A 57,671-nucleotide genomic window follows, 5' to 3' on the forward strand; every position below is an offset into this window, starting at 1 on the left:
GATGAGCCCGATAATTTATCGGGCTCATCATTACAATTAATTTTTAAATTCGTCCAACTTTTGGGGTTCAGTCCATTTTCATGGAGCTTTGTCTTATAACCTGTTGGTTTATTTTGCCAGATCCTTGCTATCGGTGACTGATTTCTAACTTAAGTCTTGGCTCTTGACGTTATTTACAAAGCTCCCGCCTTTATCTCTTCCACCACAGCCGGGTCCAGTAGCGTCGTCGTATCACCTAAATTCGAGGTATCACCTTCGGCTATTTTACGCAGAATACGGCGCATGATCTTTCCCGAACGTGTTTTTGGCAAACCGGTTACAAACTGTATTTTGTCAGGTTTGGCGATGGCGCCAATAATGCGGGTAACCGTCATCAGGATATCCTTGCGGGTCAATTCTTCATCACCATGCATATTTGGACTTACTACAAATGCATAAACACCCTGTCCTTTTATATCATGTGGATAACCTACTACGGCAGACTCCACTACGGTGGCGTGCATATTAATTGCATTTTCTACCTCAGCAGTACCGATACGGTGCCCTGATACGTTCAGTACATCATCTACCCGGCCGGTGATCCGGTAATAGCCATCCTCATCGCGTAAGCAGCCGTCGCCGGTAAAATATTTGCCGGGATAGGATGAAAAGTAAGTCTGACGGCAGCGCTCATGGTCGCCATAAGTAGTGCGTAGCATGCCCGGCCATGGGAATTTGATGCACAGGTTACCGCTTACACCGTTGCCTTCTATTTCTTTGCCGGTCTCGTCTACCAATACAGGTTGAACACCAGGTAATGGTAGGGTGGCATAGCTTGGCTTGGTTTTGGTGACGCCGGCAATAGGCGATATCATAATGCCGCCGGTTTCGGTTTGCCACCAGGTATCCACTATCGGACAGTTTTTGTGACCCACGTTCTCATCAAACCAGTGCCATGCTTCCTCGTTGATCGGTTCGCCTACCGAGCCTAATTTCTTTAGCGAACTGAGGTCCTTATTTTTTACCACATCCGTACCGAAACTCATCAGCGAGCGGATGGCAGTTGGCGCAGTATATAATATGTTGACTTTGTATTTCTCAACAATCTCCCAGAACCTTCCCGGACTTGGCCAGGTTGGTATGCCCTCGAACATAAAGGTGGTGGCCCCTTGCGACAATGGCCCGTATACAATATAGGAGTGCCCGGTGATCCAACCGATATCTGCAGTACAGAAAAAGATCTCGCCCGGATTATACTGGAACACATTGGCGAAAGTATATCCGGCATAAACCATATACCCGCCGCAAGTGTGTACCACGCCTTTAGGTTTGCCCGTTGAACCCGATGTATACAGGATGAACAGCATATCCTCGGCATCCATTTCTTCGGCTTCGCACGAAGTATTGCCTTGTGTTTCTACTTTTTTAATCTCATCTTCCCACCACACATCGCGACCCTTGATCATGGAAATAGGCGTACGGCTGCGTGTAAGCACGATCACTTTTTTTACCGAAGGGCATTGCACCAACGCATCATCTATTACGTTTTTCAACGGTATCTCTTTGGTGCCACGGAACCCGCCATCGGCAGTGATCACAATATTGCAGGTAGCGTCTTTTATTCTGTCGGCTATAGATTGTGCTGAGAACCCACCAAACACCACCGAATGAATAGCGCCAATCCTTGCGCAGGCAAGTACAGCGATGGCCAGTTCGGGTACCATCGGCATATAGATACAGATACGGTCCCCTTTGCGCGCACCATTGTTTTTTAACACATTGGCGAACTCACAAACCTTCTCGTGCAACTGGCGATAGGTCAGTACCCGGTGATCTTCACTTGGATCGTTCGGTTCCCAGATGATCGCAGGTTTATCCCCCAGTTTTGGAAGGTGACGGTCGAGGCAGTTTTCGGTAATATTTAATTTAGCTCCCCTGAACCATTTTACATTAGGTTCAGTAAAGTTCCATTCCAGCACCTTTAGCCAAGGTTTGCGCCATTGGAAATTACCGGCAATGTCGGCCCAGAACTCTTCGGGCTGTTCTACGCTTTTCTGATAGGCTTGTTGGTACTCTTCAAAAGAAGTGATCTTCATGGTTATATTTTTTGATAGATTTTGTTGTTGCTTAATGACCGAACATTTCACTAAGCACAGCGGAATATCAAATAGCAAATTGGTGAGCGAAAATTAGCAATTTTATTGATAAAGGGGATTGCTTGCAGCAATAATTTAATAATTTTATAACAATTGGAGTAGCCTGTCAGGATCGTCCTTTTTACTGCGTAGGCCTTTTTTAAATATTTTTAAATTCTCTATTGAATATTTGATTCAAAATTCGGATATTTGCAAACTCTTTTACAAAAAGGGATTGAATTAAATCGATTGTCATGTCAAGAATTTGTGATTTAACAGGAAAAGGTTCACTGGTTGGTAACAACGTTTCTAACTCAAATGTTAAGACCAAACGCAGGTTTCACCCTAATTTAAAGCTGAAGAAGTTTTATATTCCTGAAGAAGATAAGTGGATCACTTTAAAAGTATCTACTTCGGCTGTTAAAACCATCAGCAAGAATGGTATAACTGCCTGTATCAATAAATACGTTAAAAAAGGATACATTTAATAGAGTTGATTGTGTTTATTGGTTGATTGAGTTCAATCGCTAATTCACTCATTCACTAACTCAATAATTAAAAATACGATGGCAAAAAAAGGTAATAGGGTTCAGGTAATATTAGAATGTACCGAGCATAAAGAAAGCGGACTGCCAGGCATGTCTCGTTATATCACTACCAAGAACAAGAAAAATACTACTGAAAGACTGGAATTGAAAAAATTCAACCCGGTATTAAGAAAAGTAACCGTTCATAAAGAAATTAAGTAATTGGTTGATTAAGGTGATTGGTTGATTAAGTTAATCTTGACAATCACTAATTCACTCATTCACTAACTCAATAATTATAAGAGCATGGCAAAGAAAGTAGTTGCAACCCTTAAAACAGGAAAAGGCAAAGAATATTCAAAAGTGATCACCATGACTAAGTCGCCTAAAACAGGTGCTTATTCATTCAAAGAAGTAATCGTACATAACGACCACGTTAAAGATGCGATCAACGCTGCTAAAGGTCACTAATCAGATCAGAAAAATATATAAAAGCCGTCTTGTGTTAGCGAGAGGGCTTTTTTTGTTGATGTGCAAATGCATAGGATATGCAGATGTGCAAATGAACTTTAAATAAATTGACATTCAGGAATTAAATCAATCTGCATATTTGCACATTCGCATATCTGCCAATTTAAATCATGGGATTATTCGATTTTTTTAAGAAGAAGGAAAGCACGCCGCAGGAACAGCAGGCGCTGGATACCGGTTTGGAAAAAACCAAGGACAGCTTTTTTTCAAAGATTACTAAGGTTGTTGCAGGCAAATCGACCGTTGATGACGATGTGCTCGACGACTTGGAAGAAGTACTGGTAACCTCGGATGTTGGGGTAAGCACTACTCTAAAGATCATCAAACGTATACAGGATCGCGTAGCCCGCGACAAATATGTGGGGACATCTGAATTAAACAACCTGCTTCGCGACGAGATACAGCATTTACTTGCTGAAAATAATAGTAACGATTTTACCAATTTTGAGTATGGTAACCATAAGCCCTATGTGATTATGGTAGTTGGTGTGAATGGGGTGGGTAAAACCACCACCATAGGCAAGCTGGCGCATAAACTGAAACAAGCCGGCAATAAAGTGGTGATCGGTGCGGCAGATACTTTCCGTGCGGCAGCGGTGGAGCAAATACAATTGTGGGGTGACCGTATCGGGGTGCGTGTAGTTGCGCAGGCCATGGGTTCCGATCCTGCGTCTGTCGCTTATGATACTTTACGTTCGGCAGTTGCCAACAGTGATGATGTCGTCATTATAGATACAGCCGGTCGTTTGCACAACAAAGTTGGTTTGATGAACGAGCTGACGAAGATCAAAAATGTGATGGAAAAAGTGGTGCCCGGAGCACCGCATGAGATATTGCTGGTACTGGATGCTTCGACAGGTCAGAATGCTATTGAGCAATGCAAACAGTTTACCGAAGCTACTGCTGTAAATGCGCTGGCATTAACCAAGCTGGATGGCACGGCCAAAGGCGGTGTGGTGATCGGTATATCCGATCAGTTCAGGATACCGGTAAAATATATAGGTGTAGGTGAAGGTGTGGAACACTTGCAGTTGTTTGACAGGAAGGCATTTGTGGATAGTTTATTTAAACAATAAAAAGATAAACGGGGGGCATGCTGAGGCGCTCGAAGCATGGTGGGTAGGGCCTCTACACACGCACTTCAAGAACCTCAGTGTGATACCGGTGCTCAAAATGATTCCGCAGATAGATACAGTGTGATATGAAAACAAAAGAAATTAATCAGCCTCAAAAAATAAATAAACCGCGTGTTAATGTGGTAACCCTGGGTTGCTCTAAGAATACTTATGATTCAGAAGTATTGATGGGTCAGCTGAAAGGCAACCGCTTTGATGTGGTGCACGAGGCGGAGAAAGTAAACAGTGATGATATCATCGTGATCAATACCTGCGGATTTATTGATAATGCCAAGCAGGAATCGATAGATACTATCCTCCAATACAGTGAGCTGAAAGAACAGGGAAAAGTAGGGAGGGTGATCGTTACCGGTTGCTTGTCTGAACGCTATAAACCCGAACTGGAAGCGGAAATTACCAACGTGGATTCTTGGTTCGGTACCAATGAGCTGCAAAACCTGCTGAGCACTTTAGGCGCCAATTACCGTCACGAATTGGTAGGGGAACGTTTGTTAACCACACCAACTCATTTTGCCTATTTTAAGATTGCTGAGGGTTGTAACCGTCCCTGCTCGTTTTGTGCTATTCCTTTGATGCGCGGCAAACACGTATCCAAACCGATTGAGGATTTGGTAAAAGAAGCGCAGCATCTCGCAAAAAATGGCACCAAAGAATTGATTTTGATCGCTCAGGACCTGACTTACTACGGTCTTGATCTTTATAATAAACGCAACCTGGATGAATTGCTGCGCCACTTATCGGATGTGAACGGTATCGAGTGGATTCGTTTGCAATATGCCTATCCTTCCGGTTTTCCGATGGAGATTTTGGATGTGATGAATGAGCGTGAGAACATTTGCAACTACCTGGATATGCCGCTGCAGCATATCAGCGACAATATGTTGAAATCCATGCGACGCGGAACGACCAAACAAAAAACCATCGACCTGGTAAATGCCATCCGTGATAAAGTTCCGAATATCGCAATGCGTACTACGCTGATCACCGGTTATCCGGGCGAAACGGAGCAAGATTTTCAAGAAATGCAGCAATGGGTTGAAGAAACCCGTTTTGATCGCCTGGGCTGCTTTACTTACTCGCATGAAGAAAAAACACATGCTCATTCTTTAGTAGATGATGTTCCGGAAGAAGTAAAACAGGATCGCGCCGATGCTATTATGGAGATCCAACAGGGCATTTCGTATGAAAAAAACCAGGAGAAGATAGGCGAAACGTATAAAGTGCTGATCGACAAAAAAGATGGCGGTTATTTTGTTGGCCGTACAGAGTTTGATTCGCCTGAGGTAGATAATGAGGTGCTGATAGACGCTAAAAAGCATTATGCTACGGTAGGCAGCTTGGTTAACGTGAAGATTGACAGTGCGGAAGACTTCGATCTTTATGGACAAATTGTAAAATAACCGGATTTTAAGCGGACCGTTATTGTTTTCAGATTTTAAAATCTAATTTCGGGTAATAAACTAGATGATGGAGGCTATAATCAAACCAGAAATCGAACATCCCAAATCCGAAATCAAAATAATGGATGCAGCCTGTATAAGCTACAAAGAGACCGGATATTTCACACAAACGGTTAACGATTACCTGGAAGATAAAGCCGAATTACGCCCTTTTTATAGCTACAGACCTGATTGGGACGGTTTTAAAGCGCTGCTTCAAAACAAAAAAGTAGTTGCTGACCGAGACCTGCTGACAAGTGTATTGACAGAGCAATATCAAGCTATTTCACCATTCACTACTCGTCACTCACCACTGGTTCAGAGTAATATCGATCTCCTCAAATCAACAAATACCTATACGATAACTACCGGTCACCAGCTTAACATTTTTGCCGGGCCTTTATATTTTATCTATAAGATTGTCACTGCAATCAAACTGGCGCGTCAATTAAAGGAGAAATTCCCGGATAAAAACTTTGTCCCCGTTTACTGGATGGCCTCCGAGGATCACGACTTTGCAGAGATCAACTACACCAATATTGGCGGTAAAAAAGTGCATTGGTGGTATGAAGCATCCGGAGCAACGGGGCGTATCGATCCTGTTACCATGCGTCAGGCTTTGAACCAGTATAAAGGGGTTCTGGGCCTGGATCATCATGCCGAAGAATTAGCTGAGATTGTAGAGACCGCGTATGGCAGGTTCGACAAACTTGCTGATGCGACACGTTATCTGGTGAATGCCTTGTTCGGGCAATACGGTTTGGTAATTATCGATGCAGATGACCATGACCTGAAAAAGCAATTCGCCCATATTATCGAAGAAGATATTATTAAGCAGCTTAGCTCAAAAAACATCGAGACCACCAACGAACAACTCAAAAATCTGCATGTACAAATACAGGTAAATCCGCGAGAGATCAATTTTTTCTATTTGAGTGATGGTTTGCGCGAGCGTATTGTTTTTGAGGATGGCATTTATAAGGTACTGAACACGGAGATTAGCTTTACCAACGAGGAATTACAGAAAGAGATTCAATCAACGCCTGAGCATTTCAGCCCTAACGTGGTGATGAGGCCCTTGTACCAGGAGTATATTTTACCGAATATTGCTTATGTGGGTGGTGGTGCCGAAGTGGTCTACTGGTTGGAACTGAAGTCGAACTTTGAATATTATAAGGTTGATTTTCCGATATTGATTCTACGTAATTCAGGTTTGGTTATTCCTAAGCAATCAGCCTCAAAAGTTGAGCGCATGGGGTTACCATTGGCTGAATTATTCAAAAGTACGGATACCATTAAAACCAACTGGATAAAGCAGCATAGCGATCATGAACTTTCCTTAAAAGAGGAATGGGGTGAACTTCATCAAACCCTTGAAAAGATCAAGCTTCGTTCATCTAAAATCGACCCTACATTGGCGCAATCCACAAGCGCCATACAAGCAAGGTTGGAGCACGCTATCGACAGATTAGAGAAGAAGCTGATCAGGGCCGAAAAGAAAAATTACCATACACGTCTCGAGCAGATCGATCATATTAAGGCTGAGCTTTTCCCGAAAGACAGCCTGCAGGAACGAACCGAAAATTTTGGCTTGTTTTATGTAAAATGGGGCCAACAATTTATCGACGAACTTATCCACAACTTTGAACCGCTGGATTTTAAATTTACCGTACTGACTGAAAAATAATGCAATTTCAATCTACTATCCTAACCCTTCCCGGCATTGGCGGCTCGGGGCCGCAGCATTGGCAATCTTTATGGGAAAAAGAATATGGCTTTACCCGGATAGAGCAACAGGAATGGGAAACCCCGTTCAGGGATGAGTGGGTAGCAAACATCCAAAAGACGGTGTCAAAATATGATCCTAAAAAGGTGATACTGGTTGGCCACAGTGCCGTATGTTCGGCCTTAGCCAAATGGGCGGAGCGATATCAAACGAAGGTTAAGGCCGCTTTACTGGTAGCTCCCGCTGACCCGGAAGCGCAAACTTTTCCACAGGGAGCGATTGGTTTTGCACCGATGCCATTATTTAAATTGCCATTTCCGTCAATTGTTGTAGCCAGTTCCAATGATTTTTGTGCAAATATCGATCGTGCAAAACACTTTGCCCATGCCTGGGGTAGCGAATTGATCAATATTGGCGAAGCCGGGCATATCAATATATCATCAGGATACGGCCAATGGGATGAAGGACTGGAGATATTGAAGAAATTGGATAGTTAACCGGTTGACCAGTTAACAGCTTAAACTATTTAACCTAACAACCATTTCTACTCAACTCAAATATTATCTTTGATTGACCGGCGTGAACATAGCGTCTGCGGTCAACGTACAAATACCAGTTTAATTATCAGCATTGAGATATTTACCTCATTTTAGGCGATTATTACGTGCCACAGTCATTTTGTGTGTAGTGGCTATTATAGCGTCATGTACTAAAACTGACGTTAAAATAATTCCGGGTAAATACGACCCCACTCCTTACAATAATACAGGAACTACCGGTGCAACGGGCATTACAGGAAGTACGGGTACAACTGACTCGACTACAGTAATACCGGCTCTTTTTTCATCGCCTTCTGATGTAGCGGTTGATGCAGCCGGCAATCTTTATGTGGCCGATTACTGGTATAACAGGATACAAAAAATATCTGTAAACGGCACAGTGTCAACCCTGGCCGGAACGGGGAATGTTGGCGCTATAAATGGGTTGGGCAAACTGGCATCATTCAATAGACCATCCGGATTAGCGGTGGATGGCGCAGGCAATGTGTATGTTGCTGATGCGGGGAATAACCTGATCCGTAAAATTACACCCGACGGCACTGTAAGTACGCTTGCAGGTACGGTGGTGGCAGCCGATACAAGTAACACTGTGACGGAGCAACCGCTTTTTTCGGGACCGAGTGGAGTAGCAGTAGACGCGTCGGGTAATGTGTACGTGGCTGATGCAGGCAATAACAGGATTTGCGTGATTAGTCAGTCAGGCAATACAAGAACGCTTGCAGGCAACGGCAACCCAGGCTCAAATAACGGCGCCGGGACTTCTGCTACTTTTAATAATCCCACAGGTGTAGCAGTAGATGGCTCCGGGAATGTGTATGTGGCAGATATGCTAAATAACATGATACGAAAAGTAGCTCCTGATGGCACTACTACTACGCTTGCCGGCAACGGTGATATTGGCTCAAAAGATGGATTAGATACCGCTGCAAGGTTTTACTTTCCCAATAGCCTTACAGTAGATGCCTCTGGAGGTGTATATGTAACCGATGATATAAATAACCGGATCCGTGCGGTGACGCCGACAGGGGCGGTTACAACTATCGCGGGTAGTGGGCAGGCAGGAGCACAGAATGGGTTAGGCATACAGGCATCTTTTAACGATCCTGCAGGAATAGCTATCGATGCATCAGGCAACTTGTATGTAGCTGACGCTAATAATAACCTGATCCGAAAAATTACACCTGCTGATATGGTGAGTACAGTAGCAGGAATATTACCAAAGTCTGCACTGGGACATACCGTGCAAAAAATCTATTACCATACTGGAAGGGTTTTAAATAACCGTTCTGCCTTGAAAAATAGACTTCATTAAATTTCAAACCCAAAAACGTATTTAAACGGATGGCATAAGGTTGTTATATTTGCCCGTATGCTCATCTCTGAATCTACCCTCCGTAGTTTTACCGAAAATATTTTTGCAGCAATGGGCTGTAGTGCTGAACATGCGCGCCTTTCGGCCGATGTATTGATCAAATCAGATCTGCGTGGCATCGATTCGCACGGTGTAGCAAGATTGCAGGGCTATGTACGCTTGTGGGAGAAAAAACGGATCAATACTGATCCGGATCTCAGAATTGTACACGAAACAGCAACAACCGCTACAGTCGATGGTGATGCAGGGTTGGGATTAGTCGTAGCTCCTTTTGCAATGAAGGTAGCAATTGAGAAGGCAGAGAAATATGGCTCGGGATGGGTATCGGTGAGAAACTCAAATCATTTCGGGATCGCCGGCTATCATGCTATGAAGGCAGTAGAAAAAGATATGATTGGCTTTGCGATGACCAATGCCAGTCCGCTGGTATCACCAACCTTTTCAAGCGAGCGTTTATTGGGTACTAATCCCGTGTGTTACGCTTTCCCAGCTGGTAAATACCCACCGGTGATCGTAGATATGGCTACGTCAGCTGCGGCCAATGGTAAATTGGAGATCGCTCAGCGGGCAGGTATGCAGGTCCCCGAGGGCTGGATACAAAATAAAGAGGGAGAACCAACTACTGATCCGCACGCTTTAAAATCAGGCGGGGCTTTATTGCCATTGGGCAGCGACCGTGATCACGGCAGTCATAAAGGGTTTGGGTTGAGTGCTACGGTCGATATACTTTCGGCAGTGTTATCAGGCGCTAATTATGGCCCATGGGTGCCGCCATTTGTAGCTTTTCTTGATCCGCCGAATGATCCGGTTGGTACAGGTATCGGTCATTTTGTTGGCGCTATGCGGATTGATGGCTTCCGTCCGGTTGCAGAGTTTAAGCAGCATATGGATAATTGGATACATCGCTTTAAATCGTCCGCTACTATAGATCCTAATCAGAAAGTGATCATTCCCGGTGAACCAGAATTGGAAGCTGAAGCAGCAAGAAAACTGAGCGGCATACCTTTGGTTGAAGCCGTTGTAAAAGACTTGAATGAAATAGCTGGGAGGTTTGGGGTAGAACTGTTAAGGAGTTGATTTTATTTTTATCAAGCTTCGCTGTCGCTCAGGACGGAAAATCTTAATAAATCAATACACGATCTAACCTTCAAATCCGCATTCTATCAATGTATTCCCTTAAATAACCTGCTCCAGCGGATAGAGTTTAAGAAACTTCCGGCTGAATCAGTACTCATCCAGATAAACAAAGCCTTACCTACAATATGATCTTCAGGTACGAATCCCCAGAAACGTGAATCCTCTGAATTATGACGGTTATCGCCCATCATCCAGTAGTAGTTTTGCTTAAATGTGTAGCTGGTAGCTTTTTTGCCATTAATCACGATGTCGTTGTCTTTTAGTTCCAGCTTGTTGTTTTCATAAACCTCTATAACACGTCTATAAACAAGAAAATTTGATTTGTCCAATTTTATAGTCATGCCTGTTTTGGGAATAATAATAGGCCCATAATTATCAACACTCCAAGGCAACGTAGGGTCCGAAGGGAAAATGTTCCTGTCAAAGGTGCCTTTTGGCTGGATTGACTCGGTGACTGATTTAACGTTCGAGTAACCTTTTAAAGTGGCTGCTGATTGACGAGTCATCAGCATTTCATAATCCGATGGGCTCGATTGATTGACCAGGGTAATATGCAGATCGGTTAACAACTGTGGATTAAGTGCGTTTCCATCAGTATGCACAAGGTATGAAGGCTGGCCTTGTGGCGGATTAGGCATAGCTTTGCCGTTGATATAAACCTGGGCATTTACGATAGAAAGCGTATCGCCCGGAGCTCCCTGGCAGCGCTTAATATAATTATCTTGCTTATCTACAGGTCTGTTCCACGGCGAATCGGACTGCATTGGATAATTGAATACCACAACATCGCCTTTCTTTACATCGTTAAATCCAGGCAAACGATAGTAAGGTAGTTTTATAATGTCTGAATAAGACTTAGTATTGATAAGCGGCATCGTATTTTGGGCAAAAGGGAAAGACAGCGGTGTCATCGGCAGACGAGGACCGTAATTCATTTTGCTCACAAATAAATAATCGCCAACCAGCAACGAGCTCTCCATCGAGCCGGTAGGGATCACGTAAGCTTCAATGAAGAAGGTGCGGATTATTGTTGCGGCCAACACTGCAAAAACAATAGCTTCCGTCCACTCGCGGGCCGATGATTTTTTTAATTGTTTACTGTGCTTTTCTCTAAATTCCTGAGTTTGTGAAGGACCAAGATATTTGGTTTCCTTATCATTTCCCCATTTGATCAGGTAAATAAAGGGCAATATTATTCCCGCGGCCCAGTCGCGTAAGGAGAATTTGCCAAATGATTTAAGCAAATCAATAGTGAGACCTATGATTGCAAGAATATTGATAGCAGGAATCAGCATCAGAACGATCCACCACTTTGGCTTGCCAGTAAGCTTAATGATCACATAAGCGTTGTAAACAGGGATATAACCCTGCCAGCCCGGTTGTCCGGCTTTTTCAAATAATTTCGCAAAGCCAACAAATGGCAACACGATATATAATACAAGGAAGATAATAAGTTCTATGATACTCACGCTGGTATTTTTTAGTGAAGTTTTATCTTAAATATCAAAATTGAACATCTCTTCAACAGAGAAAAAGCCTTTTTTATTATGAACCCATTCCGCAGCAAGCACTGCGCCCAGTGCAAAACCATTCCGGTTGTGCGCTGTATGTTTAAATTCAATGGTATCTACTTCCGAATCATAGATAACAGTATGAGTGCCTGGCACGCTATCGATACGGAATGACTCAATTAGTACCTGGTTGTTTCTCAAGCTGCTGTCATCAGCGTCATTGCCTTCAGCGGTTAAAACATTTACCCATTCTTTTTTGCGGTCGACGTTTTCGATGATTCCTTCGGCTATGGTAATGGCTGTGCCACTCGGCGAGTCCAGCTTTTGGGTGTGATGAATTTCTTCCACTTGTACATCATAGTAAGGGTAATTATTCATCAGCTTGGCCAGCTTTCTGTTTATGTGGAAGAAGATATTTACTCCAACACTAAAGTTTGATGCATACAACAATGTGTTCCCTGTCTCAATGCAATTTTGTTTTACCTGAGGCAAATGCTCATACCAGCCTGTTGTACCCACAACAACAGGAACTCCGGCATCAAAACAGTGTTGTATATTACTCAAAACAGAGGCCGGGGTGGTAAATTCTATTATAGCGTCCGCTTTTTTCAGGTTCTCAGCAGTTAATTCATGCTGATTATCGTGGTCAATTTTTAATACGATGTTATGTTTACGGTCAGTGGCGATCTTCTCGATAATCTTTCCCATTTTCCCGTATCCTAATAATGCAATGTTCATTACTTGTAATTCTTCGTTAACAGCAGGCGTAAAGATATATTTTATTCTTTTTAAGTCTTGTTTATGGAAGGATATTTAGCGACTTATTTAAGTGTAAAGGTAATTTTTACAGCGGGAATAAATGTAGTATTGCTGTTTAAGGCATATACAGGTTGGCTTATTGTGCCTGGACTTACTTTTATAGATAGATTATTGTCCATAGTATAGCTCCGGATAAATTTGGCATCGATATATGCATCTACCATCTGTATACCCCATCCGCCAAGGAAACCCAATATGCCGAGGTCGCGGTCACGTCGAAAACTATTGGTGTAGGTGACCACATCATCATTCGACACCTTAACGAGTATTGGATTATTTTGGCTGGTTCCAACAATACCCTTTTCGCGAAGCAAGGCTTCGTTCAAAAAAATCTTGTACCAATGCTGATTATATACAACCACATCGGCTAACAAACCTAATCCGCCATAGATAAGCGGCAATTTCCACCACCGATGATTATACAATTGCCCCCAGCCAGGTATCATTAATGAACGCATCACCGCCTTATGCGGATCGTGCAAAGAATCGGGGTGGTAGGTCTTCTCTTTGGTTATCTTAGGATAATAACGCTTTGAGGTTACCGAATCCTTTATCCGGTTCAGACTGTCTTTTTTGTTTTTCACGACAATGGTGTCTGGCTGTTGAGCTTTTGCAGCGACAGCCAATCCCAACAGAAGCCAAAAAATGAACAAATGTTTATGCATGCTTACCAATCCAGCATTTCAAGGATGCGGTTAAGATCATCCTCAGATAAGAAAGGGATTTCAATACTGCCCTTTCCCTGGCTGTTTAATTTTAGTTTAACATTTGTGCTGAATTTTGATGCAAGGTCGTCCTGTATCTTTTGCACCTGGAATGACAAGGGTTCAGGTTGTTTGCCTTCCTTTTTTAAAGGTACCTTTTGCATCTCGCGCACTATTTCTTCCACTTTGCGCACAGAAAGCTCATGCTGTATAATCTGCTGATGAATATACAATTGCTTTGCAGCGTCAGAAACAGATATCAATGCTTTTGCATGCCCCATACTGATCTGGTTATCTCGGATAGATGCCTGGATGGTTGGCGGCAATTTTAGCAAACGCAGGTAATTGGTTACTGTCGAACGGTTTTTGCTTACGCGCTCGCCAAGTTCCTCTTGTTTCAGGCTGCACTCATCTATCATCCGCTGAAAGCTCAGGGCAACTTCTATTGCATTCAGGTTTTCACGCTGAATGTTTTCGATCAATGCCATTTCCAGCATCTGCTGGTCGTTGGCTGTACGTACGTAAGCAGGTATCTGTGTTAATCCGGCTAATTTCGATGCGCGCAAACGACGTTCACCTGATATCAGTTGAAATTTATGGGAATTTACCTTTCTTACCGTAATTGGCTGAATTAAGCCCTGAAGTTTAATGGAGTCAGCCAGTTCTGCCAAAGCTTCCTGGTCAAAATCAGTACGCGGCTGAAAAGGGTTAACTTCTATTTCGGCAATTTTTATTTCGTTGACCGAGCCCATTGCGTTTACGTCAGCGCTCGTGCCAATTTCATTTTTATTCGGAAGTACGTTTACAGAATCATTCAAAAGGGCGCTTAATCCCTTACCCAAAGCATTTCTCTTCTCTGCACTCATTTATTTATATAGTTTCTGTTGTGGCTATGGTTTCGCCTTTTAACATTCCGTTTTTTCGTACAATTTCGCGGGCCAGGTTCAGATAATTAATGGCCCCCTTGCTATTGGCGTCGTGCATAATCACCGACATTCCAAAGCTGGGTGCTTCGCTTAAACGTGTGTTACGTTGAATAATTGTTTCAAAAACCATGTCTTCGAAATGATTTTTCACTTCTTCAACCACCTGGTTTGAGAGGCGGAGCCTTACATCATACATGGTTAGCAATATGCCTTCAATTTCCAGCGCTGTATTTAAGCGGGTTTGCACAATTTTTATTGTGTTCAGGAGTTTGCCTAAACCTTCCAACGCAAAGTATTCGCACTGAACAGGGATGATCACCGAATCGGCAGCTGTTAAAGCGTTGATAGTGATCAGGCCCAATGATGGTGAACAATCAATGATGATGAAGTCATACTCATCGCGTATGCTGTTGAGTACGGCTTTCATTTTATACTCCCGATCAACCAGGTTGATCATTTCTATCTCTGCGCCAACCAGGTCGATGTGAGCTGGCAATAGGTCGAGATTAGGGGTTTCGGTTTTCTGGATAGCCTCATGCGGATCAATATCATTGATAATGCACTCATAGACGCTATTTTTAATTGTACGCGGGTCAAAGCCTATACCTGATGTTGAATTAGCCTGCGGATCGGCATCAACCAGTAGTGTTTTGTATTCCAGAACTGCCAAACTTGCAGCCAGGTTTATGGAGGATGTAGTTTTTCCTACGCCGCCTTTTTGGTTGGCTAAAGCAATAATTTTACTCATTCGTATGTTCCAATTTTTTTTACAGGTGTAGGTTTATACCAACGCAAAGTGAAAGCAGAAATTTCTACCTTCGCAAAGGTAATTTACCGGGCTAAAGATACATATTTTAACTATACAGAAATCCACAGCTTATGGCAAATTACAAACAAAAGCAATTAGCGAATTAGTGAATGAGTGAGTTAGCGAATGGTTAGAACCCGATTTTCATCATTTAAGAATTTCCACGATTTCAGTCAAAAAACTCTTTTAACTTACTCATTCGCTAACTCATTCATTCACTAATTAAAAAATGATCACCATTATATCATCCACTAATCGTTCAGGAAGTTCAACGCTTAAAGTCGCTCAATATTACCAACGGAGGTTAAACGAAAAAGGAACCGATACCCAATTGCTATCGTTGTCTGAATTGCCACCTAACCTGATCGAAACTGACCTCTATGGAAAGCGCAGCAAAGAATTTGAGCCTATCCAGGAGATCGTTACCAAAACGGATAAATTCCTATTTGTTATTCCCGAGTACAATGGCAGTTTTCCGGGAGTGCTTAAAGTATTTATAGATGCCTGTTCTTTTCCGGAGAGCTTCTATGAAAAGAAAGCAGCATTGGTGGGCGTGTCATCCGGTAGGTATGGCAACATTCGCGGTATAGACCATTTTACAGGCATATGCAATTATATTCACCTGCATGTAATGCCGTTGAAGATCCATATCCCATCGGTTCATAAAGAATTGGATACCCATGGCGATTTTTTTAAAGAAGATACCCTGAAGTTTACTAATGAGCAGATTGATAAGTTTATTAGGTTTTAGTTGTAAAAGCTGGAGTGGTTGTAAAGGTTGTGGTCGTTAACTTAGTTAGCCATTCGATTTAATCTCTTTTACTAGTGTCGAGTTAAATGGCCTATTACATGCAGTAAAGTGGCTCGGATTTGAACTGCGTATCGCTACTCTTTATCACTATGATTTGGCAAAAAAAACTTTTCCAACCATTACAACCATTACAACTATTACAACCACTTCAACCAATTGACTAACCCCCATTTATCACCTTAGCCATACCAAATGCGGCTGCGGCGGCCAATGCGCCAATGATCAGAACCTTTAAGGCGCCAGATAATGGAGGCTGCCCGGTAACTTTGCTTTTGAAGTAACCAAATATAAACAGGCAGACAGAGGTGATAGCGCAAGAGTAGTACAGAGCCTGCTGTGACTCGTGTATAAAGAAGTACGGCGACAAAGGGATAATTCCACCGACGATGTAAGAAAAGCCGATCGTAATAGCGCTTTGTGTGGCGCGGTTTGCTTCGGGTTTTTCGAGCCCCAATTCATAACGCATCATAAAATCAACCCAGGCATTTTTGTCTTTGGCCATTTCGTTGGCGATCTCGTGCTGTAAATGTTCGGATATGCCAAAGCCAGCAAATACCTCCCGAACTTCCATCTTCTCCTGCTCCGGAACTCTTTCTACTTCATCGTATTCTCTTTTCAGTTCGGAATTGTAATGATCGGCCTCGGTCTTTCCGGCCAGGAAACCGCCAAGTCCCATGGCTATTGATCCTGCTACAATTTCAGCTATGCCTGCAGTTACCACAATATGGGAGGCAGCAGTAGCTCCGCTCAAACCCGCCGCTAATGCAAACGGCACGGTTAAGCCATCAGACATGCCGATAACAATGTCTTTTATAGTATCTGAGCTTTTTAAATGATGTTCGTGATGCATAAGATAAAAGTACAAGTATGATTATCGTTTTGAATATCAAAATGTTATTTATGATTAGTCTGAATTAGGATTTACAAAATAAACTCAGCGTATGATCACTACCCACCCGGATAGTTTAGGCGTATTGTTTTTCAGGTCAATAATGTAATAATAGGTGCCCGCTGGTAAAGGTGAGCCATTTCGGGTACCGTCCCATGATTTTGGGTAACCGGTACTTTGATATACTTTTTGGCCATTGCGGTCGAATATTGAAACAAGACATGACGGATAAGTAATTAAGGCATCGATGTTCCAAAAGTCATTGATGCCATCATTATTCGGTGTGAATGCATTTGGGATGGTGATCTTTTTATAAACTCGTACAGAAACTGTACTTGTTGCTGTGCCACACGTTTGCGATACGACATTTAGGGTATAGGTAATATCATCTTTCGGGCTGGCATTGGGTGCAATAGCGTTTGGATTATCAAGACCCGTCGTAGGCGTCCAATAATGGTTGCTGATATTATCGCCAGCCATTGCGCCGTTTAACTGTACCGATTGCCCTTCGAAAATTACTTTATTATCACCCGCATTTGCTACAGGGTTATTGTTTACTGTTACCGTCACAGATTTGGTATCATCGTAGCAGGCGTCATTGCTTACTTTAACTGTGTATGTGGTAGTTTGTGAGGGGGTAGCTACCGGGTTGGGCATATCGTCATGATCTAATCCGGTTGACGGCGTCCATTTATAATAAATACCGCCGGATGCAGTCAGGCGTGTTGATTCACCTGCGCAAATCGTTGGGTTGTTGCCTACAACAGCCACCACTTTAGGAACAACCTTCACAGTTGTTTGTACAGATGCACTGGTACAATCACTGGTTGATGTAGCAACAACGGTATAAATACCGGCATTTGCAGGGGTAACATTATTAATAATAAGCGGGTTTTGATTACTTGAAGCGATATTCGGCCCCGACCAGGTGTAACTTGCACCTCCTGTAGCGGTTAATGTTAGCGCGTCTCCTTCGCAAACAATGGGAGTTGCGGGTAAGTGCGCTATTGGTAAAGGATTGACATTTATTGTAAGTGGCTGGGAACTCACACTGCAGGTGGGAGATAATATGTTTTCACCTTCGCCTACAGCCAGCCTGTATTGATAGACGCCGCTTTGAGCATTAGTGATATTTAAATTAAATACAGCACTCGTCTGCCCGGGAATATTCATCCAGCCGGTATTATTTTGATTGGCCTGCCATTGTAAAAATGGGTTATTGTACCCAGCGCCTACACTTGCTTTAAGCGTGTAACTTGCCTTGCTCCCCTCGCAAATATTTTGATCCCCCGTTGAGGTCAGGTCACCAAAACCTGTTTGTACAATCGGACCGCAAGGCCTGAAGGCAATATCATCCAATATCAGGTCATTGCCGTTGCCGCCCGGCGCGTTATTGATCATTTTAACTACGACATCGGTCACCCCGGCTGGTGTGGTAAAATTAGTAGCGTATTTATCCCACTTGGGTTGAGCTGTAGGTAGGATATCGCCGGTATTATGTGTTTTTAATACCTGCCCGGTAGTCGTCTCGATAGAAAAAGTAATATTAGGTGGAATTGAATTTGGCTTGCTTGCTGCAAGGGCGTATAAGTTCAGGATGTATGCCGAAAACTCATAGGTGGTATTTGGGCATAGTCCATTGGCTGTTTGCGTAAAAAAGGTACTTGGCTGGAAGCTGGCATTAACAATCATCATGTAGCCGTTCGGGTTACCGGTATGGTCGGTTGTTACATTATGCCAAACGCCGTAACAGTTTCCTGTAACGCTATTTGCTATGGTATAATAACCATCATTAGGACAATTGCTGGACGTGTAGTTCATATTGGTGATACCGCCAGACAAGGTCATGCCCGGGTTAGAGCCTGCGCCGAAAGTTTGGTCAATAACTGGATCGCCCAGGCTACCCGAACAAGTTTGAGCAAGGGACCTTGATGTGAAAAATATTAATAAAAAAAGTAAAAATAAGTCAGAGCTTCTCGGTCGCATTAATATTGATCGGGCAAAAAGCCCAACTTCAAAAATAATACTTTAAGTGATGTATTTCTTTGTCTATCAAATTCTTTATCAGCTAACGGTTTTTGCAGCATAAAGGGTTACATTTGTTGTAACCCCAGTTGATGCTTATGATGAAAATCTACCCTTCAATTTTTCTTTTTGCCGCAGCTCCCTTGATTAGTTTTTCTCAAAACAGAACAGATACTTTAAAGAAGGATGCTTTAAGACATTTAACAGAACTAACAGTAAAGGGCTACCTGATAGAGCAGCCGGTTTTGAGCGTACCTGCTTCGGTAGCGGTATTAAGTCCCTCTCAATTGGCTCTACAACCCGAAAATTCGCTGGTATCATCGATGAACACTGTTCCCGGAGTGCGTATGGAGGAGCGTTCCCCAGGAAGCTACCGTTTATCCATCCGGGGTAGTTTATTGCGCTCGCCTTTTGGAGTACGTGATATAAAGATATATTTTGACGAGATACCCCTAACCGATGCCGGAGGTAATACCTATCTGAATGCAGTAGATGTAAATAGCGTGCAAGGCATTGAAATACTAAAAGGCCCGGACGGTAGTCTGTTTGGAGCCAACTCAGGTGGCGTCGTGTTGATTAGCCCGGTTAGGCGTTATAATAATAGCAACTACTTATCAGCAGAACTAAATGGAGGTTCGTACGGGCTCTTTCATCAGAATGTTGGCCTGCAAAATACTTCGGGTAATCATCAGCTGAACATCAATCAAGCTTATGAAACTTATAGCGGCTACCGTCAGCATAGTTATATGGATCGCAATTATGTGCAGGCGGTTGATAAGGTAACTTTCTCTAAAGCTGATCAGCTTAAATTCCTGGGTTTTTATTCTGATATGGGTTATGAAACACCTGGCGGGTTGACATTGGCCCAATACCAGGCTGATCCAAAACAGGCGCGGCTACCCACCAAAACCTTGCCAGGAGCAATACAGCAAAAAGCAGGCGTTTATCAAAAAATAATGATCGGGGGTCTTGTAAATAACTGGCAGGTAACTGATCAGCTAAAAAATGTAACATCCATATTTGGCAGCTACGTGGATTTCTCCAATCCATTTATTACTACTTACAATCAGCGTTATGAAAGTACTTACGGTCTGCGAACCTATTTTGAATTAAGTGGCAAGCCGAACCCGGCAATTAACTGGAAAGTGAATGTTGGACTGGAATGGCAGCAAACCAACTCAGATATAAATAGCTATGGCAACAGATCGGGTGTGAGAGATACAGCACAAACGCTGGATAGAATACATACTAATCAGCACTTTATTTTTGCGCGTTACTTCGCAGATATTTATAAGCGTTTGCATGTAGAAGCAGCATTGAGCCTGAATTATTATGATTATAAATTCCGGAATGTATTCCCCAATAACGAAGCCGTATTTACAAACCGCAGCTTTACTCCGCAATTGATGCCAAGGTTAGCTTTATCTTACCAGATAACCAACAATTTTATCTGGCGTGCATCGGTAAGCCGTGGATATTCCACACCGACAACAGCCGAGATCAGGCCTACAGACCAGGTGATCAACACAAGTTTGCAGGCAGAAGACGGCTGGAACTATGAGACTGGTTTCAGGCTGCGTAATGCCGATGAGAGCATGTTCCTGGATGCCGCTGTTTTTTATTATAAGCTTAATAATGCCATCGACCCTCAGCAAAATGCCGATGGAACAACATACTACATCAATGCAGGGGGAACAAGTCAGCCAGGGCTTGAATTATATTTCAGCGACTGGGTTATCCGCCAAAACAATATCAGTTTCATCAGAGGTCTGCAAATAAATGCATCCGCTACAATTGATCGTTTTTCCTTCGAGAGCACGCATAATCAATTAACAGGAGTACCCAACCAGGTATTAGTTGGTAATGTGCAAATTAAGTTTCCAGAGCATTTGTATGTCTTTGGGCAATATAACTATACGGCAAAAATCCCCCTAAATGATGCCAGTACAGCCTATGCACCTGCTTACCATTTAGTAGAGGCAAAAGCAGGATGGGAGTGCGTGATAAGCCCTAAAACCAGGTTAGCCATTTACGTGGGTGCAGACAATATTCTGAACCAGAAATATAGCCTTGGTAATGATCTGAACGCAGTAGGAGGCCGGTATTATAACGCAGCCGCTCCCAGGAATTATTATGCGGGCCTGAAGCTTGTGCTTTAACTGGATGAGCACTAAAAGTTCCCATTTGCAGCGAGAACTTTTAGTGCTGCGGTGCTCTGTTATTTAGCTATCTCAGTAACGTTGCTACCCCTGCCTTTGTTGTTAAAAGTTCTAAATTTTATTAACGAATTTTCTATTGTAACACCATCGTTATACACAGAGCTTTTTGCGTCCGGATCTTTGCCGTTGGTGGTGTATCTGATAGTTAGACCGGGAAACTGTTCGTTAGCAATTAATTTACCATTTTGTTCTATCACTCCCGGTTTTGGGATGCGGTACCCATACCCACCATTAAGATAATCCAGACGGGGCAGCTCACGTTTGCCCAACACGTTTAAGAAATTTGACCATGCCTGAGCGTAAAGCTCCTGACTTTTGGTAGTATCATTTGTTGTCGCCCATTCAGGGTCCTGCGACCACGCACGTTCAGCAAATCCAAGCAAGCGTGGCAACAGCATGTATTCCTCGCGTTCTGTTGTTTTAACGGTTTCTCCCCACAGGGCGCATTGAAGACCAACAATATTGCTTTTGCCGTAGTCGGTCAGCCGTTGTTTGCCGATAAAGATATTGCGGTTAATTGGCAGCCCGTTTTTATCAACTTTGGTGTTTTTAAAATAATCAAAAGGAATAAAAGAAAAAGGTTTGTCAATATCCGAAAACGCCCCCCAGTAATAGCCCGGCTCATCAAACGATTTATAATTCGCCATATCAAAATACAGATTAGTTACACACGATAGCACCACTTTATAGCCCGAGTTGGCAAGACGATAGGCAAGGTCCTCATTTCCATCGCCCAGTGTGTTATTCCAAACTTCGGTTTGCAAGTGCTCCGGCATAAAGTCAGGATTTGGAACGTAAACAGGTCTGCCATCCAGCTTGGTTTTGCGCAATGCCATTTCTTCCCAGCCTGCAAGGTTAAGCCCTTTGGCTTTCAGCATCTGATTTACTTTGCCATAGAAATAATACCACAGGTCGCCTGTGTTTTGAATTTCAGGGTGACTGCCCTGCAGAGCAACATAAGCAGGGGATTTTTCCCAAACATGTGCGGGCACCTCGTCGCCACCAAAATGAATCATTTTTAGCGGTGCGCCTGCCTCTTTGTACATTGCTACAATATCATTGATAACTGTTCCAATAAAATTGTAGGTAGATGGCAGCGATACATCCATGATATTATCGTTCCAAAACTGGTTTGAGCTATACTCGGATTTGTCGTTTAGATCATACAGAAGATATTTTTCAGCTTCTGCTTTTTTACCTTGCGCCATCAATTTGGTATAGCGCGCATTCATTGCCTTGATAGCGGCACGGGCATGGCCCGGTGTTTCGATCTCAGTTATTACAGTAATATGTCTTTCATTAGCGTATTTTAATATCTCAACATAATCCGCTTTCGTATAAAAACCGCTTCCCGCCAGTTTACCGGTTTCAGGACCTGAACCATGGCATGCAGGTAAAAACTTCTTGCTGTCTAAAGAATGCCCGCGTTGTGAGCCTATTTCGGTTAATTCAGGTAACGACGGTATTTCCAATCTCCAGCCTTCATCCTCAGTTAAATGGAAGTGGAAGGTGTTGATCTTGTATAATGCAAGCAAATCAAGCAATCTTTCAACCTGCTTTTTTGTTTGAAAATTGCGGCCCACATCCAGCATAAATGCCCGGTAGCCAAAGCGGGGCGCATCCTGAATCTCTACACATTGTATTTTTATTTCGCTTTGCGGTTTAACATAAGCAGAAGGGGAGATCAGTGATAACAAGGATTGTATGCCATAAAATATCCCGGTCGGGGTAGAGGCCACGATGAAAATGGCCTTTGGCTTTACCTCCATGGCGTACCCTTGGGGGTTCATGCCTTCTTTATAAACCAGTTTAATGGTGTTTTCGCTTGCTGCGCTGCCGCCTTCAAGCATGGTTCTGAACTTGTCAGTCAATACCTCTGCCTCTTTTTCAAAACGGCTGTCGTTTACAATCTGCACGCCCGAGTTTAGTTTGAAAACACCTTTAATTTCCGAATAGCTTGTCGGCGAAGGGAATACTTTAGTCAACTGCTTTTCAGGAATATCGGTAATGCTTGCATTTTGATTGTAAATGATCTCAGGAGTAATCAGCCCTTTGTAAGTAGGCTTGAAAGGAGCAATGTTAACTCCCCCAACGGAATAGCCTTTATCAGTCTGTGCGTCCCAAACAACATAGAATCCTTCGGGTGCATCGGTGAAGTTAACAATATTGTCTGTATCTATAAATTCAATCCTTACCGAGCCTCCTGGTTTTAATTCAGTGAATGTGTTGAGCGGGGTAAAGCTGAACAGGTCGCCGTTGATATGCTCCACCTTAACATTTCCGGTTGGGCTTGTTGGTAAAAAATCATGCGGTGAATTGAAATATAATTTCCAACCGCTTGAAGGGAGGGTGTTTTTGCCGGTGTTGGTGATGGTAATGGCGTTTAATGATTGCGCCTTATTCTGATAGTCATCCTGAACTGCCTCCCATTTTATTTGTAAATCACGGGCATCAAGTGGTGGGGAATCAATTTTTGAGGCATTAGCCTTTGTGCCGACAAGGAAGATCAGCATTGTAATAAGTAATTGGCGCATAGTTTAGTATTAGGTTTTTATTGAATCGTAAATATAGACTTTTTTGCAAATTTTAAAAAGTATGATGTTCTTTATAAGAAAAATTGCTTTTGAAAAGAAAAGCTTAAGGTATTAGGCTAAAGCCCAACAGCAATGAATAGAAGATGAACCTGAAACAGGGTATCTATTCATTGACGTTCCATTTATGGAACGGTAAGTTAGACAAAATAAGGGGCTTTAGCCAAAAATAGCTGACAAAATTTGAAGAGGATTTCTGGTTTATAAAGAGAACTTTATCCACCCATCACCCTCATATCCAAAAATAAATTGTTTAGGGTGGATGATTTCGGCTAAAATTTCAATAGAGTCGACTATCCGTGGCCCGGGACGGTTAAAATAGTGATTGCCATCGGCAATGTAAAAACGGTTATTCTTTACAGCTTTCAATTCGGTAAACCCCGGCAATTGAAGTAACAGATTTGCTTCTTTCATAGTGCGCTCAATAGAAAATCCGCAGGGCATGACTACAATTGCGTCCGGATCTTGCTGCCGAATATCTTCCCATTTTACATAGGGCGAATGTTTCCCATTTTCTGCCAGAATCGGCACGCCTCCGGCAATATTAACTAATTCCGGAACCCAATTGCCTGACACCATCATTGGTTCCAGCCATTCGATACAAGCCACCTTTGGTTTATTCTCCATAAACTTCAGCTTGTGGCGGATGATATCTACACGTTCCTGTAATCCTTCTATTAATTGTTCGCCTTTCTCTGTGACACCCAAGACAACTGCCACTTCACGGATAGTATTAAATATCGCATCCAGGCTATCGGGTTGTAATGAGATGATAGTCGATTGTTTATCCAAATAATCCTCTAGTGCTTCTTCTACTTCTGTTAACGAAACAGCACATACCTCGCATTGCGCCTGCGTAATTACCACATCAGGCGACAGTTGTTTAATCACATCCCTCTTTACGGTGTAAACAGAAAGGGCATCAGTGAGCAGTTCCTTTACTTTGACATCGATAGCTGCACTGCTTAGATTGTCCTGGATATTGGCTTCCGAGCATATCGGCAATTGTTTTACCGAAGGCGGGAAATCACACTCATGCGAACGCCCAACCAGATTTTCTTCCAATCCTAAGGCGCAAACAATTTCGGTAGCAGCAGGTAACAGCGAGACAATTTTTTGGGATGGCATGACGCAAAGGTACTGTTAGCTGCTTACAGTTGAAAATATTAAGCCGACTGAACGATGCGCAAAGAATCCTCAAAACGGTCTGTTTGCAGATTGCGTTTGAGCTGATCCATGTGAACCAAAGCGTATAATCGCCGGTTGTTCATATCCGCCAGACTGATCTCGCCTGACCATATCCAGTCATTGAATTCACGATAACCGGATCGTGGCATATTGATATCGATTGGCCCCTGCGGATTGCTAAACAGGACAAATGAAGTGAGGTAGAACGTATGAATAATCTGTTGCATCAGGAAAAAACGGGCATGCTGGTATTCGGTAGGTTCTTCCTCAAAATAGTTTTGAAGATATTCTTTTTCATCCTTATTGTTAGCGATCAAAAAGTTTCCGGCTATGGCCAGATCGGCATACCGGTCATTTGAAAAAGCCGCTTCCCAATCTACCAGCCATAGTTTTTCACCATTATAAAGTGTATTTTCCGGTTTCAGATCGCTGTGACTGGATACCATATCTTTGGGGTTACGCGGGTAGGTTTTGTTAATCCTGTCAAACTGCCGGAATAGTTCGCTAATTTCTTCTTCCGGCATCAATTTCGATTCCAGAAGCTTTTTATTGAAGCGCGCCGCAGCATCTATGTATTGAAAAACCGGAAAAAGAGGGAGCGAATGCAGCTTCCTTAAAGCTTTTGGCATTTTTATCCTCGCTTCTTCAACTGGAAAAGGTTTAACATCAACAAAATCTGTGATCGCAATCCTGTCGGAAATGCTGGTGTACCACACCTTGGGAGCAACCCCAATTTCAGCACCGGCCCGCATGCAATTGTATTCGCGTTCCGGATTAGCAAACTCGTCAGTACGCATAATGATGCGGAGCAGGTAAGGTTTACCTTGTATTACTATGCGGTAAACCAAAGCTGATGAAAGCCCGGCAGTAAGCTGACGGATATCTTCAATATCAGTGGTTCCAAATGCTGCTTGTAAGGCTTTGTCAACAACAGTTCTCTTGTCTTCAGGTATCATGAAATGTTGGCTTAATTATTGGTAATCAGTCAAATGTATTTATGCTTTTTAAATTTTTTCTGCTTTTGATAATATATTTTTTCCGGCAAACTTTAATTAAAATATTTGCGTTAACCTAATAGAACCCCCCTGATTTCAGGCTGTAAAAATTCAAAAAAGCGGGCATAAATCCGATCGGATATCTTCAAGTCAACAATAAAGCCTAATTTAGTCCCCAATGATCTTCTTAACCTTTTTCATTGGCCTTATCGCCAACTTTATTGGGTACATACCGCCGGGGAATATCAATTTGGCATTGGTGCAGATCACCATTAACCGGGGTATGAAACAGGCTTTGCAATTTATTACTGCCTTTTCCTGCGTCGAGTTCTTTTTTACTTATTTTATTATGAATGCGGCCGACTGGCTGTCGATGCAGGTGCACCTGGATACGGCCATCGATTGGGTGATGGTTGTGTTGTTTGGTTCGATGGGAGCAATCACCTGGATGCATCGTAATAAACCACCTAAAGAGTCAAAAAACTCAAGCCGGGATAGTATTACATACGGCATTTTATTGGGTTTCCTGAACCCGGTGCAAATACCTTTTTGGATGATCACCGGCACTTACCTGATCACGCATGAATGGATTGAAACAGGCAGATGGCCGCTCGCTCTCTTTAGCGTTGGGTCGGCTGCAGGCGCATTTTTGTGTCTGTTTATTTATGCAAAGTCGGCGCGATATGTTAGGGATAAACTCGATTTAAGTAACAGGACGATCAATACCGGTATTGCTATTTTATTCTTTTCGTTCTCACTATACCATATTGTAAAGCAGTTGTATCTGCATGTTTTTAAGCATTAATTAGCCCAACAAGCCCAACACTGCTTCCTTATCTCTTCCTAACTGTATTGTTAAATCTTCCAGCGAAGTAAATTTAATATCACCCCGTACAAAGTGCAGAAATTCCATGCGAATAGGCTGAGTATAGATATCATGGTTGAAATCGAAGATGTTTACTTCGATGTTCCGGGTAATACCGTTGATAGTAGGGCGGTGACCGATATAGCCCATCCCTTTGTGCTTTTGATCGCCGAGCCATATGTGTACAGCAAATATGCCATCGCCGGGAATCAGCTTATAAGTTTCTTCTATCAGGATATTGGCTGTAGGATAGCCGATTGTGCGCCCGATTTGATCGCCGCGGTTTACTTTACCGCTGATAAAAAACGGGTAACCCAAAAATTCATTTGCCAGTTCGATCTGGTCGCCTAACAAGGCATTGCGGATACGCGTAGAACTCACCGCCACGTCATGAATATCCTGCTCGGGTATCTCGATCACATTATAACCGTAAACAGGGGCTAATTGTTGCAGATCGGCCAAACTACCCTGGCGGTCTTTGCCAAAGCGGTGGTCATAACCGATTACAATGGTTTTAGTCCCGATTTTATTTACCAATACTTCACGGATGTATTCCTCGGCAGTCTGGTTGGAGAAGTCTCTCGAAAAGGGAGTGATGATGAGGTGATCGATGCCTAATTGCTCCAATAGATGCGCCTTCTCATCCATGGTGTTGATCATCTTCAAGTCCTGATCTTCAGGATGTATGATCATACGCGGATGAGGAAAGAACGTCAATATCACTGTTTCGCCGCCCGATGCTTTCGCCAACTGCTTTACCCGCTCAATGATTTTGCGATGTCCCAAATGCACACCATCAAAAGTGCCGATGGTAACCACCGCATTTTTAACAGGTACAAATTCGTCGATATGATGGTAGATTTTCATTATTGTGATAACACCGATTCTCTTATGATTACATAGATTAAGGCCAATGGTTGCCTTGTCGATTAAAATTTACTCGACTGTTGCTTTTAATTCCCTTATTGTGTTGACTAATTCCATTACCTCCCAGGCGTCGCCAATTACAAAACTACCGCTACGTGTGCGCCTTAAACGCGATAAATAAGCTCCGTTATTTAAGGCTTTACCAAAGTCGTTTACTAATGAACGGATATAAGTGCCCTTGCTGCATACTACCTTGAAATCAACTTCCGGCAGTTCAACCCGGGTTATTTCAAACGCCGTGATCGTGACATTGCGAAGGCGAAGCTCGACATCCTCGCCGCGGCGCGCTTTCTCGTATAGTCGCTCCCCATCAATCTTTACAGCCGAATGGGCAGGAGGGTATTGCTGGATATCTCCAATAAACTGCTCACAAACGGCGTGTATTTGTTCAGGGCTGATATCGGCGGTACTGAATAATTGCTCCGGTTCGCTTTCCAGGTCGTAGGTTGGGGTAACAGAGCCTAATACCATGGTGCCGGTATACTCCTTTTCCTCAGCCTGAAAGTTATCAATCTGCTTAGTCATCTTCCCAGTGCAGATGATGAGCAGGCCTGTAGCAAGCGGATCGAGCGTGCCTGCATGGCCCACCTTCAGCTTCAGCGGTTTAAAGGCATTGCGTATTTTGCCCACCACGTCAAAGCTGGTCCATTTATAGGGTTTATTTACCAGTAGTAGCTGCCCCTCAGCAAATTCTCCTATGTTGGCGAAAGTTCGTTTCAAGTGTGCTTTTTGCGCAAAGGTAGGATTATTGTCTGAACTGGCTGAATCGCTGATTAAACAGATTACCGGATTATGCGGGTGATCGGCGAAATCATCTAATCATTCAAATCAACGATTCATACATTATGCAACGCATTACCCGCGAAATACAGGATAATGATAACAGCACCTGCCAGTATACGGTACCAGCCGAATACCTTAAACCCGCGTTTCTCTAAAAAGGTGATAAATGTTTTGATGGCCAGCAGGGCTACAATAAAGGCAATCACACTGCCGATTAGTAAGAATTTAATATCCTGGTGAAAATTTGGTGTGCTGAAATAGCCATTCTTTTTATAATCCCACAAGTCTTTCACCGTTGCACCAAACATGGTAGGTACCGCCAGGAAGAAAGAGAATTCAGCTGCTGCAGTACGGCTTAGCTTTTGCGACATACCTCCTACGATAGAAGCAGCAGAGCGGGAGACCCCAGGTATCATGGCCAAACACTGGAAGAAACCAATTTTCAACGCGGTAATATGGCTAATCTTCTTTTCCTCGTTGATTTGAGGTTTGTTGAACCAGTCGTCAACAAACAACAGGATGATACCACCGACTACAAACGAAACTGCTACAATCAGTGGGTTCTCCAACCATTTATCAATGTGTTTCTTTAGCAGCAGGCCCAATATTATGGCAGGGATTACGCCTATTACCAGTTTGATATAGAAATCGACTGACCGTACAAAGCGCTTAAAGTAGAGTACAACTACAGCCAGGATAGCGCCTAACTGGATCACTACTTCAAAAAGCTTTACAAACTCGTCTTTATTGATGCCCATTAATGAGCTGGCTACTACCATGTGACCGGTTGATGATACAGGCAAAAACTCAGTCAGTCCTTCGATAATAGCCAGGATGATAACGTGGATGATGTTCATAGGTGGGGTATAGTTGGATTAAGTTAGATTGAGTGAAGTGGCTGATTAAGTTAAGTGGTTGGTTAGGTTAAAACAATTTAACTTAATCAACTCAATCCAACTTATTCAACCCAATCAACTACGCGTTAGCAGACGGTTTCTTCAATATGGCGTAAAAGCCTATAGCGAAACCGGCCAATACCACTACCGGGGCCACAACTATTTTAGTGGTGCTGTAAATATCTGTAGTGCCCGACATCAGGATAAACCCGAAAATTACCACTGCAATAGCGATGATGAACCAGCGGTAGTTGCTTTTATCAAAAACGAATTTTACGGGAACATGTCCTGCTTCTTTTGACGATGTTTTGATGGGACTGGTTGGCTTTGTTTGAACTTGTGCCATATATTTAAATTAATGATTGTCTGAATTAGTGATTTTGCTTTCTGCCTTAGTCTTTTAGACCTCGGCTTATCTGTACAGATTAAAGATCTTTAAACGCAAATATTTGTTTACTGCTAAGAATGTGCTGAAGCCGGAAATAAAAATGCCCAAACCTACTACTATGGCGAATACGATACCAAACTCGGTGTAGTTTTGCAAGATCACCAGGTCGGGTATTTGTTTTTCGGCTAAATAAAGCGCACCCATGAGTATCATGATGGCGATCAGCGCACCTAAAATGCCGTGCCAGATACCGTATAATATAAATGGTTTGCGTATAAAATTCTTTGTTGCGCCTACCAATTGCATCGATTTGATCAAAAACCTTTGCGAATAAATTGCCAGACGAATAGTGTTGTTGATGAGCGCTACCGACAGCAATACAAATATGGCAGCAAAACCCAGGATGATCAAACTGATGGAAGTCAGGTTCTGGTTCATCTGGTCGACAAGTGATTGCTGATACTTTACCTCTTTGATGACCGGGTTTTTCATCAACTCGGTTTTAAATTTCTCAATATCCGTATTGTTGGCGTATTGCGCTTTCAGGTAAACATCCAGTGAGCCCGAAAGCGGATTATAGCCCAGGAATTTTACAAAGTCTTCACCAAGATCTTTTTGCAGGTTGCGGGCGGCGAGTTCTTTGTTGACATACTGCGTTTGTTTTACCATCGGGTTGGCGTCCAGTTGCTTTTGCAGTTGCAACACATCGGTTTCGTGGGCGCTTTCATCCACATAAATATTCAGCACAATGTTTTCTTTCACATAGCGCGAAAGATTATTGGCATCCACCAGCAAAAGGCCCAGCAAACCGATCATCAGCAATACCATTGCGATACCAAAAACGGTTGATATATAAATGGTTTTGGTCTTTTTAGCTGACTCGCTTGCTTCAAATTCTTCCATACGACTTAGATATGAGATGTTAGATTTGAGATATGAGATTGATCTCAATGTCGCGAAAATAACAATCCTGTCTTTAAAGGTAAAACTTTATGTGTTATTATTATTTGCAAAGGTGTGCCCTTAACACATTTTAACAAAAATTAACAACAAGGATTATACGATTTTGATGGATTGAAAATGATATGATTTGATCCATCAACAAAATAGGTTTAAGTTTTGTTAGTTCTGAAAATAGTGTCATGACAAAGCCTGCAAACTCCACCAATAAGCCATCTCCATCTGATACGCCAACGCATCGTCCGCATGATGAGGGTAATAAAGCCATACGGCATCAAAGTGATAGGCATTACCATGCTGATCAACCTCATGCCGGTGACATAGCTAAAAAGCATGAGAAAGAAGAGCAGCCCGTAAGCCCAATAAAAACTCCACCCAAAGAAAAGGGAATGGACAAAGGGAAGGTGCAGCCATAGATTTTTAAGACTCAGACCATGGGCTCAACTCACGACTTCACAATCCCTGCCGAGTTAAACTGCAGATCGTACAGCTTACGGTAGTAACCGTGTTCAATTTTGAGTAGCTCCTGATGTGTGCCCATCTCTTTTATCTCGCCATGATCCAGGACAATGATCTTATCGGCATTTTGAATGGTGGATAAACGGTGAGCGATAACAATGGCTGTGCGGCCCTGCATCAGCTTATTAATAGCGTTTTGGATAAGCAATTCAGTCTCGGTATCTACCGATGAGGTAGCCTCATCCAATACCAAAATAGCCGGGTCATACACTAAAGCACGTATGAAAGAGATTAGCTGGGCCTGACCGGACGACAAGGTAGCGCCACGCTCCATTACATTATAATCATATCCGCCGGGCAATCGCTCAATAAAATCATGAGCGCCTACATCTTTTGCTGCCGCGACGATTTGCTCGCGGGTAATAGCCGGATTGTTCAAGCTGATATTGTTGGCAATGGTATCTGAAAACAGGAAAACATCCTGTATAACGGTAGCTATTTGCGAACGAAGGTAGTTCACATCGTATTCCCTTATGTCGATGCCATCTACCTTTGCGGTTCCTTGACCTATTTCATAAAAACGGTTCAGGATATTAATAGTGGACGATTTACCTGCTCCCGTAGCGCCAACCAAAGCCAATGTCTCGCCAGGATTAACATGGAAGTTGACGTTTTTGAGTACCCAGTTCTCATCATTATAGGCAAACCAAATGTTTTCAAAGGCAATTGCACCACGCAAACTGGCTGGCTTCAGCGTGCCGGTATTAACTGCTACTTCATCTGTATCCAAAACTTTAAAAATGCGGTCGGCGCCCACCATCCCCATTTGCAGGGTATTGAATTTATCAGCTAACTGCCTTATCGGACGGAACAAGAGGTTAAGTAGTACAATAAAACTTAATATCATTCCAGGTGTAACCGGGTTATTATGGGTGCCCAGTGAAGCTAGTTGCTGATCTGTCAGAATCCTTTTACAACCGTACCAAACCAGTAAGGCCATGCTGCATGCAAAAAGTATTTCGACAACCGGGAAAAAGATAGAATAATACCAGTTGGAGCGGATGTTAGCATCGCGGTATTTTTCATTTACAGCTTTGAACTTCCGCATCTCCTGATCCTCACGAGAGAAGTATTGGATTATGCTGATACCTGAAATATGCTCGGCCAAAAAAGTATTTAAATGCGCTACCTGTGTGCGCACTTCCTGGAAGGATGATTTGATAGCCTCTTTAAAAACATAGGTAGATAACATCAGGAAAGGCATAGGTATTAGGGTAATGAGCGCCAGCTTCCAATCGCTGATCATCATCAGGATAATGATGGCCAATACCAACAGCAGATCGCCAACAATGGAGATCAGTCCCTCCGAAAAAATATCGGCAATGGTTTCCAGGTCAGATACGGTACGGGTGATGAGCATACCGATTGGTGTGCGGTCGAAATATTTTAACCGCAGGCTCATAATGTGGTTGAACACATCTTTGCGCAGGTCGCGTATTACAGACTGACCCAACGCATTGGTAGAGTAGGTTTGATAATACTGTACCGCAGTTTGTATGGCTAACTGTGCGATCATCAGCACAACCATCAACACCAGGCCGTTGTAGTTATTGGTAAGGATATATTTGTCCAGCGTCAGCTGCATCAAGATAGGCTGCACCAAAGCGCTGCCGGCCAAAAAGATGGTCAGACAGGCAGCAATGACGAATGTAGCCCTGTAAGGTTTTACATACTTCATCACCCGCCCCAGCAGGTTCCAATCAAGCGCTTTTCCGGTTACGTTAGACATTTTTATTTACGAATTTAGATTTACGATTTACGATTGGCTTTACTTCTTCAGACGCCACTACAGGGTTCAAATCTAAAATCGTAATTCGTAAATATAAAATCATCACTATTACAAATATGGATATTTTACTTCCGTTAAATACAACCCGCAAGCCGGTACCGATGTTCCTGCATTGCTGCGGTTTTTGCTTTCGATGATCGCCCGCACATCTTCCGGCTGAATCTCTTTACGGCCCACCTGCATTAAAGTCCCCACTATAGCGCGTACCATGTTACGCAAAAAGCGATCGGCTGTGATATGGAAAACCAGGCAATGTTTGCTGTAAACCCATTCGGCCCGTGTTATTTTACAATTATTGGTATAGGTTTGCGTATTAGATTTGCTGAAGCAGCTAAAATCGGTATGCTCCATAATGATGCGCGCCGCAGCATTCATCAGGGCAATGTCCGGTTTATCCCTTAACTGCCACGAATGATTGATCTTGAACGGATCCTTATTAAAATGTACATGATACTCATATGAACGTGAAGTGGCATCAAACCGTGCATGCGCCTCGGCATCAACCGGAATAATACGTTTTATAGCTATGGTATTGGGTAAAATAGCATTTAAACTATTAGCGGTTTTTATTAAGTCGATAGTCGATGGACCGGGGCCGATAGCTTGTTTATCCATTGACCATTGACTATTGACCGTTGACCCCACGTCGAAATGCAAAAAAAAATCTCTCGCATGTACGCCGGTATCTGTACGGCCACAACCTATAGTCTCAATAGGCTGGCGCAAAACAGTATAAAGTGCATCATTCAACACTTCCTGCACAGTAACCGCATTGGGCTGTACCTGCCAGCCGTGAAAATCGGTACCGTCGTAAGCCAGTTCAATAAAATAGCGTTGTTTTTCGGACACGAGGCAAAGTTAAATTTTGATTTACGATTTAAGAATTATCAATTACGATTTGAAAGTCATGTTTTTAACCCTATTTCAGGATTTTGATTCAAACAATTTTATATTTGCGCTACGCGAGGTTGTATTAGTTGTAATGGTTGTAGTAGTTGAAAGTATTGTTTTAGAATAACCAGTGCAACCAATACAACTTTTACAAGCCCTACAATATTTTCAACTTTAACAAAATGATCCAACGTATACAAAGCATTTACTTATTACTTGCCAGCCTGGCTGTTTTCGCACTTTTCCTGTTCCCATTGGTACATAATGTTTACGTAGCCGGGGTGCCATCAACTATTACGGTAAGCGGTATTTACCGGGATGTGAACGGCGCACAAGCGCATACGGAAAGTTTTATTGCACTAATAGCAGCTACAGCAGTAGTAGCAATTATGCCCCTTATCCTGATATTTTTATACAAAAACCGCAAGCAGCAGGCGATGTTGTGCTATGGCTATATCGTCGTTATATTCGGGTATAGCTTCTGGATGGCCGAAACAGTAAAATCTTATACAGGCGACGTTAGTTTAAACACCAATAATTTTGGTATCGGTGCGTTATTAAGCTCGGTAAGCATCATTTTTGCATTGCTGGCGGCAAAGGCCATTCAGCGCGACGAAAAGTTAGTAAAATCGGCAGACAGATTAAGGTAGAACACGATTAAAAGTTTAACAGGATGAAGAATTGGATGAAGATAATATTGTTCTGCATTACGTCGGTAATATTTATCGGGTGCGACAGGATAACCAAAAACCTGGCAAAAGAGCACCTAATGTATCATGAGCCAATTTCCTATTTACATAATACCGTTCGCCTGGAGTATGTAGAAAATACCGGTGCTGCCTTAAGCCTGGGTGATCAGCTTTCCAAGCCGGTTAGTTTCTGGCTGCTGAGCGTCGTCCCATTAGTTTGTTTACTGGTGCTTGCCGGTTATGTTCTTGCTAAAATTAATACTTATAATTCGCTGAAACTATTTTCGTTCGCACTCATTATTTCAGGTGGCTTAGGCAATATCATCGACCGGCTGATGTTCGACCGTCATGTAACCGATTTTATGAATGTTGGCATTAGCAACTTCCGTACAGGTATATTTAATGTGGCGGATATGTGCGTTACTGCAGGAGTGATCGGGTTGCTGTTATCGCTGAGGGAGAAGAGAGATATAGAGCCAGAAACGGAGCAGATTGGTTAATCCTCCGTTTATACGCACCCGGTCATTGCTTCGCTCGCCCTCCCCCTCTTTAAACGTAGTTTAGAGAGGGTCGACCAGTGTAGCGTAGTCGGGGTGAGTTAACTTTGCGCGAAACATTAATCCTGATTATTTTTACTAACCAATTGTCATCTTTCCTGTTTCTTTCTGCAGTATTTGAATTGCAAAAAATAATTCCTACCTTTGCGCCCGATTTGGCGATGTTGCCAGATTCGTTATTTTAATTCATGAACCCATTTATTCAACTGGGAATCCGTCATGATATTGTTAATGCCATCTCTGAGTTAGGTTTCGAAAACCCAACTCCAATCCAGGAACAGTCGATTCCGGTATTGCTTACAGGCAGCAACGATTTTGTCGGATTGGCCCAAACCGGGACCGGCAAAACTGCTGCTTTTGGACTTCCATTACTGGAACTTTTAGATTTCGAAGCAAATCATCCGCAGGCACTTATATTATGCCCAACTCGCGAACTTTGTTTGCAGATCACCAATGATCTGAAAAATTATGCTAAAAACATGCGCAACGTACATGTTGTGGCTGTTTATGGCGGCGCAAGTATTTCTGATCAATTGCACCAGATTCGTCGCGGTGTACAGATCGTTGTTGCTACGCCAGGCCGTATGCTGGATATCATCAACCGTAAGGCTATTGATTTCAGCGGAGTAAACTATGTAGTATTGGATGAGGCTGATGAGATGCTCAACATGGGCTTCCAGGAAGACATAGACAATATCCTGTCAACCACACCTGATGATAAAAAAACATGGCTGTTCTCAGCCACTATGCCTTCAGAAGTAAGAAGGATCGCCAAAAAATACATGACCGATCCTTATGAGCTTACCATGGGCACCAAAAATACCGGTAACGAAAATATCGAGCACGAATATTATGTAGTGCGTGCCCGTGATAAATATGCAGCTTTTAAACGTATTGTCGATTTTAATCCTGAGATATTTGGTATTGTATTCTGCCGTACGAAAATAGAAACCCAGGAGATTGCCGAAGCGTTAATTAAGGATGGTTACAATGCCGATTCACTGCATGGCGACTTGTCGCAGCAACAGCGCGATAAAGTAATGAAACGCTACCGTGAACGTAGTCTGCAATTATTGATCGCGACCGACGTAGCCGCACGTGGTATCGATGTGAACGATGTTACCCACGTTATCAATTACTCATTGCCTGATGAGATTGAGAACTACACCCACCGTAGCGGACGTACCGCCCGTGCGGGTAAAACAGGGGTTTCAATCTCTATCATCAATGCAAAAGAATTTGGCAAAATACGCCAGATAGAAAAAGTAATTGGCAAACGCTTTATCAAAGCGGAAATACCCACAGGTTTTGACGTAGTTGAAAAGCAGTTGTTTGCTTTAGTTCATAAAGTACACAATGTGGAAGTGAACGAGCAGCAGATAGAACAATATATCCCACGCATCATGGACGAGTTTAAGGACATGAGCAAAGAAGATATCATCAAACGTTTTGCATCATTGGAGTTTAACCGCTTCCTTGATTATTATAAAAACGCACCTGATCTGAACGCTCAGATCGACGAACAACGTCGTGCCGATGGTACAGGCGACCGTTTCAACCGTACAGGTATGCGCTCAGACTTTACCCGCCTGTTTATCAACTTAGGTTCTGTTGATGGCTTTGGTCGTGGTGATCTGTTGGGCTACATCTGCAGCACAGCAAAGATCAGCGGGAAAACAGTAGGTAAGATCGACGTTAAAGGGGTTTATTCATTCTTTGAAGTACCTAATGACGATGTAGAAAAAGTACAAGCAGGTTTTAAAGGAGCTGATTTTCAGGGACGCGACGTAAGAATAGAAATTTCTGGTGATAGCCGTAACGAAAGCCGTGGCGGTGCGTCTAACTATAAAAAGCGTGAAGGCGGCGACAGGAGAGAAGGCGATTTCCGCAGAAATGGTTACAGCCACGAGGGCGGTAACAAGGAAAGAGCAGGAGCACCAAACGGTGGTGGCTTCCGCGATTTCTCAGGCAAGCGCCGTGAGGATCGTTCGGGGAATAACAACGGCGAGCGTCGCAGACGGTTTTAATGTTGATTGAGTCGGATTAAATTGATTGAGTTGAATAAGTTAACTCAATTGACCAGTTAACCACTCACTTAATCAACTCAAGAATAAGTTTTAGGTTTAGTTTAGTTTGCAAGGCCTCTCACCTTCGGGATGAGGGGCTTTTGTGTTTTAGCGGGTAAACTCCATTATAGTTGAGTCGGGAGAGAGTAGTTTTAAGTTATGATCGTCAAGCTTTTGTATCACAAACTTGCTATAGGGCTGATTTCCCTGGAAGGATGAGAATATGGTATCGCCTTTTACAAAGTAATCCTCTGCATATTGCAGGTCGCTATCCATTGCAAACTTTTTTTGGGTAATCTTGAGTTTGGTATCACCCTCTTTTAGTTTCCAGTCGCCTTGTAACCTTTTGTCACCTGGACCCGAATTAGAGTTTGAACAAGAAGATAGTAAAAGCAGAACCCAAACAAGGCCTAACCCTATGCTTTTGCCGGAAACTGTTGAAACGGATATTCTCATAGCATTAAAAAATAGGAAGCACCCCGTTAGGGTCCGGGATGCTTCGGTCGCAGTAATATAAAATTACATTTTTTTATCCTTCAATTCGGATTCTTTCAGATAAACTTTATGCCCTTTTTTATCAACATAATAGTATTCTGAATGACTGTTGATATAAATGGTTTCACCGTTAGGACCGCATTTGTCTTTATATTGCTTGTCAACAATAGTTGAAGCGCCCTTTACAGCTATTTCTGATGTTTTATGGCCAATTTTTGTCGCTGCATCACCAACCTGTTTGGTTGTCTTGTGTACTTTGGTTTTAAAACTCGTGGTGTCTTTACTTTGTGCATCTGCCTGGCCGGCTACAAATAATGCCGCAACAAAAAGTGCGGCCGCTATTACCTTTTTCATTGGTTTGTATATTAAATTAATTAAGCTATTAACTAAGTTGAGCGGCTAAATGTTTCATCTCCATGGCCGGGTTCCTTTTCTCGTACAAAATACTGTAAACGGCACTGCAAATAGGCATAAAAACTTTGTATTGTTTGTTTACCTGGTGTAAACAATTCACAGCATAATATCCTTCGGCAATCATATTCATTTCAAGTTGTGCCGAAGTTACTGTATAGCCTTTGCCGATCATATTTCCAAACGTACGGTTGCGGCTGAATTGTGAATAAGCGGTTACCAGCAAATCGCCCAGGTAGGCAGACTCTTTGATATCACGGTCAATAGGGTGGACCGCTTCTACGAATCGTTCCAGCTCGCGGATGGCATTGGATATTAAAACCGACTGAAAGTTATCACCGTAGCCAACCCCATGACAAATACCACTGGCTATAGCATAGACATTTTTTAGCACCGCTGCATACTCCGTTCCGTAAATATCGTCTGAAACTACAGTATTGATGTACCGGGTAGTCAGCATTGCGGCAAAGCTTGCTGCCAGTTCTGTATCGCCTGACGCAATAGTAAGGTAGGATAATTTCTCAAGAGCAACCTCCTCGGCATGACACGGTCCGCTGATCACCATAAAATTATCAAAAGAGATATTATAGCGTTGATTCAAAAATTCGCCAATAATCTGATTTTCATCCGGTACGATACCTTTTATTGCTGATACGACTTTCTTGCCTGCGAAATCTTCGGAAGTTATGCCTTTCAATGCTTCTTTTAGAAATGCGGCAGGGACATTTAACAAAATGATATCTGCTTTTTCTATCAGCGGTTTCAGATCGGTAGAGATATTTTGGGCAGGCACTTTTATCTCGACCGAGCTCAGGTAATTCGGGTTATGCCTGAACTGGCGGATATGTTCAGCGGCTTTTTCGTTACGCATCCACCAAAAAATCTCCTTTTCTACAGGATTATCGGTTAGCATTTTAATATTAGCTGTTGCCCAGCTCCCTCCGCCGACCACGAGTATTTTATTATGTTGTTGATGCATTTGGTTGATGTGCAAATATGCAGATGTGCAAATGTGCGAATTTAATACCTAGATGTGCAAATGTGCAGATGTGCAAATAGCACCAAATAAAAAAGGCCTGTGCATTTGCGCAGGCCTGACAATCAAAATTGGTTATTAAATATTATTTACTCTGGTCGCCACTAAACAGCTTGGATTTATCTACTTTTTCTACTTCCATCTTATCGTTTAATGTTTTGGAGATAGCTGTGTATGGTGCTGATACCACTTCCTCACCGCTTTTTAATCCTGATAATATCTGGATATAAGAATCGTCCTGGATGCCTGTTGTTACAGCCACCTGCTTTACTTTTCCTGCACTGTAAACAAATACATATTCCTTTGGAGCAGCAGTGATCTTTGCTTTGTTGTCGTTGTTGTCGTCAGACTTGTTGTTATCGCTTTTGGAAGTGGTGGGTGTTTTTGTTTCCTGGCGAGTCGTTACAGATTGTATTGGAACCGATAGCGCTTTTGCATGATTAGTCAGAATTTCAACAGTTGCCGTTAATCCCGGGCGGAAAGGCGAAGGATTAGACGCAGTTTTGTTTAGTAAAGCAACGTATGATTTTGGATCGATCCTTACTTTCACGGTAAAGTTAGTTACCTGGTCAGCTGTGGTACCTACTACATTGGCTGCACTGCCTATCTCTGTTACCACACCAGAAAATAACTTGCTCTGGAAAGCATCTACCTGTATTTTTGAAGAATCGCCAAGGGTAATACGGTTAATATCATTCTCGTTTACATCCACGTTTACATCCAGTTGGTTCAGGTCTGATATGGTCATGATCTCGGTACCGGCAAACTGTTGGGTTCCCAATACACGTTCACCTTTTTGAATGGATAATTTAGATATCACACCATCCACCGGCGAATAGATAGTTGTTTTATTCAGGTTAGCCTGCGATTCTTTTACCGATGCCGCTGATTGGGCCAATCCGTAATTTGAGCCGGCTACATTCTGTTTCGCAGCTTCTAACTGGGCTTTTGCGCCTTCATAGCTGGCTTTTGCGGCGTCAAATTCGGCAGCAGTCAGAACTTTATTATCAAATAATACTTTATCGCGTTTGTAAATAGCCGCTTGATTTTCGTAAGTGGCTTCTGCTTGTTTAAGCAATTGAGTGGTGTTGCCTACATTTGCCTTTTGCGAATTGTAAGCGGCCACGGTGCGATCATAGTCGGATTTTAGAATATCTGGCCTGATACGACAAAGCAATTGCCCTTTCTTTACCACGTCGCCTTCCTTTACAGGCAACTCAACCACTTCGCCTGAAACTTCCGGACTGATTTTTACTTCTACATGGGCCTTTATTTTACCACTGGCTGAAACCGACTCGTTAATTGCACGTGTATCAACCTTTTCGGTAGCAACTTGTGTTTTTGGCGGCTTCCCCCAAAAGCCGGCTGCCTTGCCGGCAATGTAAATTACAACCAAAGCCCCAAGGCTTATTAAAACATATTTAGTAGTTTTTCCCATTGTGTATAATTTCTAAATTCTAATATCTAAATCCTAAAATTTAATAAATCCTAACCTTTAATCCCTACAGCTCTATCTTATTGCCCAGGTAATAATCAATCACCTTGCTTCTGAATATCATCGAGTATTGCGCGTTGATCATATCGTTCTGCGCTTTATTATAATTGGTGACTGCTGTATTATAGTCTAAATTGTTCACAAAACCAGCATCGTAGCGTTGCTTGGTTACATTCAAAGCCTCTTTGGTTGACTCATAACTATGTAATGCCGACTGATAATTTTTTACCGCAGCCTGCAGATCAGCAAGTGCCTGTATAATGGTTTTGCTCAACGTATTTTTCGCCAGTTGGGTAGTTACCTGCGCATATTCATAATTCAGTTTTGCCTTACGAACTGATGTACGAGCCGTAAAGCGGTTGAAAATTGGTATTTGCAAGCTTATACCGAATGACTGGTTAAAATTGTCCCTAAGCTGATCGGTAAACGAGTAATAACCATATATCGGATGTCTAAGTTGCGTTAAGGTTTGAACTATCTGATTGGTGGACTGAACAGTGCCAATAGGGTCAAAAGCTAAGGGGGTATAGTCTATTATTTTATACGGTTCCTGTGCACTTGTATAAGTCGAACCGAGACCTCCAAATAATGATAAAGTTGGATAATAATTGCCCTTTGCAACTTTAATGGCCTGTTCATAAGATTGCTGTTGTAGTTCGGCCAACTTAATGTCTGGATTGACGCTTAACGATGTTTTGATTACTTCAGAAGCGTCATAAATAGTTTTTACATCCGTTAGCTTACTGATATCTGGTTTTTCAACTGCGATCTCAGTGGTTGGGTCCATCTCCATGTATTGTTTTAGCACGATGACGGCCAGATCAACCTGGTTTTGTGCGGTGGTTAGGTTCAATTCCGCTGTTGAGACCTGTGCCTGTGCCTGAGCCAGGTCGGCACGGGTGGCATTGCCCTGGTCAAAGTTTTTCTGAGCGCGGTCCAATGTGATTTTTGCAAGGTCTATCTGTTGTTTTGCGGCAACTACCAGATCCTGGTCACTCAATATGGTCAGGTAGTCAGTTACAACATTCAGCAGCAGGTCGTTTTTAACCTTTGCAGTAGTCGTTTTGTCCACATCAAGAGCTATTTTGTTTTGCAATATCTGGTTGCGTAACTGTCCGCCCTGAAAAATGGTTAATTGCAAAGAAGCTGAGCCATTGACATTAAAAACTGTCTGATTGGCATAAGCATAATTACCCGAAACGGCACTTCGTCCAAAGCCATAAGCCGCATTTGGGCTGGCAGTTAGACTGGGTAATAAATTATATTTTGATTGCTTATAATCTTCAGTAGCAATAGACGTGGTGATCTGCGATTGCTTTATCGACAGGTTATTGGCCATTGCCAGGTCTATCGCTTTTTGCAAACTGATCACTTGTTGTGCATTGACTGTTGTTAAGCTAAAAGCTGAAAGGCCCAGGGTAAAACCTATTAAAAGTCCTTTTTTAAATCCGAATATAAATTTTGCCATAAGGTTATATCACCAATATTTTGAGATATGAGATTTGAGGTGTTAGATTTGAGCATTATTATACTTGATTAAAATTTACCTGTATCAGATCTCAAATCTAACATCTTACGTCTGAACAAATGTATCTGGTCAAAACACCTTGGTTGCTTAAGCAGTTCTATTCCAATATGATATGGAATAAGAGCCGCAAGCGCCATAGCATTTATGTCACTTTTGACGACGGCCCTATACCGATTGTTACACCGTATGTTTTAAATATTTTAAAGCAATATAATGCAAAGGCTACTTTTTTTTGTATTGGCGATAATGTAACCAAGCACCCTGATGTATTTGAACAGGTAAAAAATGCAGGTCATAGCATCGGGAATCATACTTTTAATCACCTGAAGGGCTGGAAAACAGATAATAAAACCTATGTCGAAAATTTTTTAAAAGCGGATGAAATACTTCATGCCGATCTGTTCCGCCCGCCTTATGGGCGTATCAAAAAGTCGCAGGCAAAACTGATTCAAAAGGCCAAGCCCGGTACGAAGATCATCATGTGGGATGTGTTAAGCGGTGACTTCGATACCGAACTAAAACCCGAAACCTGTCTGCAGCATGTATTGCGGTATGCAGAGAATGGCTCGATAGTGGTATTTCACGACAGCCTGAAAGCCTACGACCGGCTGGAGTATGTATTGCCCAGAGCGTTGGAGGAATGGAGCAGAAAGGGGTATGAGTTTGGGTTGTTAAGTTGAATGGACCCAATCCAGGCAACTATCATAAACAAAGGCGGTCGTCATAATTATCTATGACGACCGCTTTTTATTTTAATTACTTCGAATCGGAATTTTCTAATTCGTAACTGTAAAGTTATCTGTGCTTACCACTGTTTGACCGCCTGAAGTAACTGTGACCTTCATAGCGCCGTTACCTGTATTAGATGGAACAATTGCCTTAATTGTGGTACTTGTAACACTTAATACGCTGGCATTAATTGATCCAAAGTTGACACCTGCGCCATAAGTAGAATTAAATCCTGTTCCTGTAATTGTCACAACCGTTCCGGCTACACCTGATGTAGGAGAAAATGAGGTAATAGTAGGAACTGCAACCGTAAATGTCCCGGGAGCTGTTACCGTTTGGCCTCCAATAACGACAGAAATTTTTAAAGCGCCGCCGCTGATTCCGTAAGGAACGGTTACAATAAGCGTATTTGATGAAGATGCATAAGCCGAAGTGCTATACGAACCCAAATTAACGGTATAATATTGACCTGCTACGAAGGTTCCGGTTAGCGTAACCTGACTGTTTACCGGCCCGGATGTAGGTGCAAAACTTGATATTGATGGGGCTACCACTGTGAATTTCTGCGGAGCTGTCACGTTGTTAGGGCCCGCTGTTAAAACAAACGAATAGCTTCCCGGGGCCAGGCTTGTTGGAACCGTAAATGAAAACTGGTTGTTACTATACACATTGGCGCTGACACTAACACCTCCTAAAGTTGCACTGATGTTTCCATAAGATGTCGGGAAATTTGTGCCCGAAACCGTAACAGTGCTTCCAGCCAGGCCAGAGCCAGGAGCCAGAGAAGTAATAGTCGGAGCAGTCACGCTGAAGGTTCCTGGTAAAATAAAGGTTTTTCCGTAGTCTGTAACCGAGATCTGAAAATTATTGGTGGTAACATTGTAAGGCACGGTTGCCTGAGACGAGTAGTAACCAACATTCTGAGAAATAGTTCCAAATGACACGGTGTAATTGGAAGAATAGTAATAACCCGGAAGATTGTCGCCCGTGAAAGTTATAGCAGTGCCTATCGGTCCGGATTTTGGCGAATAATCTTTGAAATTAGCCAGGATAGTAAAGCTGTAAGGTAAAGTGAAAGTTTGGCCGCTCACAGTTACCTGTACCGGGATCTGGGTATTGTCGGAGGCGTTTATGCCAGAGGGGATTGTAGCAACAATTTGGGTTGACGATACCGATACTACTGTTGCCTGAACATTATTAAAGCTTACTTTAACATCACTTGTGGAGGCGGAATAAAATTGGCCGTTTATAGTAACTTGATCCCCTGACCTGCCACTTGCCGGTGAAACGCTGCTTGCCGAGGGCGAAGGCAAAGTCACAGAGGTGAGTGCGCCAAAAGCTGTTCCTTTTTCATTGGTTAAATACGCTCTGACATATATCATGGGTGAATAGTTGTTAGTAATAGTAATTCCATCTACCTCTTTGCTGTAAGGGCCAGCCTGGGGGTTTTGTCCTAAAGAAACTTTTGTGCCTACCGTTTCATTGATCCCGGATGTTGATGTGCTATAGACAAATCCATAGTCTAATACTTTAAAACTGCCTGTGCTAACAATATTCCCTTTGAGCAAAACCTTGCCCGGTGCAAGAGCGGTTACTGCAGTTGTTTGTACCTGTGGATCTGCACTTTTATCCTTTTTACAGCTGTGAAATTGAATTGATGCCAAAAGCAATAGAATTATGCTGAGGCAAGTTGAGCGCTTTTTCATTTAAGTTTAGGTTTTAAGTTAAAATGAGTATCCCAATCTAATGCCATTTATCAGGCTTGGGCCAAATGTTGTGTTTGTGTTTTTTACAGAAGCATTGCCGTTATTAACGCCATTTGACGGAGTCGTAACAACGCTGATCTCCTTCCAGTTTGTTCTGGAAATATTGTAATTAAACTCATAGCCAACAAAGAAATGCCTGGCGATATAAAAGTCGAAACCGGTAAATAAATTTAAACCGTATTTTGTGTATCCGGGCTGTGCTATCTGGGTGACGGTAGTATTGCCGTTATAGTAAGTGTAATACCATGCATTGGTGACGGTTGTTGTCGATTGGCTGTTACTGCTAACTTCGCTCGATGATCTTTCCGTTATTGAGAAATCCGCTCCGATATAAGGAGACAATCTTTTAGTGCCGGCAAAATGTTTTTCGATACCAAAATTTGCTCCAACTGTAGTTGATTTTTTCTGGTCGTTATTAAAATAACTGTTGGTGCCGTAAGGATTATTTACGTTGATATTTGAGTCAATTTTGCTGACATTAAACCCAAGCCGCAGCGCAACAGAGGGCGAAACAAAATACCTGAATTTGATCTGGTTGAGAGAGTTGTTCAGGCTGATCTGTCCGTTAAAAGGATTAACATTTAGTTCAGTGGTTAAGCTTTTGGTGGTTGGTTTTAAACTTTTTTCGGTGTCAACTTTTGTGGTTTGAGCGTAAGCTCCAAGGGTGGCAAATACACTTGCCAGGATAAGTATGGTCTTTTTCATTGTCATGTAATAAGATTCGGACGCAAAGATATAATTAGATCGAATTATATTACAATGAAATTTTTTTTTGATAAAGTTTAAATCGAGCTCAATATTAGCCACCCTTTGGAATTAAAATTATAAGGCTACCGTCGGGTTGCTTTCGCCGGTGTAAGGGTCTGCAACTACCTTCTTAACCAAATGTTCGCTATTCAGATTGCTGATGTTCAGGAAGGCTGAATAGTCGCAAGCCAAATTAGCTTCAGTAGTAGTGCCTTCAATATCTGCTTTAGCGCGGTCGTTTAATTTTACATTCACTGCGTAAGCATCCAGGTTTAATTGTGCCGATGCATTGTTGTACAGGTTCAAGTTAAGCTCAAGAGCAGATAATTTACCAAAAGATTTAACCTGCGCATTGTCATAAACTGATAAGCTGAAAAGGTCGCTTACCGTAACCCAAACTACCAGTTTTTCGGCTTTGTACGACGAAATTTTAAGTACACCATTTTGATTTTGCACCAGGGCGTTTTCAGAATAATACTTGTTATAAACCTTTACCTGATCTGCTGCACCATCCGACAGATATAGCTCAACGTTGCCATGTACTTCGATTTTGTTGATGTTGCTGATCTCGGTTAATACGGTAACTGCGTCACGGTCTTTGGTACCGGCAAATGCTGACTGGCTGATGCCCAGTACAGTTGCTATTGCTATTGCGAGGGTTAAAATTGACTTCTTCATTTTATTGATATTTTACTGTTGAATTAATTGTTGTTCATTTGGCTGGGGTATGCCAAAATTTATACCTATTAATCAACTGTCTGATTTTCAATAAAATAAAATTTAGTGATTTTTGCAGATGTACGCTATCGTACAGTTTTCGCGCGTAAGCGGACGGACGAGTCAAGTTGACTAGTGATTTGAGATTAGTAAGGATGCAATCAACCAATCTCTAATCTTTGACCTCTAATCTCTACTCACTAATTTAGAACCCCTCCAAATTACATTTAAACAAAATACTGACACCTTTTAGCTGTAATTTTTATAAATTCGCGGCATTGACTCAATTATGAGCTTTCATTCCGAATTCGTTTACTTTTTACCCAAAAAATCAATACAATGGCTTTTGATTTAGATATGATCAAAAAGGTTTACGATCGCTACAGCACCCGCGTGGCTGCTGCCCGCAAAGCGACCGGCAAGCCCCTTACGTTAACCGAAAAGATATTATACGCCCACCTTTCTGAAGGGGATGCCCACAAGGCTTTTGCCCGCGGAGTGGATTATGTTGACTTTGCTCCTGACCGTGTGGCGATGCAGGATGCCACCGCACAAATGGCCCTGTTGCAATTTATGCAGGCTGGCCGCCCTAAAGTGGCTGTGCCGTCTACCGTGCATTGCGACCACTTGATCCAGGCTAAAATTGGCGCTGAGGTTGACTTAAACACTGCAAAAGATACCAACAAGGAAGTGTACGATTTCCTGGCATCAGTATCTGATAAATATGGTATCGGTTTCTGGAAACCGGGTGCAGGTATCATCCACCAGGTAGTGTTGGAGAACTACGCTTTCCCGGGCGGTATGATGATCGGTACAGACTCACATACACCTAACGCAGGTGGTTTGGGTATGATCGCAATTGGTGTTGGCGGCGCCGATGCCTGCGACGTAATGGCTGGTCTTCCATGGGAACTTAAATTCCCTAAACTGATCGGTGTAAAACTGACTGGTAAGTTATCTGGCTGGACATCTGCTAAAGACGTGATCCTGAAAGTGGCCGGTATCCTTACCGTAAAAGGTGGTACAGGCGCTATTGTTGAATACTTTGGCGAAGGTGCACAATCGCTTTCAGCAACCGGTAAAGGTACGATCTGTAATATGGGTGCCGAAATAGGTGCTACTACCTCGGTATTTGGTTATGATGAGAAAGCTGCTGTCTACCTGAGAGGAACAAAACGTGAAGAAATTGCGGCATTGGCAGATACTATAAAAGAACATTTAACCGGGGATGCTGAGGTTTATGCTAATCCTGAGCAATATTTTGACCAGGTGATCGAAATCAACCTGAGCGAACTGGAACCGCATGTAAATGGTCCGTTCACACCGGATTTGGCATGGCCTATCTCTAAATTCGCTGCTGCCGTAAAGGAAAATAACTGGCCTGCTACATTGGAGGTTGGTTTGATTGGCTCATGCACTAACTCATCCTACGAGGATATCACCCGTGCGGCATCTATTGCTAAACAGGCGGTTGACAAGCATCTGAAAACCAAAGCAGAGTTCACAATCACTCCGGGTTCAGAACAAGTACGTTACACTGTTGACCGCGACGGTTACCTGGGTACTTTTGCCGAAATGGGTGGGGTGGTGCTGGCTAATGCTTGCGGTCCGTGTATTGGTCAGTGGGCACGTCATACAGATGATCCGACACGCAAAAACTCTATCATCACATCATTCAACAGAAACTTTGCTAAACGCCAGGATGGTAACCCCAATACACACGCTTTTGTGGCATCGCCCGAGATCGTAACTGCATTTGCTATTGCAGGTGACTTGACTTTTAACCCGTTGACTGACACTTTGACTAACGAGCAAGGCCAGCAGGTAAAACTGGATGAGCCGCAGGGTATCGAAATGCCGATAAAAGGCTATGCAGTTGAAGATGCAGGATACCAGGCTCCAGCAGAAGATGGCAGCAAGGTAGAGGTGAAGGTTGATCCTAAGTCTGCCCGTTTGCAATTGCTTGATCCGTTTGCTGCATGGGAAGGCATCGACCTAAGCGGTTTAAAACTGCTGATCAAAGCGAAAGGTAAATGTACTACAGATCACATCTCGATGGCTGGTCCGTGGTTGAAATTCCGCGGGCATTTGGATAATATTTCAAACAACATGCTTATCGGCGCTATTAATTACTTTAACGGTTCTGCTGATAGCGTGAAAAACCAGCTTACAGGCGAATACGGTCCTGTACCTGCTACCCAGCGCGATTACAAAGCCAATAACATAGGTACTATCGTAGTGGGCGACGAAAACTATGGAGAAGGTTCATCACGTGAGCACGCTGCGATGGAGCCTCGTCACCTGGGTGTGCGTGCCATACTGGTAAAATCATTTGCACGTATCCACGAAACCAACCTGAAAAAACAAGGTATGCTGGGTATCACCTTCGCTGATCCGGTTGATTACGATAAAGTTCAGGAAGATGATACCATCGATATCCAAGGATTAACCACCTTTGCGCCTGGCAAACAACTAACTGTAGTACTGCACCATAAAGACGGCTCTACCGATTCATTTGCCGTAAACCACACTTACAATGCACAGCAGATAGAGTGGTTCAAGGCAGGTGGTGCGCTGAATATCATTCGCAAACAAATGGCTAACTAAGCTGAAAGCTTAAAGACGAAGGCTAAAAGCATCATTTTATACAAGCCTTCCCCGAAAGGAGGAGGCTTTTTTATTCTCTTAAAGTCCAAGCAGAAAACGTAAATAGCTTTGCTTTCGTCTTTCTGCTTTTGGCTCTATTGTAATAAAATCATTACTTAATCTCACTTAAACTTTCTGGTAACAAGTAAGTCTTAGCTTTATTACAACCCTTCGGCCATGAAAAACTTACTGCTTATCATCAGTATTGTATTTTTAGCAGCATGCGCAGCATTGCAGCCTTCTTATTTTGGAGATAAATTTCCGCCAACTACCTCGGTCGATTTGTTTTATTCAACCCATGATGTTAGGCAACCCTATAAGGTGATCGGGCACTTAACCATTCCCAATGTGATGAAACAGGATAGTATTAAAGCAAAACTTACAGCATACGGTAAAACTATTGGCGCCGATGCCATTGTAATCACCGGAAATACAGTGAATAATGGCAATAAATCTGCATCGGATATTGTAAATGCTGACGCACTGAAATACGAAAAGCAATAGATTTTTTCTCAATATACAAGCCGGGCCTTCCGTTTTGGAGGGCCTTTTTGTTTTCCTATGGCTAGTACCGGTATAAAAATTCCAACGTTTTTACACCTTTTTTGCTGCCTGCCACCTGTGATTTTTTTGTTGATTTTGGGTGTTAAAACACACATAAGCAGCGAGTTAAATAAATATAATTATTGACGAAAATGAACTTTAGATAGTGCTTATAACTTATTAATCCTTAACCTGTAATTATAGAGTTTCTGCTGAAAATATTTTATTAAACTATTGTAAAATTCAGATTATTCTTTACTATATTCGGGCTTCAACCTTATTAACATGTTTAACCGAACTTTATTACTCATTTCGCTTGTTCTGAGCAGTGCTGAAGGTTTTAGTCAGGTGAAAGAAATTGTGGAGCGGGATGTACGGCACTTAAGATATTTGCCTTATGGGCAATTTGGCTCCCAGCAATGGCGAAAAGAGGAGCGTATCAATGCCCGGTTCAGGAAAGAGAACCCTGCCTATCATGAAGTATTGGCATTGGACACAGCAGCAATACCTTACCTGATCGACATGATCAGCGACAGTACCGAAGCTAACATACGTGTGCCCTGTGCGGCGCATAATTTAAAAGTGGGCGATGTAGCTTTTGCGTTGTTGAATGACATCATCGTAATCCCGTGGCATACGGTAACAGGTGAGCAATGGGACTCTTACAGCTGCGATGCCCTGCCCGATGGCGGCTGGGGATACCTGTATTATAATCGCGTGAAATTTCAGAGCCAGTTGAGACTGTTCTTTGCCACCGTACAAGGAAGAATGTGGGTAAGTATGTTTAAAGACAAACACCTGGACAGTGAAACAAAAACACGGATGGTCAAACGGTTCAAAAACCTTTCACTCGCGCCTTCCGAAGTTGTTGCTACTACGGGCGAGTAATTGTTAATTTCAGTTGATGGGGTTGCGTGGTTGATTGGGTTCAGTTAATCCAACTATGAGCATGATACCGCTGCTTTTACTGTCAACTCATAAATGCCAACTGACCACTTACTTCTTCCTTACCCTTTTCAATACCAGCAAATTCAGCGCATTCTTACTATACCCTGTAATATTGTTTTGGTACAGGTTCACCAGTTTATCGTAATATAGTATCACTACCGGCGATTGTTCCATTACCAGGTTATCCATCTGCTGGTATAAGGCGTAACGTTTGGTTTTATCCGGTTCATGGTACGATTCGTCAAACAGGTAATCGAATTTCTTATTGTTAAAACCGGTATAGTTAGGCCCCCATGGTATTTTGTTTTTGGAGTAAAAGACCGAGAGATAATTCTCGCCATCAGGGTAATCAGCAAGCCAGGATCCATAGAAAAAATTAACTCCGTTTTTGGACACCAGTTCGCGCAGGCTCGCCCCCTGGGTAATCTCTACACGCGTATGTATACCTATCTGATCCAATTGCCCCTGCACGTATTCTATCAGGTCGCGGTAGCCAATGGTTGTGGTGAGCAGAATATCGGGTAGGTTTTTACCGTTAGGGAAGCCGGCTTCGGCAAGCAACTCGCGGGCCTTTTCGGGGTTGTAGTTGTAGCCTTTCACCTTTTGGGGATCAAAGCCGGGCATCCCTGTCGGGATAAAGCCTGCATTGCCTGGTGTAGCCAGACTGTTGCGCAGGTATTTGATCATCTTTTGCTTATCAATAGCATAATTAATAGCCTGGCGCACCTTAAGCAATTTTAACGGCGAGTGTTTCACAATAGGCAGGCTGCTATCAACCAGCATACCCAGATAAACTGTATTGAGCAGCGGTGCGGAATTTAAAATGAATTTGCCTTTATACTTTTGTGTAATCTGGCCAGATTTGGTGAGGATGTCATCGCGGTAACTACCGTCTATATCATTGAGGAAATCGAGTTTATCCGTCACGAATTCCATGAAGGCAGTTTGCTTATCGCCAATAAATGTTGCGCGTATAGCGTCGAGATGTGGCATAGGGCTACCATCTTTATCTTTTTCCCAGTATCGTTCATTTTTCAGCAACACTATTACCTCACCCTCTTTCCAGTATTTGAATTTAAAGGGTCCTGTACCCACCGGATGATTCCGGAAATCCTTACCATAATAATCAACCACCTCATGCGGAACAACATCAGCATACTGAGCTGTGAGCAGACTCAGTAACGGCGGAAAGGGTTGTTTTAGTTTGATAATAAAAGTGCTGTCGTTGGGAGCGGTGAATGATTGCATGCTCTCCACTTTATCGCTAAATATCCATGATCCGGAGGAGGCTATTTTGGGATCGATGAGCCGACCAAAGCTGTATACAAAATCCGATGCTACTGCTTTTCGCCCTTTGCCATCTTTAAACAATGGGTCGTCATGAAAATAAACATCATTGCGTAAATGGAACGTGTAGGTTAGCCCATCTGTTGATACCCGCCAGCTTCTGGCAATACAGGGCCGAATGTTCAGACTGTCATCTGCCTGTACCAAGCCATTATAAAGCTGGTTGTCCATCCAGGTAGTATTTTGGTTACGGCAAAAGGCCGGATCAAGTGAGGTAAGGCCTTCATCGAGGTTGATATTGAAAACCGTCTTTCCTTTGGATAGATCGCTGTTATGGCATGACGATAGCCCAAGCAATAACGCGCAGCAAAAGAAGATCAGTTTATTCATTATGGCTAAGATATTAATTATTGAATGACTGAATTAGTGAATTATTGATTATTGCAGGGGAATGATAGATATTTAAACTTTAAATTTGAAGCACGCGTTTAAATACCCGGATGATCAGATCTTCGCTAAAACTTCTTATTATCTTTCTCTGTATCGTCTTTGTGAGCGGTGTGATCGGCTGTAAGCAGGAGCTTTTGTCGCCTTCCCATGTTACAGACAGCACTATAGTGGCAGGTAGGGATACTGCAGGTTTGGTAAATGGTACCGGGAAAGCAGTGAAATTTAATCATCCCTTCGGTTTGGCTGTGGACGCCGGCGGTAACCTGTACATTGCTGATGTAGGTAATAACGTGATCCGCAAAATGGATACTACTGACTTGGTAACTACTTTTGCAGGGATAGGTAGTGTGAAGGGTTCAACAAATGGATTCGATAGCCTTGCTACCTTTAATAAGCCTTTTGGCGTTGCTACGGATGCTGCGGGTAATGTGTATGTAGCTGATGCCGGTAATAACCTGATCAGGATGGTTGGTACAGCAGGCATGGTGAGCACATTTGCGGGTACAGGCATAGCAGGTTCATCCAATGTTGCGGATTCAGTTACTTTTAATTCACCTTTGGGTGTGGCAGTTGACGGCAGCGGAAATGTTTATGTGGCCGACTATGAAAATAACCTGATACGGAAGGTAACCCAGGCGGGAATAGTGCGCACCCTGGCAGGCTCAGGTGCTAAAGGGGCCGATGATGGCCTGGATACGGCAGCTACCTTTAATTTACCCGAAGCTGTGGCTGTTGATGGCACCGGAAATGTTTATGTGGCCGATAATGGTAATGATCTGATAAGAAAGATTACTCCGGCTGGGCAGGTGAGTACATTTGCCGGGAGCGGCCAGCCCGGAAAGAGCGACGGCACAGGCACTTCAGCAAGCTTTAACTCACCCTTTGGGATAGCTGTAGATGCAGCAGGAAATGTTTATGTGGCCGATTCGGGCAATAACTTGATCCGTAAAATAACGCCTGATGGCACTGTTACTACAATTGCAGGCAGCGGCTCAAAGGGAGCAAATGATGGTGCAGGTAATGCTGCAAGTTTCAATACCCCGTCCGGCATCGCTGTTGATAAATCCGGCAATATCTATGTGGCTGACGAAAATAATAACCTGATTCGCAAGATAACCTCTTCAGGCTCTGTGACTACTATATCAAAAGCCCGTCATTTCGGTTCAATAACAACTGTTGCGAAACCGAAAAAAATCAGATAAATGTCTGATCTCTTTTACTTTCTTGTTTCGCGCTGAATTTATTTTGTTATCCAATAGTTAATGTCAATGGAAAACTCTATCAAAAAAGTAGATTTAATTAGGAAAATTAAAGTGTAAAGTCTACATTTGATATAACCACCAACAATTATAAACTAAATCGCCTGATTTTCAATGGTTTCAAAGGATGAATTAAAGGGCATTTATGCTATGCTTCCAACTGAGAAGCTCATGGAAATTATTGACAATAAATTCGGTTATACAGAATTAGCCGTTTCTGTAGCTTTTGAAGAGCTGGCGAGTCGGAGCATATCAGAAGAGGAGATCAAAAAGTACAAGTTCAAGCAGTTAGAAAAGCTTAACAAGTATATCAAAAATAATATTTCTCACGATCTGGCATTTGCGGAGAAAAATCTTTTCTATTTCCTTTTTATCCCATTATTTACTTTCCCTTTTAAACATGGTTTCAAGGAAAAAGGCTATCAGTTAAAAGTGAGGCAGGCTAACTATTATGCCATTTTAGGATTTATCTTTTTCGCAATGGCATCATGGTTTCTATACAGGGGCATGTCTAACTTATTTGTCTTGGCTTTTTGGCTTGGGGGGTTCATCCCGGCTTACTTGATGGATGAATTCTTTAATCGCCAGCGGCAGATTCGCAAACTTCAAAAACTGTTCGGTTCGCTTCAGCCCGAAGAATCGCGCGGAGAGCAGGACGCCTGATAAAACTTGGATTTTCAATTTTTGTATTGACTCTATTCAAGTCAGAATGGTCACTTGATGCGTCATTATTCTTTATAATTCCCCCCGATAGGGTGATTGTTGGCTTACTTAGCTGAGGTATATTTGATCAGGCTACTGTAGATGCATGATAATAAGATCAGTTAATTTATTTGTCTTTACATTATTCTTCAGCGGAGCTGTTGCCCAGGTGAAATATCCGGGTGGACAGCTCCCTACTGATACTCCTGAACTTTTCGCAAAAGGTATTTTATCCAACGGTTTAAGTAGCCGCGATTTCACCATATCGCCCAAAGGCGACGAGATATTTTTTACCCTTCAGCAGGCCCGTTTTGCAAGCAGCACCATTTTACACCTGATTTTGAGGAATGGTGAATGGTCCATGCCGGAAGTAGCGTCATTCTCTGGTCGTTACCGCGACCTGGAAGCCGCCTTTTCTCCGGATGGGCAGACTATTTATTTCTCTTCTGACAGACCATTAAGCGGCGATAAAGCTAAAGATTTTGATATCTGGAAGGTAAAGAAACTATCAAATGGGAAATGGGGTGAACCTGAGAATTTGGGTACGGTGGTTAATTCTGCTAAAAATGAATTCTATCCATCCATCACCAAAAGCGGTAACCTGTATATTACAGTCGAAGCAGATTATGGTAAAGGGAGTGAGGATATCGTAGTATGTAAGTGGACAGGCCCGGAATATGCCAAACCGGAAAGTCTGCCCGAAAACATCAATACAAAATACGATGAATTCAATGCTTTTGTTGATCCGGATGAACAGTTTATCATCTTTTCATCCTATGGCAGACCTGACGATATGGGTGGCGGCGATTTGTACATTAGTCATAAGGATAAGGGAGGTAACTGGATGCCTGTAAAACATTTGCCGTCACCCTTTAATTCAGCCTCCCTGGATTATTGTCCTTTTGTGACCTGGGATAAACACTACCTGATGTTTACCAGCAACCGGCTAAATAAATCGTTTAAAGACGGGTCAACAAAAAATTATCAGCAATTGAAAGACGTGCTTACCAGTCCAGGCAATGGGTGGGATGATATTTATTGGGTGAAATTGGATATAAATTGGCTTAAATAAATCATGGTATGAAAACACTTGTCACCATGTTATTGATCATAGCAGGCGTGCATGCCTTTGCACAGCAATCGCAATCCTGCTCTACTGAACCTCATTCACATGATTTTGATTTCTGGATAGGAGAATGGGATGTGTATCAAACCGGAACTACGACACTTGTGGGTCATAGTATAGTAGAAAGTATATCAGGAGGTTGTGGCATATTGGAAAATTGGACATCAGTGAAAGGAAGTACCGGCAAAAGCATTAACTACTATAATCCGGCAACTGGCAAATGGGAACAGGACTGGATAGGCACAGGTGGTGGACCGCAACGATACCTTAACGGCATTTATAAAGACAGCGTAATGCACTTTACTTACGAGGCGACAGCCAACAATAAACCGGTAACAGGCAATTTTAAATTTTATAATATCGACAAAAATACCGTACGTCAATACCAGGGTGTAAATAATGATGACGGTAAAACAGTTACTGTCTCGTATGATTTTACTTATGTGAGGAAGAAGTTTTAAATATTTGATGGAGAGTATAATAGAAGCAATTGCTCAATTAGACTTATATTTATCTATAAATCCTAAGGTATTCTTTTGACAAATCAGGGTAATTATGAAAGCAAAAATTATGGGCCTTACCATTTGCTGTACGCTTTATTTTACAGCAAAGGCACAGTTAAATCAACGTTTTGATAATACAAATTACAAAGCAATATACTTTAAAGAAGCGTGCAAGCTTCTGGCCAACAACCCTGATCTGATGTTATTGGATGTTAGATCGCCGGGCGAGTATAAGGATAGTAGTCAAAATATCGTCTATAGTATCGGTAGGTTAAAAGGTTCGGTAAACATCTCTATTGATTCGGTCAGCACACGCTTCAACGATCTAAAAGCTTATAAAGACAGGCCCATACTGATCTACTGTTCGCATAGTCAGCGCAGCCGTGTTGTTAGCAAGCTTTTGGCAGATAGTGGATTTAAAAATGTCTATAGTTTAAACGGTGGTATGACCCAGATAAATAGAACCACTATTGCAGATTTTCCATGTAAATCATCATTATACGCCTCAAATCTGCCTTATAAATTAATTGGTGCGGATGATGCAGTCGTATTTATCTGGCACAAGGGCAATGTGATTATTGATGTGCGGCCTGCCGCTCAATTCAATGGAAACGATAGCGCCGGGTATAATAACATCGGCAGGATAAAAAGAGCTATTAATGTGCCATTAAGCACGATTGATAAGGAAATAGCTAACTTAAATGAGTATAAAGAACATCCTATATTGCTGTATGATCTTTCGGGGGCAGATGCGATGCAGGCCGCCGCGAAACTCTCTAAAGCAGGATTTAAAAATGTTAATGTACTTTTTGAAGGCTTTAACGGCTTTTTAGTGAATACACTGTCCTCATCAAAACTTCGTAGTGAATTAATGATTGGCACACCAGCCTTTAAAATTATTGGTGTCAGAGAGACGATAGATCTGGTTAACCAACACTCTGATTTGGTTATTGCAGACCTGCGCCCCGAAAAGGAGTTTGGGAACAAAGCGGAACAGTCCTGGCACAATTTAGGGCATATTAAAAATGCTGTTAATTTTACGCCTGCTCACCTGGTAACTTATTTAAAAAGAAAAGATAAAAAGACTCCCATTTTGATTTATGGGGGATTTTCATCTGCAGCAAAACCAACGCAGGGCCCATCCAACCCTGATTTGACTGACATTTGCAGACAACTTACCTCTGAAGGCTACAGCAATGTTTACTTGCTTTATAACGGCCTGTATTCAGCCGTATGGGAATCGGCAAATGTCGAGAGCAATACCGATGCTGCCGGCATTTTAGTTGATCACGTCGGGTTATACTAATTGGACGAGTAATACTTCTTGTTTAAAACTGAAAGTAAATAAACGCCTTACTCGTTCCCTGGCTCAAAATGATCAGTATCAGCATCCCTGCCCATACAACACTCACTGCCCACCATGGCATCTTTACCACGGTCTTTAAAAAAGTTGTATTCCGCATCGACCAATGAACGATCAGCATAATGCCGATCACTACAAATACCTTAATAATATCCATAGTTAATAATAATGGAGGGCCAGCAGGTGCAAGGCGGCCGGCCATAGAGGCCAGGAGCAGCCCGGCGCCACTAAAAGTTGTTGAGCGAAAAAATACCCATGTGATACAGACCAATATAAAAGTGAGCAACGCGTAAACGAAGCTGGCTGATTTTTTACCGATCAATGGTGGTCCGAAAGATGCCGTAGCAATAAAGGGTTTGGGGACATCTTCAGAAGGTACATTTGATACTTTAGAACGGCTATCGCGAATAGCTTTCTCTATCCATAAATATAAGCCGTGCAAGCCACCCCAGGCCACAAATGTCCAATTAGCACCGTGCCATAAACCACCGATGAGCATAGTGATCATCAGGTTAATATAAGTGCGAAATTTTCCTTTCCGATTGCCGCCCAGCGGGATATA

Annotated in this window: 53 protein-coding genes (1 of these 53 running past the window's edge); 25 read left to right on the plus strand and 28 right to left on the minus strand. The window is 42.6% G+C overall.

From position 1 onward, the window contains the following. Positions 1–173: 173 nt before the first annotated feature. Positions 174–2,111 (minus strand): acetate--CoA ligase, encoded by a 1,938-nt coding sequence (gene acs, locus Q3A68_RS20590; protein ID WP_302903091.1) that lies wholly within the window; start codon positions 2,109–2,111, stop codon positions 174–176. A gap of 257 nt (positions 2,112–2,368) precedes the next feature. On the opposite strand from acs, the gene rpmB reads away from it, so the two are divergent. The 9 genes from rpmB (at position 2,369) to Q3A68_RS20635 (ending at position 10,482) form a co-directional block, all read left to right on the plus strand. Further along, entirely contained in the window at positions 2,369–2,602 is a 234-nt protein-coding gene (rpmB, locus tag Q3A68_RS20595; protein ID WP_302864976.1) for a 50S ribosomal protein L28, read from the plus strand. Positions 2,603–2,680: 78 nt separating this feature from the next. Next, positions 2,681–2,863: a 50S ribosomal protein L33 gene (gene rpmG / locus Q3A68_RS20600; RefSeq protein ID WP_002998409.1), complete on the plus strand. Its 183-nt coding sequence runs from the start codon at positions 2,681–2,683 to the stop codon at positions 2,861–2,863. Between the two features lie 84 nt (positions 2,864–2,947). Beyond that, positions 2,948–3,112, plus strand: coding sequence for a DUF4295 domain-containing protein (locus Q3A68_RS20605; protein ID WP_302903023.1), 165 nt, complete (start codon positions 2,948–2,950; stop codon positions 3,110–3,112). 170 nt (positions 3,113–3,282) lie between these two features. After that, the gene (gene ftsY, locus Q3A68_RS20610) at positions 3,283–4,248 is read left to right on the plus strand and encodes a signal recognition particle-docking protein FtsY (RefSeq protein WP_302903024.1); all 966 of its coding nucleotides are present in this window, start codon (positions 3,283–3,285) and stop codon (positions 4,246–4,248) included. Between the two features lie 125 nt (positions 4,249–4,373). Further along, the gene (gene rimO / locus Q3A68_RS20615; RefSeq protein WP_302903025.1) at positions 4,374–5,708 is read left to right on the plus strand and encodes a 30S ribosomal protein S12 methylthiotransferase RimO; all 1,335 of its coding nucleotides are present in this window, start codon (positions 4,374–4,376) and stop codon (positions 5,706–5,708) included. 64 nt (positions 5,709–5,772) lie between these two features. Further along, positions 5,773–7,434, plus strand: coding sequence for a bacillithiol biosynthesis cysteine-adding enzyme BshC (bshC, locus tag Q3A68_RS20620; protein WP_368045694.1), 1,662 nt, complete (start codon positions 5,773–5,775; stop codon positions 7,432–7,434). Beyond that, the gene (locus Q3A68_RS20625) at positions 7,434–7,970 is read left to right on the plus strand and encodes an RBBP9/YdeN family alpha/beta hydrolase (RefSeq protein WP_302903026.1); all 537 of its coding nucleotides are present in this window, start codon (positions 7,434–7,436) and stop codon (positions 7,968–7,970) included. The genes bshC and Q3A68_RS20625 overlap by 1 nt, the downstream gene beginning before the upstream one ends. 133 nt (positions 7,971–8,103) lie before the next feature. Next, the gene (locus Q3A68_RS20630; RefSeq protein ID WP_302903027.1) at positions 8,104–9,345 is read left to right on the plus strand and encodes an NHL repeat-containing protein; all 1,242 of its coding nucleotides are present in this window, start codon (positions 8,104–8,106) and stop codon (positions 9,343–9,345) included. A gap of 57 nt (positions 9,346–9,402) precedes the next feature. Next, positions 9,403–10,482, plus strand: a complete 1,080-nt coding sequence (locus Q3A68_RS20635; protein WP_302903028.1) for an Ldh family oxidoreductase — start codon at positions 9,403–9,405, stop codon at positions 10,480–10,482. 86 nt (positions 10,483–10,568) lie between these two features. Here the strand turns inward: Q3A68_RS20635 and lepB are convergent, their stop codons facing one another. The 5 genes from lepB to Q3A68_RS20660 all read right to left on the minus strand — a co-directional run bounded on the left by lepB (position 10,569) and on the right by Q3A68_RS20660 (position 15,250). Then, the gene (lepB, locus tag Q3A68_RS20640) at positions 10,569–12,011 is read right to left on the minus strand and encodes a signal peptidase I (RefSeq protein WP_302903029.1); all 1,443 of its coding nucleotides are present in this window, start codon (positions 12,009–12,011) and stop codon (positions 10,569–10,571) included. Positions 12,012–12,038: 27 nt separating this feature from the next. After that, complete coding sequence (gene dapB / locus Q3A68_RS20645; protein WP_302903030.1) at positions 12,039–12,791, minus strand: 4-hydroxy-tetrahydrodipicolinate reductase; 753 nt, start codon at positions 12,789–12,791, stop codon at positions 12,039–12,041. A gap of 83 nt (positions 12,792–12,874) precedes the next feature. Beyond that, a complete protein-coding gene (locus tag Q3A68_RS20650) occupies positions 12,875–13,537 on the minus strand; it encodes a DUF5683 domain-containing protein (protein ID WP_302903031.1) in 663 nt (220 codons plus the stop codon). Between the two features lie 2 nt (positions 13,538–13,539). Continuing rightward, positions 13,540–14,442, minus strand: a complete 903-nt coding sequence (locus tag Q3A68_RS20655) for a ParB/RepB/Spo0J family partition protein (RefSeq protein WP_302903032.1) — start codon at positions 14,440–14,442, stop codon at positions 13,540–13,542. A 4-nt stretch (positions 14,443–14,446) separates the two neighbouring features. Next, positions 14,447–15,250 carry a ParA family protein gene (locus tag Q3A68_RS20660; protein ID WP_302903033.1) on the minus strand — a complete coding sequence of 268 codons (804 nt, stop codon included), beginning with the start codon at positions 15,248–15,250 and terminating at the stop codon, positions 14,447–14,449. A gap of 289 nt (positions 15,251–15,539) precedes the next feature. Between Q3A68_RS20660 and Q3A68_RS20665 the strand changes: the two genes are divergently transcribed. Beyond that, the gene (locus Q3A68_RS20665) at positions 15,540–16,061 is read left to right on the plus strand and encodes an NADPH-dependent FMN reductase (RefSeq protein WP_302903034.1); all 522 of its coding nucleotides are present in this window, start codon (positions 15,540–15,542) and stop codon (positions 16,059–16,061) included. Between the two features lie 220 nt (positions 16,062–16,281). Here Q3A68_RS20665 and Q3A68_RS20670 read toward each other — a convergent pair whose 3' ends face one another. Together Q3A68_RS20670 and Q3A68_RS20675 are read right to left on the minus strand one after the other, a co-directional pair. Beyond that, complete coding sequence (locus tag Q3A68_RS20670; RefSeq protein WP_302903035.1) at positions 16,282–16,971, minus strand: VIT1/CCC1 transporter family protein; 690 nt, start codon at positions 16,969–16,971, stop codon at positions 16,282–16,284. Between the two features lie 84 nt (positions 16,972–17,055). Beyond that, positions 17,056–18,996 (minus strand): T9SS type B sorting domain-containing protein, encoded by a 1,941-nt coding sequence (locus Q3A68_RS20675; protein WP_302903036.1) that lies wholly within the window; start codon positions 18,994–18,996, stop codon positions 17,056–17,058. Positions 18,997–19,133: 137 nt separating this feature from the next. On the opposite strand from Q3A68_RS20675, the gene Q3A68_RS20680 reads away from it, so the two are divergent. Beyond that, on the plus strand, positions 19,134–21,194 hold the full coding sequence (locus Q3A68_RS20680; protein WP_302903037.1) for a TonB-dependent receptor: 2,061 nt from the start codon (positions 19,134–19,136) through the stop codon (positions 21,192–21,194). Positions 21,195–21,253: 59 nt separating this feature from the next. On the opposite strand, the gene Q3A68_RS20685 is transcribed toward Q3A68_RS20680, so the two are convergent. From Q3A68_RS20685 to Q3A68_RS20695, 3 genes are all read right to left on the minus strand, one after another. Then, positions 21,254–23,788: a family 20 glycosylhydrolase gene (locus tag Q3A68_RS20685; protein ID WP_302903038.1), complete on the minus strand. Its 2,535-nt coding sequence runs from the start codon at positions 23,786–23,788 to the stop codon at positions 21,254–21,256. A 258-nt stretch (positions 23,789–24,046) separates the two neighbouring features. After that, on the minus strand, positions 24,047–24,973 hold the full coding sequence (locus tag Q3A68_RS20690; RefSeq protein ID WP_302903039.1) for a cobalamin-binding protein: 927 nt from the start codon (positions 24,971–24,973) through the stop codon (positions 24,047–24,049). 38 nt (positions 24,974–25,011) lie between these two features. Then, positions 25,012–25,989 (minus strand): phosphotransferase, encoded by a 978-nt coding sequence (locus tag Q3A68_RS20695; protein WP_302903040.1) that lies wholly within the window; start codon positions 25,987–25,989, stop codon positions 25,012–25,014. Between the two features lie 217 nt (positions 25,990–26,206). Here Q3A68_RS20695 and Q3A68_RS20700 point away from each other — a divergent pair, with 217 nt between their 5' ends. After that, positions 26,207–26,833 carry a LysE family transporter gene (locus Q3A68_RS20700; RefSeq protein WP_302903041.1) on the plus strand — a complete coding sequence of 209 codons (627 nt, stop codon included), beginning with the start codon at positions 26,207–26,209 and terminating at the stop codon, positions 26,831–26,833. Here the strand turns inward: Q3A68_RS20700 and Q3A68_RS20705 are convergent, their stop codons facing one another. The 5 genes from Q3A68_RS20705 to Q3A68_RS20725 form a co-directional block, all read right to left on the minus strand. After that, positions 26,834–27,760: a bifunctional riboflavin kinase/FAD synthetase gene (locus Q3A68_RS20705; protein ID WP_302903042.1), complete on the minus strand. Its 927-nt coding sequence runs from the start codon at positions 27,758–27,760 to the stop codon at positions 26,834–26,836. It abuts the gene before it with no gap. A gap of 69 nt (positions 27,761–27,829) precedes the next feature. After that, positions 27,830–28,540 (minus strand): tRNA pseudouridine(55) synthase TruB, encoded by a 711-nt coding sequence (gene truB, locus Q3A68_RS20710; protein WP_302903043.1) that lies wholly within the window; start codon positions 28,538–28,540, stop codon positions 27,830–27,832. Positions 28,541–28,656: 116 nt separating this feature from the next. Beyond that, entirely contained in the window at positions 28,657–29,460 is an 804-nt protein-coding gene (locus Q3A68_RS20715; RefSeq protein ID WP_302903044.1) for an undecaprenyl-diphosphate phosphatase, read from the minus strand. A 118-nt stretch (positions 29,461–29,578) separates the two neighbouring features. Further along, the gene (locus Q3A68_RS20720; RefSeq protein ID WP_302903045.1) at positions 29,579–29,845 is read right to left on the minus strand and encodes a DUF3098 domain-containing protein; all 267 of its coding nucleotides are present in this window, start codon (positions 29,843–29,845) and stop codon (positions 29,579–29,581) included. A 66-nt stretch (positions 29,846–29,911) separates the two neighbouring features. Next, the gene (locus Q3A68_RS20725) at positions 29,912–30,790 is read right to left on the minus strand and encodes a cell division protein FtsX (RefSeq protein WP_302903046.1); all 879 of its coding nucleotides are present in this window, start codon (positions 30,788–30,790) and stop codon (positions 29,912–29,914) included. A 239-nt stretch (positions 30,791–31,029) separates the two neighbouring features. On the opposite strand from Q3A68_RS20725, the gene Q3A68_RS20730 reads away from it, so the two are divergent. Next, complete coding sequence (locus Q3A68_RS20730) at positions 31,030–31,263, plus strand: hypothetical protein (RefSeq protein WP_302903047.1); 234 nt, start codon at positions 31,030–31,032, stop codon at positions 31,261–31,263. A gap of 29 nt (positions 31,264–31,292) precedes the next feature. Here Q3A68_RS20730 and Q3A68_RS20735 read toward each other — a convergent pair whose 3' ends face one another. Both Q3A68_RS20735 and truA read right to left on the minus strand, forming a co-directional pair. Next, positions 31,293–33,095, minus strand: coding sequence for an ABC transporter ATP-binding protein (locus Q3A68_RS20735; RefSeq protein WP_302903048.1), 1,803 nt, complete (start codon positions 33,093–33,095; stop codon positions 31,293–31,295). Positions 33,096–33,203: 108 nt separating this feature from the next. Next, positions 33,204–34,004: a tRNA pseudouridine(38-40) synthase TruA gene (gene truA / locus Q3A68_RS20740; protein ID WP_302903049.1), complete on the minus strand. Its 801-nt coding sequence runs from the start codon at positions 34,002–34,004 to the stop codon at positions 33,204–33,206. A 224-nt stretch (positions 34,005–34,228) separates the two neighbouring features. On the opposite strand from truA, the gene Q3A68_RS20745 reads away from it, so the two are divergent. From Q3A68_RS20745 to Q3A68_RS20755, 3 genes are all read left to right on the plus strand, one after another. Then, on the plus strand, positions 34,229–34,696 hold the full coding sequence (locus tag Q3A68_RS20745) for a DUF4293 domain-containing protein (protein WP_302903050.1): 468 nt from the start codon (positions 34,229–34,231) through the stop codon (positions 34,694–34,696). 35 nt (positions 34,697–34,731) lie between these two features. Continuing rightward, the gene (gene lspA, locus Q3A68_RS20750) at positions 34,732–35,235 is read left to right on the plus strand and encodes a signal peptidase II (RefSeq protein ID WP_302903051.1); all 504 of its coding nucleotides are present in this window, start codon (positions 34,732–34,734) and stop codon (positions 35,233–35,235) included. Between the two features lie 245 nt (positions 35,236–35,480). Further along, on the plus strand, positions 35,481–37,319 hold the full coding sequence (locus Q3A68_RS20755) for a DEAD/DEAH box helicase (RefSeq protein WP_302903052.1): 1,839 nt from the start codon (positions 35,481–35,483) through the stop codon (positions 37,317–37,319). A gap of 147 nt (positions 37,320–37,466) precedes the next feature. On the opposite strand, the gene Q3A68_RS20760 is transcribed toward Q3A68_RS20755, so the two are convergent. The 5 genes from Q3A68_RS20760 to Q3A68_RS20780 form a co-directional block, all read right to left on the minus strand. Continuing rightward, positions 37,467–37,814 carry a hypothetical protein gene (locus Q3A68_RS20760; RefSeq protein WP_302903053.1) on the minus strand — a complete coding sequence of 116 codons (348 nt, stop codon included), beginning with the start codon at positions 37,812–37,814 and terminating at the stop codon, positions 37,467–37,469. Positions 37,815–37,877: 63 nt separating this feature from the next. Then, positions 37,878–38,207 (minus strand): hypothetical protein, encoded by a 330-nt coding sequence (locus tag Q3A68_RS20765; RefSeq protein ID WP_302903054.1) that lies wholly within the window; start codon positions 38,205–38,207, stop codon positions 37,878–37,880. Between the two features lie 28 nt (positions 38,208–38,235). After that, a complete protein-coding gene (locus Q3A68_RS20770; RefSeq protein ID WP_302903055.1) occupies positions 38,236–39,243 on the minus strand; it encodes an NAD(P)H-dependent glycerol-3-phosphate dehydrogenase in 1,008 nt (335 codons plus the stop codon). Between the two features lie 142 nt (positions 39,244–39,385). Continuing rightward, on the minus strand, positions 39,386–40,738 hold the full coding sequence (locus tag Q3A68_RS20775; RefSeq protein ID WP_302903056.1) for an efflux RND transporter periplasmic adaptor subunit: 1,353 nt from the start codon (positions 40,736–40,738) through the stop codon (positions 39,386–39,388). Between the two features lie 64 nt (positions 40,739–40,802). Continuing rightward, a complete protein-coding gene (locus Q3A68_RS20780; RefSeq protein ID WP_302903057.1) occupies positions 40,803–42,263 on the minus strand; it encodes a TolC family protein in 1,461 nt (486 codons plus the stop codon). 119 nt (positions 42,264–42,382) lie between these two features. On the opposite strand from Q3A68_RS20780, the gene Q3A68_RS20785 reads away from it, so the two are divergent. Further along, complete coding sequence (locus Q3A68_RS20785) at positions 42,383–43,003, plus strand: polysaccharide deacetylase family protein (RefSeq protein ID WP_302903058.1); 621 nt, start codon at positions 42,383–42,385, stop codon at positions 43,001–43,003. 96 nt (positions 43,004–43,099) lie between these two features. Here the strand turns inward: Q3A68_RS20785 and Q3A68_RS20790 are convergent, their stop codons facing one another. From Q3A68_RS20790 to Q3A68_RS20800, 3 genes are all read right to left on the minus strand, one after another. Next, complete coding sequence (locus tag Q3A68_RS20790; RefSeq protein ID WP_302903059.1) at positions 43,100–44,758, minus strand: IPT/TIG domain-containing protein; 1,659 nt, start codon at positions 44,756–44,758, stop codon at positions 43,100–43,102. A gap of 18 nt (positions 44,759–44,776) precedes the next feature. Continuing rightward, positions 44,777–45,523 (minus strand): hypothetical protein, encoded by a 747-nt coding sequence (locus Q3A68_RS20795; RefSeq protein WP_302903060.1) that lies wholly within the window; start codon positions 45,521–45,523, stop codon positions 44,777–44,779. 117 nt (positions 45,524–45,640) lie between these two features. Further along, entirely contained in the window at positions 45,641–46,243 is a 603-nt protein-coding gene (locus Q3A68_RS20800) for a GIN domain-containing protein (protein WP_302903061.1), read from the minus strand. Positions 46,244–46,621: 378 nt separating this feature from the next. Here Q3A68_RS20800 and Q3A68_RS20805 point away from each other — a divergent pair, with 378 nt between their 5' ends. The 3 genes from Q3A68_RS20805 to Q3A68_RS20815 all read left to right on the plus strand — a co-directional run bounded on the left by Q3A68_RS20805 (position 46,622) and on the right by Q3A68_RS20815 (position 50,359). Then, a complete protein-coding gene (locus tag Q3A68_RS20805) occupies positions 46,622–48,889 on the plus strand; it encodes an aconitate hydratase (RefSeq protein WP_302903062.1) in 2,268 nt (755 codons plus the stop codon). 216 nt (positions 48,890–49,105) lie between these two features. Beyond that, the gene (locus tag Q3A68_RS20810; protein ID WP_302903063.1) at positions 49,106–49,432 is read left to right on the plus strand and encodes a hypothetical protein; all 327 of its coding nucleotides are present in this window, start codon (positions 49,106–49,108) and stop codon (positions 49,430–49,432) included. Positions 49,433–49,756: 324 nt separating this feature from the next. Beyond that, positions 49,757–50,359, plus strand: a complete 603-nt coding sequence (locus Q3A68_RS20815) for a hypothetical protein (RefSeq protein ID WP_302903064.1) — start codon at positions 49,757–49,759, stop codon at positions 50,357–50,359. 108 nt (positions 50,360–50,467) lie between these two features. Here Q3A68_RS20815 and Q3A68_RS20820 read toward each other — a convergent pair whose 3' ends face one another. Continuing rightward, positions 50,468–52,096 carry an ABC transporter substrate-binding protein gene (locus Q3A68_RS20820; RefSeq protein ID WP_302903065.1) on the minus strand — a complete coding sequence of 543 codons (1,629 nt, stop codon included), beginning with the start codon at positions 52,094–52,096 and terminating at the stop codon, positions 50,468–50,470. Between the two features lie 110 nt (positions 52,097–52,206). On the opposite strand from Q3A68_RS20820, the gene Q3A68_RS20825 reads away from it, so the two are divergent. From Q3A68_RS20825 to Q3A68_RS20845, 5 genes are all read left to right on the plus strand, one after another. Beyond that, complete coding sequence (locus Q3A68_RS20825) at positions 52,207–53,358, plus strand: NHL repeat-containing protein (protein WP_302903066.1); 1,152 nt, start codon at positions 52,207–52,209, stop codon at positions 53,356–53,358. A 171-nt stretch (positions 53,359–53,529) separates the two neighbouring features. Next, positions 53,530–54,078 (plus strand): hypothetical protein, encoded by a 549-nt coding sequence (locus tag Q3A68_RS20830; RefSeq protein ID WP_302903067.1) that lies wholly within the window; start codon positions 53,530–53,532, stop codon positions 54,076–54,078. Between the two features lie 145 nt (positions 54,079–54,223). Beyond that, a complete protein-coding gene (locus tag Q3A68_RS20835) occupies positions 54,224–55,189 on the plus strand; it encodes a TolB family protein (protein ID WP_302903068.1) in 966 nt (321 codons plus the stop codon). A gap of 8 nt (positions 55,190–55,197) precedes the next feature. Beyond that, on the plus strand, positions 55,198–55,704 hold the full coding sequence (locus Q3A68_RS20840) for a hypothetical protein (RefSeq protein ID WP_302903069.1): 507 nt from the start codon (positions 55,198–55,200) through the stop codon (positions 55,702–55,704). Positions 55,705–55,798: 94 nt separating this feature from the next. Further along, the gene (locus Q3A68_RS20845) at positions 55,799–57,052 is read left to right on the plus strand and encodes a rhodanese-like domain-containing protein (protein WP_302903070.1); all 1,254 of its coding nucleotides are present in this window, start codon (positions 55,799–55,801) and stop codon (positions 57,050–57,052) included. Between the two features lie 22 nt (positions 57,053–57,074). Here the strand turns inward: Q3A68_RS20845 and Q3A68_RS20850 are convergent, their stop codons facing one another. Continuing rightward, positions 57,075–57,671, minus strand: partial view of an MBOAT family O-acyltransferase gene (locus tag Q3A68_RS20850; protein WP_302903071.1) — the end only. It continues 888 nt past the right edge of the window; only the last 597 of its 1,485 coding nucleotides appear in the window; its start codon lies off the right edge, out of view — the gene reads right to left on this strand; its stop codon occupies positions 57,075–57,077.

The sequence above is a fragment of the Mucilaginibacter tolerans genome, from assembly GCF_030519375.1.
Taxonomy (GTDB): domain Bacteria; phylum Bacteroidota; class Bacteroidia; order Sphingobacteriales; family Sphingobacteriaceae; genus Mucilaginibacter.

Excerpts from the sequence above, each read along its gene's own strand:
- Q3A68_RS20675 (WP_302903036.1), bottom strand. The coding sequence starts at position 18,996 with ATGCGACCGAGAAGCTCTGACTTATTTTTACTTTTTTTATTAATATTT.
- Q3A68_RS20765 (WP_302903054.1), bottom strand. The coding sequence starts at position 38,207 with ATGAAAAAGGTAATAGCGGCCGCACTTTTTGTTGCGGCATTATTTGTA.
- Q3A68_RS20625 (WP_302903026.1), top strand. The coding sequence starts at position 7,434 with ATGCAATTTCAATCTACTATCCTAACCCTTCCCGGCATTGGCGGCTCG.
- Q3A68_RS20815 (WP_302903064.1), top strand. The coding sequence starts at position 49,757 with ATGTTTAACCGAACTTTATTACTCATTTCGCTTGTTCTGAGCAGTGCT.
- Q3A68_RS20700 (WP_302903041.1), top strand. The coding sequence starts at position 26,207 with ATGATCTTCTTAACCTTTTTCATTGGCCTTATCGCCAACTTTATTGGG.
- Q3A68_RS20690 (WP_302903039.1), bottom strand. The coding sequence starts at position 24,973 with ATGCCATCCCAAAAAATTGTCTCGCTGTTACCTGCTGCTACCGAAATT.
- Q3A68_RS20755 (WP_302903052.1), top strand. The coding sequence starts at position 35,481 with ATGAACCCATTTATTCAACTGGGAATCCGTCATGATATTGTTAATGCC.
- Q3A68_RS20775 (WP_302903056.1), bottom strand. The coding sequence starts at position 40,738 with ATGGGAAAAACTACTAAATATGTTTTAATAAGCCTTGGGGCTTTGGTT.
- Q3A68_RS20725 (WP_302903046.1), bottom strand. The coding sequence starts at position 30,790 with ATGGAAGAATTTGAAGCAAGCGAGTCAGCTAAAAAGACCAAAACCATT.
- Q3A68_RS20825 (WP_302903066.1), top strand. The coding sequence starts at position 52,207 with ATGATCAGATCTTCGCTAAAACTTCTTATTATCTTTCTCTGTATCGTC.
- Q3A68_RS20635 (WP_302903028.1), top strand. The coding sequence starts at position 9,403 with ATGCTCATCTCTGAATCTACCCTCCGTAGTTTTACCGAAAATATTTTT.
- Q3A68_RS20805 (WP_302903062.1), top strand. The coding sequence starts at position 46,622 with ATGGCTTTTGATTTAGATATGATCAAAAAGGTTTACGATCGCTACAGC.
- Q3A68_RS20665 (WP_302903034.1), top strand. The coding sequence starts at position 15,540 with ATGATCACCATTATATCATCCACTAATCGTTCAGGAAGTTCAACGCTT.
- Q3A68_RS20795 (WP_302903060.1), bottom strand. The coding sequence starts at position 45,523 with ATGAAAAAGACCATACTTATCCTGGCAAGTGTATTTGCCACCCTTGGA.
- dapB (WP_302903030.1), bottom strand. The coding sequence starts at position 12,791 with ATGAACATTGCATTATTAGGATACGGGAAAATGGGAAAGATTATCGAG.
- Q3A68_RS20830 (WP_302903067.1), top strand. The coding sequence starts at position 53,530 with ATGGTTTCAAAGGATGAATTAAAGGGCATTTATGCTATGCTTCCAACT.
- Q3A68_RS20695 (WP_302903040.1), bottom strand. The coding sequence starts at position 25,989 with ATGATACCTGAAGACAAGAGAACTGTTGTTGACAAAGCCTTACAAGCA.
- Q3A68_RS20660 (WP_302903033.1), bottom strand. The coding sequence starts at position 15,250 with ATGAGTAAAATTATTGCTTTAGCCAACCAAAAAGGCGGCGTAGGAAAA.
- Q3A68_RS20820 (WP_302903065.1), bottom strand. The coding sequence starts at position 52,096 with ATGAATAAACTGATCTTCTTTTGCTGCGCGTTATTGCTTGGGCTATCG.
- Q3A68_RS20730 (WP_302903047.1), top strand. The coding sequence starts at position 31,030 with ATGACAAAGCCTGCAAACTCCACCAATAAGCCATCTCCATCTGATACG.
- bshC (WP_368045694.1), top strand. The coding sequence starts at position 5,773 with ATGATGGAGGCTATAATCAAACCAGAAATCGAACATCCCAAATCCGAA.
- Q3A68_RS20715 (WP_302903044.1), bottom strand. The coding sequence starts at position 29,460 with ATGAACATCATCCACGTTATCATCCTGGCTATTATCGAAGGACTGACT.
- Q3A68_RS20680 (WP_302903037.1), top strand. The coding sequence starts at position 19,134 with ATGATGAAAATCTACCCTTCAATTTTTCTTTTTGCCGCAGCTCCCTTG.
- rpmG (WP_002998409.1), top strand. The coding sequence starts at position 2,681 with ATGGCAAAAAAAGGTAATAGGGTTCAGGTAATATTAGAATGTACCGAG.
- Q3A68_RS20670 (WP_302903035.1), bottom strand. The coding sequence starts at position 16,971 with ATGCATCACGAACATCATTTAAAAAGCTCAGATACTATAAAAGACATT.
- rpmB (WP_302864976.1), top strand. The coding sequence starts at position 2,369 with ATGTCAAGAATTTGTGATTTAACAGGAAAAGGTTCACTGGTTGGTAAC.
- Q3A68_RS20655 (WP_302903032.1), bottom strand. The coding sequence starts at position 14,442 with ATGAGTGCAGAGAAGAGAAATGCTTTGGGTAAGGGATTAAGCGCCCTT.
- Q3A68_RS20705 (WP_302903042.1), bottom strand. The coding sequence starts at position 27,760 with ATGAAAATCTACCATCATATCGACGAATTTGTACCTGTTAAAAATGCG.
- Q3A68_RS20735 (WP_302903048.1), bottom strand. The coding sequence starts at position 33,095 with ATGTCTAACGTAACCGGAAAAGCGCTTGATTGGAACCTGCTGGGGCGG.
- lspA (WP_302903051.1), top strand. The coding sequence starts at position 34,732 with ATGAAGATAATATTGTTCTGCATTACGTCGGTAATATTTATCGGGTGC.
- Q3A68_RS20780 (WP_302903057.1), bottom strand. The coding sequence starts at position 42,263 with ATGGCAAAATTTATATTCGGATTTAAAAAAGGACTTTTAATAGGTTTT.
- Q3A68_RS20770 (WP_302903055.1), bottom strand. The coding sequence starts at position 39,243 with ATGCATCAACAACATAATAAAATACTCGTGGTCGGCGGAGGGAGCTGG.
- ftsY (WP_302903024.1), top strand. The coding sequence starts at position 3,283 with ATGGGATTATTCGATTTTTTTAAGAAGAAGGAAAGCACGCCGCAGGAA.
- Q3A68_RS20785 (WP_302903058.1), top strand. The coding sequence starts at position 42,383 with ATGTATCTGGTCAAAACACCTTGGTTGCTTAAGCAGTTCTATTCCAAT.
- Q3A68_RS20720 (WP_302903045.1), bottom strand. The coding sequence starts at position 29,845 with ATGGCACAAGTTCAAACAAAGCCAACCAGTCCCATCAAAACATCGTCA.
- Q3A68_RS20835 (WP_302903068.1), top strand. The coding sequence starts at position 54,224 with ATGATAATAAGATCAGTTAATTTATTTGTCTTTACATTATTCTTCAGC.
- Q3A68_RS20605 (WP_302903023.1), top strand. The coding sequence starts at position 2,948 with ATGGCAAAGAAAGTAGTTGCAACCCTTAAAACAGGAAAAGGCAAAGAA.
- rimO (WP_302903025.1), top strand. The coding sequence starts at position 4,374 with ATGAAAACAAAAGAAATTAATCAGCCTCAAAAAATAAATAAACCGCGT.
- Q3A68_RS20685 (WP_302903038.1), bottom strand. The coding sequence starts at position 23,788 with ATGCGCCAATTACTTATTACAATGCTGATCTTCCTTGTCGGCACAAAG.
- Q3A68_RS20800 (WP_302903061.1), bottom strand. The coding sequence starts at position 46,243 with ATGAAGAAGTCAATTTTAACCCTCGCAATAGCAATAGCAACTGTACTG.
- Q3A68_RS20745 (WP_302903050.1), top strand. The coding sequence starts at position 34,229 with ATGATCCAACGTATACAAAGCATTTACTTATTACTTGCCAGCCTGGCT.
- Q3A68_RS20650 (WP_302903031.1), bottom strand. The coding sequence starts at position 13,537 with ATGCATAAACATTTGTTCATTTTTTGGCTTCTGTTGGGATTGGCTGTC.
- Q3A68_RS20790 (WP_302903059.1), bottom strand. The coding sequence starts at position 44,758 with ATGAAAAAGCGCTCAACTTGCCTCAGCATAATTCTATTGCTTTTGGCA.
- Q3A68_RS20845 (WP_302903070.1), top strand. The coding sequence starts at position 55,799 with ATGAAAGCAAAAATTATGGGCCTTACCATTTGCTGTACGCTTTATTTT.
- Q3A68_RS20810 (WP_302903063.1), top strand. The coding sequence starts at position 49,106 with ATGAAAAACTTACTGCTTATCATCAGTATTGTATTTTTAGCAGCATGC.
- Q3A68_RS20760 (WP_302903053.1), bottom strand. The coding sequence starts at position 37,814 with ATGAGAATATCCGTTTCAACAGTTTCCGGCAAAAGCATAGGGTTAGGC.
- Q3A68_RS20840 (WP_302903069.1), top strand. The coding sequence starts at position 55,198 with ATGAAAACACTTGTCACCATGTTATTGATCATAGCAGGCGTGCATGCC.